This is a genomic window from Streptomyces sp. SID8352 (assembly GCF_009862265.1).
GTDB lineage: Bacteria > Actinomycetota > Actinomycetes > Streptomycetales > Streptomycetaceae > Streptomyces.
Window position 1 is genome coordinate 20,710 of record NZ_WWGX01000064.1, and the last position, 57,265, is coordinate 77,974.

Annotated in this window: 51 protein-coding genes, 1 tRNA gene and 1 riboswitch; of the genes, 31 read left to right on the forward strand and 21 right to left on the reverse strand. The window is 73.8% G+C overall.

The window, feature by feature from the left end; translation table 11 throughout:
* The coding region (locus GTY84_RS19970) for a polyketide synthase (RefSeq protein ID WP_237532437.1) at window positions 1-1,342 on the reverse strand (1,342 nt) is incomplete at its 3' end.
* Between the two features lie 441 nt (window positions 1,343-1,783).
* Here GTY84_RS19970 and GTY84_RS19975 point away from each other — a divergent pair.
* From GTY84_RS19975 to GTY84_RS20045, 15 genes are all read left to right on the forward strand, one after another.
* Window positions 1,784-2,236: a hypothetical protein gene (locus tag GTY84_RS19975; RefSeq protein WP_202551447.1), complete on the forward strand. Its 453-nt coding sequence runs from the start codon at window positions 1,784-1,786 to the stop codon at window positions 2,234-2,236.
* Window positions 2,237-4,189: 1,953 nt separating this feature from the next.
* Window positions 4,190-5,971, forward strand: a complete 1,782-nt coding sequence (locus GTY84_RS19980; protein ID WP_161227670.1) for a fatty acyl-AMP ligase — start codon at window positions 4,190-4,192, stop codon at window positions 5,969-5,971.
* Window positions 5,968-7,686, forward strand: a complete 1,719-nt coding sequence (locus GTY84_RS19985; protein ID WP_161227671.1) for an acyl-CoA dehydrogenase family protein — start codon at window positions 5,968-5,970, stop codon at window positions 7,684-7,686. Before GTY84_RS19980 ends, GTY84_RS19985 begins: the two co-directional genes overlap by 4 nt.
* Window positions 7,683-9,398, forward strand: a complete 1,716-nt coding sequence (locus GTY84_RS19990) for an acyl-CoA dehydrogenase family protein (protein WP_161227672.1) — start codon at window positions 7,683-7,685, stop codon at window positions 9,396-9,398. The genes GTY84_RS19985 and GTY84_RS19990 overlap by 4 nt, the downstream gene beginning before the upstream one ends.
* Window positions 9,399-9,448: 50 nt before the next feature.
* Window positions 9,449-9,733: an acyl carrier protein gene (locus tag GTY84_RS19995; RefSeq protein ID WP_161227673.1), complete on the forward strand. Its 285-nt coding sequence runs from the start codon at window positions 9,449-9,451 to the stop codon at window positions 9,731-9,733.
* Window positions 9,730-10,662 carry a 3-oxoacyl-[acyl-carrier-protein] synthase III C-terminal domain-containing protein gene (locus GTY84_RS20000; protein WP_161227674.1) on the forward strand — a complete coding sequence of 311 codons (933 nt, stop codon included), beginning with the start codon at window positions 9,730-9,732 and terminating at the stop codon, window positions 10,660-10,662. Before GTY84_RS19995 ends, GTY84_RS20000 begins: the two co-directional genes overlap by 4 nt.
* A 56-nt stretch (window positions 10,663-10,718) precedes the next feature.
* Complete coding sequence (locus GTY84_RS20005) at window positions 10,719-12,089, forward strand: ATP-grasp domain-containing protein (protein WP_161227675.1); 1,371 nt, start codon at window positions 10,719-10,721, stop codon at window positions 12,087-12,089.
* Entirely contained in the window at window positions 12,079-13,380 is a 1,302-nt protein-coding gene (locus tag GTY84_RS20010; protein WP_161227676.1) for a type III PLP-dependent enzyme, read from the forward strand. Before GTY84_RS20005 ends, GTY84_RS20010 begins: the two co-directional genes overlap by 11 nt.
* Complete coding sequence (locus GTY84_RS20015; RefSeq protein ID WP_161227764.1) at window positions 13,377-13,640, forward strand: acyl carrier protein; 264 nt, start codon at window positions 13,377-13,379, stop codon at window positions 13,638-13,640. The genes GTY84_RS20010 and GTY84_RS20015 overlap by 4 nt, the downstream gene beginning before the upstream one ends.
* Before the next feature lie 3 nt (window positions 13,641-13,643).
* On the forward strand, window positions 13,644-14,561 hold the full coding sequence (locus GTY84_RS20020) for a hypothetical protein (protein ID WP_161227677.1): 918 nt from the start codon (window positions 13,644-13,646) through the stop codon (window positions 14,559-14,561).
* Complete coding sequence (locus GTY84_RS20025; protein WP_161227678.1) at window positions 14,558-15,232, forward strand: hypothetical protein; 675 nt, start codon at window positions 14,558-14,560, stop codon at window positions 15,230-15,232. The genes GTY84_RS20020 and GTY84_RS20025 overlap by 4 nt, the downstream gene beginning before the upstream one ends.
* Complete coding sequence (locus GTY84_RS20030; RefSeq protein WP_161227679.1) at window positions 15,229-16,392, forward strand: acyl-CoA dehydrogenase family protein; 1,164 nt, start codon at window positions 15,229-15,231, stop codon at window positions 16,390-16,392. Before GTY84_RS20025 ends, GTY84_RS20030 begins: the two co-directional genes overlap by 4 nt.
* On the forward strand, window positions 16,385-17,818 hold the full coding sequence (locus tag GTY84_RS20035; RefSeq protein WP_161227680.1) for an MATE family efflux transporter: 1,434 nt from the start codon (window positions 16,385-16,387) through the stop codon (window positions 17,816-17,818). The genes GTY84_RS20030 and GTY84_RS20035 overlap by 8 nt, the downstream gene beginning before the upstream one ends.
* Window positions 17,819-18,110: 292 nt before the next feature.
* Window positions 18,111-19,574 (forward strand): condensation domain-containing protein, encoded by a 1,464-nt coding sequence (locus GTY84_RS20040; RefSeq protein WP_161227681.1) that lies wholly within the window; start codon window positions 18,111-18,113, stop codon window positions 19,572-19,574.
* Entirely contained in the window at window positions 19,571-20,287 is a 717-nt protein-coding gene (locus GTY84_RS20045; protein WP_161227682.1) for a 4'-phosphopantetheinyl transferase superfamily protein, read from the forward strand. Before GTY84_RS20040 ends, GTY84_RS20045 begins: the two co-directional genes overlap by 4 nt.
* A 460-nt stretch (window positions 20,288-20,747) precedes the next feature.
* On the opposite strand, the gene GTY84_RS20050 is transcribed toward GTY84_RS20045, so the two are convergent.
* Entirely contained in the window at window positions 20,748-21,416 is a 669-nt protein-coding gene (locus GTY84_RS20050) for a TetR/AcrR family transcriptional regulator (RefSeq protein WP_161227683.1), read from the reverse strand.
* 156 nt (window positions 21,417-21,572) lie between these two features.
* Here GTY84_RS20050 and GTY84_RS20055 point away from each other — a divergent pair, with 156 nt between their 5' ends.
* Window positions 21,573-23,021: an MFS transporter gene (locus GTY84_RS20055; RefSeq protein ID WP_161227684.1), complete on the forward strand. Its 1,449-nt coding sequence runs from the start codon at window positions 21,573-21,575 to the stop codon at window positions 23,019-23,021.
* 191 nt (window positions 23,022-23,212) lie between these two features.
* Here the strand turns inward: GTY84_RS20055 and GTY84_RS20060 are convergent, their stop codons facing one another.
* From GTY84_RS20060 to GTY84_RS20105, 10 genes are all read right to left on the reverse strand, one after another.
* Window positions 23,213-24,664 (reverse strand): serine/threonine-protein kinase, encoded by a 1,452-nt coding sequence (locus GTY84_RS20060; protein WP_161227685.1) that lies wholly within the window; start codon window positions 24,662-24,664, stop codon window positions 23,213-23,215.
* A 356-nt stretch (window positions 24,665-25,020) separates the two neighbouring features.
* Window positions 25,021-25,656, reverse strand: coding sequence for a 3-oxoacid CoA-transferase subunit B (locus GTY84_RS20065; protein ID WP_161227686.1), 636 nt, complete (start codon window positions 25,654-25,656; stop codon window positions 25,021-25,023).
* Complete coding sequence (locus GTY84_RS20070) at window positions 25,653-26,426, reverse strand: CoA transferase subunit A (RefSeq protein ID WP_161227687.1); 774 nt, start codon at window positions 26,424-26,426, stop codon at window positions 25,653-25,655. Before GTY84_RS20070 ends, GTY84_RS20065 begins: the two co-directional genes overlap by 4 nt.
* Window positions 26,427-26,475: 49 nt before the next feature.
* Entirely contained in the window at window positions 26,476-27,732 is a 1,257-nt protein-coding gene (locus GTY84_RS20075; protein ID WP_202551448.1) for a branched-chain amino acid ABC transporter permease, read from the reverse strand.
* Window positions 27,725-28,624 carry a branched-chain amino acid ABC transporter permease gene (locus GTY84_RS20080; RefSeq protein WP_161227688.1) on the reverse strand — a complete coding sequence of 300 codons (900 nt, stop codon included), beginning with the start codon at window positions 28,622-28,624 and terminating at the stop codon, window positions 27,725-27,727. Before GTY84_RS20080 ends, GTY84_RS20075 begins: the two co-directional genes overlap by 8 nt.
* Window positions 28,621-29,403 carry an ABC transporter ATP-binding protein gene (locus GTY84_RS20085; protein WP_161227689.1) on the reverse strand — a complete coding sequence of 261 codons (783 nt, stop codon included), beginning with the start codon at window positions 29,401-29,403 and terminating at the stop codon, window positions 28,621-28,623. Before GTY84_RS20085 ends, GTY84_RS20080 begins: the two co-directional genes overlap by 4 nt.
* Window positions 29,400-30,203, reverse strand: coding sequence for an ABC transporter ATP-binding protein (locus GTY84_RS20090; protein WP_265295482.1), 804 nt, complete (start codon window positions 30,201-30,203; stop codon window positions 29,400-29,402). The genes GTY84_RS20085 and GTY84_RS20090 overlap by 4 nt, the downstream gene beginning before the upstream one ends.
* Window positions 30,200-31,447: an ABC transporter substrate-binding protein gene (locus GTY84_RS20095; protein WP_161227690.1), complete on the reverse strand. Its 1,248-nt coding sequence runs from the start codon at window positions 31,445-31,447 to the stop codon at window positions 30,200-30,202. Before GTY84_RS20095 ends, GTY84_RS20090 begins: the two co-directional genes overlap by 4 nt.
* Window positions 31,448-31,527: 80 nt before the next feature.
* Window positions 31,528-32,247, reverse strand: coding sequence for a peroxiredoxin-like family protein (locus tag GTY84_RS20100; protein ID WP_161227691.1), 720 nt, complete (start codon window positions 32,245-32,247; stop codon window positions 31,528-31,530).
* A 151-nt stretch (window positions 32,248-32,398) separates the two neighbouring features.
* Window positions 32,399-33,091, reverse strand: coding sequence for a helix-turn-helix domain-containing protein (locus tag GTY84_RS20105; RefSeq protein WP_161227692.1), 693 nt, complete (start codon window positions 33,089-33,091; stop codon window positions 32,399-32,401).
* A gap of 192 nt (window positions 33,092-33,283) precedes the next feature.
* Between GTY84_RS20105 and GTY84_RS20110 the strand changes: the two genes are divergently transcribed.
* Complete coding sequence (locus tag GTY84_RS20110) at window positions 33,284-34,879, forward strand: FAD-dependent oxidoreductase (protein WP_161227693.1); 1,596 nt, start codon at window positions 33,284-33,286, stop codon at window positions 34,877-34,879.
* Complete coding sequence (locus tag GTY84_RS34010; RefSeq protein ID WP_161227694.1) at window positions 34,876-35,343, forward strand: OsmC family protein; 468 nt, start codon at window positions 34,876-34,878, stop codon at window positions 35,341-35,343. Before GTY84_RS20110 ends, GTY84_RS34010 begins: the two co-directional genes overlap by 4 nt.
* A 592-nt stretch (window positions 35,344-35,935) precedes the next feature.
* Here the strand turns inward: GTY84_RS34010 and GTY84_RS20120 are convergent.
* Genes GTY84_RS20120 through GTY84_RS20130 form a run of 3 tightly spaced genes read right to left on the reverse strand, consistent with a single transcriptional unit; the run spans window position 35,936 to window position 39,141 of the window.
* Window positions 35,936-36,889 (reverse strand): MBL fold metallo-hydrolase, encoded by a 954-nt coding sequence (locus GTY84_RS20120; RefSeq protein ID WP_161227695.1) that lies wholly within the window; start codon window positions 36,887-36,889, stop codon window positions 35,936-35,938.
* A gap of 30 nt (window positions 36,890-36,919) precedes the next feature.
* Window positions 36,920-37,996 (reverse strand): mandelate racemase/muconate lactonizing enzyme family protein, encoded by a 1,077-nt coding sequence (locus GTY84_RS20125; protein WP_161227696.1) that lies wholly within the window; start codon window positions 37,994-37,996, stop codon window positions 36,920-36,922.
* Entirely contained in the window at window positions 37,993-39,141 is a 1,149-nt protein-coding gene (locus GTY84_RS20130) for an alpha/beta hydrolase (RefSeq protein WP_202551450.1), read from the reverse strand. Before GTY84_RS20130 ends, GTY84_RS20125 begins: the two co-directional genes overlap by 4 nt.
* Window positions 39,142-39,303: 162 nt before the next feature.
* On the opposite strand from GTY84_RS20130, the gene GTY84_RS20135 reads away from it, so the two are divergent.
* Window positions 39,304-40,494 carry a homogentisate 1,2-dioxygenase gene (locus tag GTY84_RS20135; RefSeq protein WP_161227697.1) on the forward strand — a complete coding sequence of 397 codons (1,191 nt, stop codon included), beginning with the start codon at window positions 39,304-39,306 and terminating at the stop codon, window positions 40,492-40,494.
* Window positions 40,495-40,679: 185 nt separating this feature from the next.
* Here the strand turns inward: GTY84_RS20135 and GTY84_RS20140 are convergent, their stop codons facing one another.
* On the reverse strand, window positions 40,680-41,534 hold the full coding sequence (locus GTY84_RS20140; protein WP_161227698.1) for an NmrA/HSCARG family protein: 855 nt from the start codon (window positions 41,532-41,534) through the stop codon (window positions 40,680-40,682).
* 463 nt (window positions 41,535-41,997) lie between these two features.
* Between GTY84_RS20140 and GTY84_RS20145 the strand changes: the two genes are divergently transcribed.
* Window positions 41,998-43,116, forward strand: coding sequence for a CE1758 family FMN-dependent luciferase-like monooxygenase (locus tag GTY84_RS20145; RefSeq protein WP_161227768.1), 1,119 nt, complete (start codon window positions 41,998-42,000; stop codon window positions 43,114-43,116).
* A 6-nt stretch (window positions 43,117-43,122) separates the two neighbouring features.
* Window positions 43,123-43,731 carry a CE1759 family FMN reductase gene (locus GTY84_RS20150; protein WP_161227699.1) on the forward strand — a complete coding sequence of 203 codons (609 nt, stop codon included), beginning with the start codon at window positions 43,123-43,125 and terminating at the stop codon, window positions 43,729-43,731.
* A gap of 167 nt (window positions 43,732-43,898) precedes the next feature.
* On the opposite strand, the gene GTY84_RS20155 is transcribed toward GTY84_RS20150, so the two are convergent.
* Both GTY84_RS20155 and GTY84_RS20160 read right to left on the reverse strand, forming a co-directional pair.
* Window positions 43,899-44,372, reverse strand: coding sequence for an excalibur calcium-binding domain-containing protein (locus GTY84_RS20155; RefSeq protein ID WP_161227700.1), 474 nt, complete (start codon window positions 44,370-44,372; stop codon window positions 43,899-43,901).
* Between the two features lie 302 nt (window positions 44,373-44,674).
* Window positions 44,675-44,938 carry a metal-sensitive transcriptional regulator gene (locus GTY84_RS20160; RefSeq protein ID WP_161227701.1) on the reverse strand — a complete coding sequence of 88 codons (264 nt, stop codon included), beginning with the start codon at window positions 44,936-44,938 and terminating at the stop codon, window positions 44,675-44,677.
* 395 nt (window positions 44,939-45,333) lie between these two features.
* Here GTY84_RS20160 and GTY84_RS20165 point away from each other — a divergent pair, with 395 nt between their 5' ends.
* From GTY84_RS20165 to GTY84_RS20190, 6 genes are all read left to right on the forward strand, one after another.
* On the forward strand, window positions 45,334-46,722 hold the full coding sequence (locus tag GTY84_RS20165; RefSeq protein ID WP_161227702.1) for an MBL fold metallo-hydrolase: 1,389 nt from the start codon (window positions 45,334-45,336) through the stop codon (window positions 46,720-46,722).
* Window positions 46,723-46,857: 135 nt separating this feature from the next.
* Complete coding sequence (locus GTY84_RS20170) at window positions 46,858-47,463, forward strand: rhodanese-like domain-containing protein (RefSeq protein ID WP_161227703.1); 606 nt, start codon at window positions 46,858-46,860, stop codon at window positions 47,461-47,463.
* Between the two features lie 473 nt (window positions 47,464-47,936).
* Window positions 47,937-48,302, forward strand: a complete 366-nt coding sequence (locus GTY84_RS20175; RefSeq protein ID WP_202551452.1) for a rhodanese-like domain-containing protein — start codon at window positions 47,937-47,939, stop codon at window positions 48,300-48,302.
* Window positions 48,299-49,042 (forward strand): sulfite exporter TauE/SafE family protein, encoded by a 744-nt coding sequence (locus tag GTY84_RS20180; RefSeq protein WP_161227705.1) that lies wholly within the window; start codon window positions 48,299-48,301, stop codon window positions 49,040-49,042. The genes GTY84_RS20175 and GTY84_RS20180 overlap by 4 nt, the downstream gene beginning before the upstream one ends.
* A gap of 171 nt (window positions 49,043-49,213) precedes the next feature.
* Window positions 49,214-49,339: riboswitch (cobalamin riboswitch) on the forward strand.
* A gap of 61 nt (window positions 49,340-49,400) precedes the next feature.
* Window positions 49,401-49,805: a (2Fe-2S) ferredoxin domain-containing protein gene (locus GTY84_RS20185; RefSeq protein ID WP_202551453.1), complete on the forward strand. Its 405-nt coding sequence runs from the start codon at window positions 49,401-49,403 to the stop codon at window positions 49,803-49,805.
* Between the two features lie 35 nt (window positions 49,806-49,840).
* Window positions 49,841-50,551, forward strand: coding sequence for a (2Fe-2S)-binding protein (locus GTY84_RS20190; RefSeq protein ID WP_161227706.1), 711 nt, complete (start codon window positions 49,841-49,843; stop codon window positions 50,549-50,551).
* 181 nt (window positions 50,552-50,732) lie between these two features.
* Here the strand turns inward: GTY84_RS20190 and GTY84_RS20195 are convergent.
* Window positions 50,733-50,806 (reverse strand) — tRNA-Pro (locus GTY84_RS20195).
* 97 nt (window positions 50,807-50,903) lie between these two features.
* Here GTY84_RS20195 and GTY84_RS20200 point away from each other — a divergent pair.
* Both GTY84_RS20200 and cobF read left to right on the forward strand, forming a co-directional pair.
* A complete protein-coding gene (locus GTY84_RS20200) occupies window positions 50,904-51,461 on the forward strand; it encodes a DUF309 domain-containing protein (RefSeq protein WP_161227707.1) in 558 nt (185 codons plus the stop codon).
* A gap of 111 nt (window positions 51,462-51,572) precedes the next feature.
* A complete protein-coding gene (cobF, locus tag GTY84_RS20205) occupies window positions 51,573-52,346 on the forward strand; it encodes a precorrin-6A synthase (deacetylating) (RefSeq protein ID WP_161227708.1) in 774 nt (257 codons plus the stop codon).
* A gap of 232 nt (window positions 52,347-52,578) precedes the next feature.
* On the opposite strand, the gene GTY84_RS20210 is transcribed toward cobF, so the two are convergent.
* Both GTY84_RS20210 and GTY84_RS20215 read right to left on the reverse strand, forming a co-directional pair.
* Window positions 52,579-53,139 carry a DinB family protein gene (locus GTY84_RS20210; protein WP_161227709.1) on the reverse strand — a complete coding sequence of 187 codons (561 nt, stop codon included), beginning with the start codon at window positions 53,137-53,139 and terminating at the stop codon, window positions 52,579-52,581.
* Window positions 53,140-53,431: 292 nt separating this feature from the next.
* The gene (locus GTY84_RS20215; protein WP_161227710.1) at window positions 53,432-54,619 is read right to left on the reverse strand and encodes a thiolase family protein; all 1,188 of its coding nucleotides are present in this window, start codon (window positions 54,617-54,619) and stop codon (window positions 53,432-53,434) included.
* A gap of 785 nt (window positions 54,620-55,404) precedes the next feature.
* Between GTY84_RS20215 and GTY84_RS20220 the strand changes: the two genes are divergently transcribed.
* On the forward strand, window positions 55,405-56,109 hold the full coding sequence (locus tag GTY84_RS20220) for an endonuclease (RefSeq protein WP_202551454.1): 705 nt from the start codon (window positions 55,405-55,407) through the stop codon (window positions 56,107-56,109).
* Between the two features lie 238 nt (window positions 56,110-56,347).
* The gene (locus tag GTY84_RS20225; protein WP_161227711.1) at window positions 56,348-57,193 is read left to right on the forward strand and encodes a hypothetical protein; all 846 of its coding nucleotides are present in this window, start codon (window positions 56,348-56,350) and stop codon (window positions 57,191-57,193) included.
* Window positions 57,194-57,265 lie beyond the last annotated feature (72 nt).

Sequence of the window (57,265 nt, forward strand, 5' to 3'; positions counted from 1 at the left end):
CCGGCCGCGACAGCAGAAGCGACCTCAACCGCTCCGCCTGACCCACCACAGCAGCCGCACTCCTGCCCGACACCACCACAGGCACCACCGCAGGGGGACCCCCCGCAACGGCCTCCCCCACCGGCTCGGCGGCCGGGGCGGCGGTGAGGACCACGTGGCAGCAACTGCCTCCGATGCCGAGGGAGGTGACGCCCGCGGTGACCGGTCCTCCGCCCGTGGCGGGCCACGGCTCGTTCTCCGTGACGACGCGCAGGCCCAGTTCCCCCAGCGGTATGAGGGGGTTGGGCCGGGAGAAATGGAGACTGGGGACGAGTTCGCGGCGGTCCACGCAGAGCGCGGCCTTGATCAGACCGGCGATGCCGGCGGCGCCCTCCAGGTGACCGATGTTGGTCTTGACCGAGCCGACCGCGAGCGGCCCGGCGGTGCCCCGAGAGGCTCCGAAGACGGCGCCCAGGGCCTGTGCCTCGATGGGGTCGCCCACCCGGGTCCCGGTGCCGTGCAGTTCGACGTACTGCACCCGGGACGGGTCGGTCCCCGCGTTCGCCAGGGCCTCGCTGATGGTGCGGGCCTGGGTGTCGGCGCTCGGCACGGTCAGCCCGCCCTCGCCGGAGCCGGTGCCGACGGCGCTGCCCCCGATGACGGCGTAGACGTGGTCGCCGTCCTCGACGGCGCGGGCCAGCGGCTTGAGGACGACCAGGCCGCCGCCCTCGCCGCGGACGTACCCGTTGGCCCGCTCGTCGAACACGTAGCTCGTGCCGTCCGGGGAAAGCGCCCCCGCCGAGTCGACGACCTTGCTGCTGAGCGGGGACACGTTGAGGTGGACCCCGCCCGCGAGGGCGATCTCGCTCTCGCCGCGGCGCAGGCTCTCGCACGCGAGGTGCACGGCGACCAGGGAGGAGGACTGGCCCGAGTCCACGGTCAGGCTCGGCCCGGACAGGCCCAGGCTGTAGGAGATCCGGTTGGCGACGATGGAGCGGCCCACGCCCGTCAGGGTGTGGCGGGTGACGCCCTCGGTCCCCGCCATGGCCACGAGGTCCGCGTAGTCGGACGCCATCACACCGAGGAACACCCCGGCCCGCGGGGCACCGGGGCCGGGAGCCGGGACGATACCGGCGTCCTCCAGCCCCTCCCAGGCCAGCTCCAGGGCGAGCCGCTGCTGCGGATCGGCCTGGGCGGCCTCGCGCGGCGTCATCCCGAAGAACTCGGGATCGAAGGCGTCCACGTCATCGACGAATCCGCCTCGGTCGGGGCCGAACGGGCGGCCGACATCGCGTGGCCGAATCGCGTCTATTCCCTCGCTGAGTACACCCCAGAGCCCCTCGCGGCCCTCGGAACGCGGCATTCGAGCCGCGATTCCGATGATCGCGATCTGCTGAAGACATACCTCGGCCACGGCTTCCCCCGGTTATCCATGACAGCCCCCGTTGTCACAAGCGAAAAGCCGGGAGATCAACTGCCTAAGGCGCCGCCCGAGCTCATGCGGTTGCAGACGCTAGCAGTCGAATTAGCCAGACCACCAACCGTGTGACGCACATCACGTGTCATTGCCTTGAAGGCGTCATGCATACCCGCTAGTAGCTTGACCGGAGGGAATGGATCGGCCCTTTCTTCGCTGGTCAGGGCATTGCCCGTCAGTCACGCCCGCGAAAGGGAGCGCAGTTCACCCAAAGCGGGCACGGCACCCCAAGGAACACGCCCACCGCACAGGAGAGGATGATGCCCGCATACGCCCACCCAATCGGACTTTTCGTCACCCCCTTCACGCCACGGAGAGGCACGACCAATGGATTTCCAGATTCCGGATTCCGGCCTTCCGCTCATCGATGAGCACCGGACCCTGGTTGCGGCACCGGTCCAGCAAACTTGGACATACCTCACTGAATGGGTCACCGAGACCCGTCTCGGAGTCAGTCCCGGATTCGCCCGAATCGTGGGAACCAATCCACTGCACACCACCGGCACACCGCCCGACCAGGGGTCCACATTCCCCGGTTTCGCCATCACGGAAAGCCTCCCGGGCACCCGGCTGACACTGACCGGTCGGCACCGCTTCTCCGCATATGAACTCAGCTTCGTCCTGTCCGGACAGACGGGCGGGACATCCCTCGGGGCACGCTCTTACGGCTTTTTTCCCGGACTGCCCGGTGCGGCCTATCGATTTCTGGTCATCAACGCCGGATTTCACCGCCACGCGGTACGGCGTATGCTCCGGCAGATCTCCCGGAAAGCGGAGTGAGACCATCCGGTCCGAACGATCACAATCGAACAGGGACATTCGAGAGAGAACAGCCCACCTCTCCCACTCCACCCATCCTCCCCGTGGATACACACAATGTCCCGGACGGCCACACGCACGGCATCGCGACAATGTCTCAAAAGTGCTGGCCGAAAACAATCGGACAGCGAGGGGTAGTCGGACGGAAAGCGCGAATGACGCGGCACCGAAGGCCACCGAGGCCCTACGACAAACCGCTCGGAGTCCGTCGGCCGAACCCCTCGGACCGATCCGGTGAATTGATCCGCACCCGCTCGTGTTCACCCTCCGGGTACGGGAGGACCTCCTCACCCCCGGGTACGGGGAGACTCCTCACCCTCCGGGCACGGGGAGAGGGGAAGCCCCCACCCCTCCTCGGAGCCGCGCCGCCATCGGACCCCCGGGAGGCCACCCTCCGTCGCACTCCCCCTGCCCGTCACGCCCCTTCCGTCCGGCGTGCTCCCGCGCCCGCCGCACTCCACGCTCCCGACGGACCAGGGGCACGGCACCGGCCGGCGGTACCGCTGCACCGACCGGCCGGTGCCGTCCCCTCCCCAGGGGGCGGTTTCGGCCGCTCGATCGGCGCACACCCCCGCCGCCCGCGCCCCGGCAGGGTCCATCGACCTCCACACCGAGGTGCGCGACCTCCGGCCACGACGGCCCGGCACTGCCGCGACTCGGCGACCGCGCCGACCGCCCCACCCCCGTTCCCCTCCTACCGAGCCCTCCCCCTCTCCCGAGCGCCTTCCGGGACGCGGGGGTCGAGGCCGTGGAGGTCGACGGCACCCGGACAACCGGTGAACCGTCTCGATTACTTTCCGCACCGCCGACGGACCTCATCCGGCCGACCGTCGGCCCCGACTTCCGGCCGAACCGGCCGAGATCGAGCCCGGCGCGACCGCAGGGATCACGGTCGGTCCCGGTCCCGACGACCCCGGCACACGGTCCACCCGCGCGATCACCCCCCGCACGAACTGATCACCGAGGCCCTCCCTGGGCGGCACCCGAGGGCGTTCACTCACCCCGGCTCCGGGCAGGGCTGCGCCGTCCGCCGCGCCCCCGTGGGGGACCACACGCCCCGACCCCTCCAGGTCGTCCCCTTCCGTCCCCTTTCCCCCCAGCCCGATTGGTCTGTACCTTTGCTCAATAAATAAGCCGACCGGCGATAATTCCCCCCTTTCGTTAATACCACCGAGCATCCCCCGCCCCGCTCACCTCCCGTTCTCCGCGACGCACACACCGTCACGGGCATCCGGAATGCGGATGCCGATCACCGGCCTACCGCAGAGTATTCAGCGCGCGACTTTTCAAGCCCCGCGCATGACCTTATGCTCGGCGGCGGAGATTGGCTTTTTCCGGCTCCGCCTGCCCACCGACGGGATTTCTGACTTGACCGTGTACAGGCAATTAGGCGGACACGCGGACGGCTGACCCGGACGGCACCACTCCTCGGCCACCCGGCCCAGGAGCGCCCGCACCGGACGGCGATCCACCGCCCACACAGCTCCCCTCGCGCCGCAATCCCTACCGCCCGACGGCGGGCGCTGGACGTCACCGCAGGTCAACGATGCGTGACAGCGATCGGAGCGCCGCACCCCGCGGCGAACCCGCCGGCCTGGCGACCGGCCGGACACCTTCCGTCACGGACGGCCGAAGCACCGCGGACCCGCACGCCCCGCCCTCCCCCCGACCCCTCGCCGGGGCCCGAGCACCCCTCCGGACCGGCCGGGCCCGGACGACAGGGCGGCGTTTTCCGTTTCCGCACCGGACACCGGAACCTTCAATTTCGAACTAATTTCTGGGCGTGTATGCTCTGCCTCGCCCGGCCGCCGCGAAAAGTTCCAGCCATTCCTTCGCGCTGCTCCGCCGAGCCGTTTTCCGGACCGAGAACGAATAACGGAACACGAGAAATAATATTGCAGGAGGTCTGCCTAAATGCCCCAGCACGAGAGCCTGGTGGCCCTGCTGCGCGAGCGGGCCGCCGCGCACGGCGACCGGCCTGCGGTCGGGTTCAGCACCGATCCGGCCGACCCCGCCGCGTACGAGGAGACGACCTACGGGGAGCTGGACGAGACCGCCCGCCGCACCGCCGCCCTGCTCCAGCGCGCGGGGGTGGCCGAGGGCGACCGGGTGCTGCTGCTCCATCCACCGGGCCTCGGCTTCCCCCGGGGTTTCACCGGCTGCCTCTACGCCGGGGTGATCGCCGTGCCCGCGCCGATGCCCGACGGCTACCGGCGTCAGCGCGACCGGCTGGCCGGAATCGCCCGTGACGCCCGGGTGAGCGCCGTGCTCACCGACTCCGCGACGGCCGGGGCGGTCACCGACTGGGCCCGGGAGTGCGGTCTGGCGGACCTTCCCGTACTGACCGTGGACGGCGGCTCCCCGCCGCCCGCCGGGGAGTGGCGCGAACCGCGGATCGGGGCGCGCACGGTCGCCTTCCTCCAGTACACGTCCGGGTCGACCAGCGATCCGAAGGGCGTGGTCGTCGACCACGGCAACGTCCTCGCCAACGCCGAGGCGTTCTGCGGCACGGTCGACGTCCGGCAGGAGACGCGCTGGGGCGGCTGGCTGCCGATGTACCACGACTTCGGGCTGATCGGGCTCCTGATCACGCCGTTGACGCTGGGCAGCACCATCGTGCTGATGTCCCCGGCGACCTTCCTCAAGCGCCCGCACCTGTGGCTGCGGTTGATGGACGCCTACGACCTCCAGGTGTCCCCGGCGCCGAACTTCGCCTACGACCTGTGCACCCAGCGGATCACCGACGCCCAGCTAGCCGGTCTCGACCTGTCCCGGTGGACCCACGCGATGAACGGCTCCGAGCCGGTCCGGGCACGGACCCTGACCGCCTTCGCGGAGCGCTTCGCCGCCGCCGGTCTCGGCGCCGGCGCCCCGACGCCCGGCTACGGAATGGCGGAGGCCACCCTGTGCGTCTCCGGGTCGCGCTCCCACCTGCCGCCGGTGATCACCGACGTGGACGCCGAGGCCCTGGCCAGGGACGAGTTCCGCCCCGTGGGGCCCGACGCCGCGGCCGACACGGTCCGTTCGCTGGTCAGCAGCGGCCGCCTCTGCCCCGGTGTGGAGGTCTTGGCGGTGGACCCCGACGACGGCCGGGTACTGCCGGAGGGGACCATCGGCGAACTCTGGGTGCGGGGTCCGAGCGTGGCCCGGGGCTACTGGGAGAACGCGGAGCAGACCGCGCTGGCCTTCGGCGCCGTCGCCGCCGACGGCAGCGGCGGCTGGCTGCGCACCGGGGACCGGGGGCTGCTGGCCGACGGCGAGCTGTACGTCACCGGACGGATCAAGGAACTCCTGATCCTCAACGGCCGCAACCTCTACCCGCACGATCTGGAGGCCGCCGTCCGCGCCACCCATCCGGCGCTGGAGCGCACCGCCACCGCCGTGTTCACCGTGCCCTCCGCCGAGGACCAGTTGACGGTGGTGCAGGAGGCCCGCCCGGCGCAGCTCGGCACCACCACCCCGGAGGAGCTGGTCGCCCGGATCACCCGGGAGCTGGGCGGCGGGTTCGGTGTCGCGGTGCCCAGCGTCGTCCTGGTGCGGCCGGGGGACGTGCAGCGGACCACCAGTGGCAAGATCCAGCGCGGTCTGACCAGGGAGCTGCTGCTCGACGGCGAACTGCGGGTGCTGCACCAGCGGGTGAGCCCCGCACTGGAGCGGGCCCGCGCCGCGCGCGCCGGAGCCGGGGAGGCCCGGTGAGCGCGCTGACCGTCGCCGTGCTGGAGCGGGCCCTCGGGGACCCGTCCGATCCCGATACGCCCTTCTCGTACGCCCGTTGCGCGGAGCTCGACCGGGCCGAGGAGTTCCCCGAGGCGATCTGCGCCGAGCTCGACCGGCTCGGCCTGTCCCGGCACTACGTACCCGTGGAGTTCGGCGGCGCGCTCACCGGCCTGGAGGAACTGGCCGCCCTGATCCGGGTCGTCGCCGGGCGCGACCTCACGGTGGCGATCGGGCACGCCAAGAGCTATCTCGGCGCGGCCTGCGTCTGGACGGCGGGGAGCCCGGAGCAGGCCCGTGCCCTGGCCGCCCGGCTGATCGCCGGCGCTCCGGTCTCCTGGGGGCTGACCGAGCGGGCCCACGGCAGCGATCTGATGGCCACCGAGGTGGCGGCCGAGCCCCATCCCTCGGGAGGCTACCGGCTCACCGGCGAGAAGTGGCTGATCAACAACGCCACCCGGGGCGAGCTGGTCTGCGTGCTGGCCCGGACCGACCCGGCGGGCGGTCCGCGCGCCCACAGCCTCTTCCTGGTCGACAAGCGGCGGCTGGAGCCGGGCCGGTACCGCTGTCTGCCCAAGCAGCGCACCCACGGCATCCGGGGTGCCGACATCAGCGGCATCGCCTTCGACGGGGCCCGGATACCGGACGACGCCCTCGTCGGCGAGGCCGGGCGCGGTGCCGAGACGGTGCTGAGGACGCTCCAGCTCACCCGCACGGTCTGCACCGCGCTCTCGCTGGGGGCCGCCGACCACGCGCTGCGCCAGGCGGTCGCCTTCACCGCGGGCCGTGAGCTGTACGGCAGCCGTCTGATCCGCTTCCCGCACGTGCGGCGCACCCTCGGCCGGGCCCATGCCACGCTGCTGGCCTGCGAGGCGGTGAGCCTGGTGGCGAACCGCTCGGCCGGAGCCCTGCCCGGGGAGCAGAGCGTCGCCTCCAGCGTCGTGAAGTCCTTCGTGCCGGAGCGGGTGGACGCGCTCATCGCGGACTGCGGTGAACTCCTGGGCGGCCGGGCCTTCCTGACCGGACTGCACGAACACGGCTCCTTCCAGAAGCTGGCCCGGGACCACCGGGTGGTGGGCATCTTCGACGGGAACCAGGCGGTCAACCGCAACGCGCTGGTCAACCAGTTCCCGGTGCTGGCCCGCCGGTACCGGGAGGCCCGGGTGGACGCGGACGGACTGGCGCGGGCGGTCGACCCCGGTTCGGCCGCGCCGCCGACCGATCCCGGGCGGCTGGAGCTGGTCTCCCGGGGCGGTTCGAGCCTCGTGCAGAGCGTGCCGTCCGCCATCGCCGCGCTGCGCGCGGTGCCGGGGACCGATCCCCGACTGCTCGCCCTGGCCGGGCGGCTGGCCGCGCGCTGCGACGCGCTGCACGCTGAGCTGGCAGCGCTGCGGCCCTCGCCGGTCGCGTCCGCACGGGCCTTCCAACTGGCCGAGGAGTACGAGGAGTGCTTCGCCGGGGCCGCCGTGCTGCACCTGTGGCTGGCGGGCGGCGGCGCCCCGGCCAGGCCGGAGCTGTGGCGGGACGGGCTCTGGGCCAGGGCGGCGCTCGCGGTGCTCCTCGCCGGGGTGTCCCCGGAGCGGAGCGGCGAGGCGGGGGGCGACGACGCCGAGTTCGACGCCCTGTTCGACACGCTGGAGGCCATGGGCGCCGGCTGCCCGCCGGAGTCGGCGCGGGCCGGAGAGGAGACCCGGTGAACGGGACGGCGGCGGTCGCACGCACCGGGGCGGAGGAGCTGGAGCGGCGCTTCGGGGACCCCTGGGACCCGGCCAACCCGGTCGGTCACGCCGCGACGGTCGCGGCGGACGAGCGGGACGAGGTGGTGGCGGACGCCGAGCGCCTGCTCGACTCCTACGGTCTGGGCGCCGAGTTCGTCCCCGTCGGGCTGGGCGGCCGTCTCGACCGGCTGGACCGGCTGGTCGAGGTGATGCGCGCGGTGTTCCGGCGCGATCCTGCGCTCGGCCTGGGGTACGGGGCGTCCTCGTTCATCGCGGCGGTCAACGTCTGGTCCTCGGGCAGCGAGGAGCAGCGGCGGCGGCTGGCCGGTCTCCTGCTGGGCGGCGGCCGGGTGGCGACCCTGTACCACGAGCTGGAGCACGGGAACGACCTGGCCGGGGCGGAGTTCGCGGCCCGGCCCCGGGCGGACGGCACCCTGCGGCTGCACGGCCGCAAGGAGGTGGTCAGCAATGTGGAGCGGGCCGAGGCGATGGTGATCTTCTCCCGGACCTCGGACCGTCCCGGCTCCCGCAGCCACTCGCAACTGCTGGTGGAGAAGAAGGACCTGCCGACCGACCGCTTCCGGTACCGTCCGCGCTTCCCCAGCGCGGGGATGCGCGGGGTGCTGCTCGGCGGCATTGAGTTCGACGACTGCCCGGTCGGGCCGGAGGCCGTGGTGGGGCGGCTCGGGCAGGGGGTGGAGAGCGCGTTCCGCTCGTTCCAGATCACCCGGACCGCGCTGCCCTCGATGGCCACCCCCATCCTGGACACGGGGCTGCGGACCACCCTGCGCTTCGTCCGTTCCCGGCGGCTCTACGGTGGGCGGGCGAGCGATCTGCCGCTGGTCCGCCAGACCCTCGCCGAGGCGTTCACCGATCTGCTGGTGTGCGACGCCGTGTCCACCACCGGGGCCCGCGCGGTGCATCTGCTGCCCGGGGCGACCGCCCTGTACTCGTCCGCCGTGAAGTTCCTGGTGTCCAAGCGGCTGATGGACGCCATGGACCGGCTCTCGGTGGTGCTCGGCGCCCACTTCTACCTGCGCGAGGGCGAGTTCGCCGTCTTCCAGAAGCAGTTGCGGGACCTCCAGGTGGTCGGCTTCGGGCATGCCGCCCGGGTCGCCTGCCTGGCCTCGGTGCTGCCCCAGCTGCCGGGCGCGGCGCGCCGGGCGGCCGGGACGGGGGCGACGCCCGCGCTGCTGTCGCGGATCGGGGCGCCGCTGCCGCCGCTGGACTTCGGCCGGATCACCCTCGCGGCCACCGGCCCGGACGAACTGGCCGCCGTGCCCGCGCGGATGGCCGGGGAACTGGCCGGGGACGCGGAATGCCGCGAACTGGGGCGTCTGGCGGGGCGGTTCGCCGCGGAGGCGGAACGTGTACGGGCCGACGCGCTGGCGCTGGCCCCCCGGGACCTGGCGGTCGGCGGCCCGGCCGACGCCCTGGAGGTGCCCGCCCGCTACGCGGCGGTGCTGGCCGCCGCCTGCTGCCTCACGACCTGGCGGGACAACCGCGACGGCGGCGACCCGTTCCTGGCCGATCCGCTGTGGGCCGAGGCCGCCCTCACCCGGCTGCTCGGCCGGACCGGCCGCGGCGGGCGGCTCCCTCCGGGGCGGGCGGAGCCGATGTTCCGTGCCCTGCTCGCCCGGGACGACGCCCGGCGCGGCTTCGACCTCGCCGGGCGGCCCCTGCCCGGCTGACCCGCCCGCTCCCCCGTACGCCCCACCGGACCACGATCCTGGAGAACGCCTTGTCCGCCACCGACCTCCACACCGAACTGCGGGAGTGGATAGCCCACCGGGTCGCCTCCTACCTGGAGCGCGCCCCGGAGGAGATCGACCCCGGGATCCCGCTCAGCGACTACGGGCTGGGCTCCGTCTACGCCTTCGTGCTCTGCGGCGACCTGGAGGACCACCTCGGCTTCCCCATCGACCCCACGGTCGTCTGGGACCACCAGAGCGTCGAGGAGCTGTCGGCCCATCTGGCCGGTGTGGCCGCGGAGCACCGCGCGGACCCGCCCCGGGCAACGCCGTGACCGCGCTGCGGGCCGTGTCGGCCCATCTCCCATCCCGGAGCGTGCCGGTGGCCGACCTCCAGGAGGAACTGGATCTGTCCGACGACCAGCTCCGGGTCATGCGCCGGGTGTTCGGGCTCTCCCGGGTGCTGCGCGAGCCCGAGGGCACGGTGACCGACCTGATGCTCGCCACCGCCCGGGGGATGGCGGCCCTGCGGGGGCGCGAGCATCTGGTGCGCTATGTCGTCCAGGCCCGCACCATGCCTGCCGTCGCGCCCTACCCGGTCAATCCGCTGCACGAGGTGCGCGACGCGCTCGGCCTGGGCCACGCCCAGGTGTTCAGCGTCTTCCAGCACGCCTGCGCCTCCGGTCTGCTCGCGGTGGACCTGTGCGGCAAGCTGCTGGCCTCCGACGGCGACCCGGAGGCGCTGGCCCTCGTGCTGACCGGGGAGAAGACCTTCACCCCGGCCGCGCGGACGGTGCCCGGCACCGCCGTCAACGGCGAGGCGTCGGCCGCGGTCCTGGTCGGTGTCGGCGGGGACCGCGACCGGGTGCTCGGCTACGCGACCCGCACCCACGGCCGGTTCAACGCCGCCCTCTCGCTGACCCCCGAGGTGGCGGCGCAGTTCCAGCAGGCGTACCCCGCGGCCCTGGCCGAGGTGCTGCTGGCAGCCGCCGAGCGGGCCGGGACGGCCCTCGGCGACCTGGCGCTGATCCTGCCGCACAACGTCAACCGGGTCTCCTGGGTGCGGCTCTGCCGGGACCTCGGCGTCCCGCTGGACAAGGTGCTGCTGGACAACGTGCCCGTCACCGGGCACTGCTTCTGCGCGGATCCCTTCCTCAACTACCGCACCGCCGCCGACCGGGGACTGCTGCGCCCCGGCGACCGCTATCTGATGGCGGCGGTCGGCCTCGGCGCGACCTTCTCCGCCATGGTGCTCGAACACTGACCACCGGACCCGGCGGCACCGACCACCGGACCCGACAGAAAGGAGTGGTCACCGCGATGCAGGACTTCATGGGCCGGCTGCGGACAGCGCTCACCGGCTCGCCCGACACCCCGCTCGTCCTCCTCGGCAACTTCGAGGTGGAGGACGAATGGGCCCGCGGCGAGCCCGGTCTGCCGCGGGTCGCCTTCACCGGGGGCGGCGCGGTCGTCCACCGCATGGACGAGTTCACGCTGCTGCTGGCCGGCAAGGGGGACCATGTCGTCCTCAAGGCGGCGCCCGACCCGGAACACCTGGGCTACCTGGAGGAACTGGGCCTGGACCTGCCCCGGGTGCACACCGTCTCCGGCGGCGACCCCCGGCAGACCGTCACCCGGGACGCCCTCGCGGACCCCGCCCTCCAGGAGGCACTGCGCGCGCTCGGGCCCGGCGCGCGGATAGTCCCGCACGGCACCTCCGTCCTGGAGGAGGAGCTGTCCGCCCTGACCGGACTGCCCCTGGGTGCCCCGCCCGCGGCGGTCTGCAAGGCCGTCAACAGCAAGATCTACAGCCGGGCGGCGGCCGACGCGGCCGGGCTGCGTCAGGCCCCCGGCTGGACCTGCGGGAACCTCTCCGAACTCGACGCCGCCCTCGACCGGGCCCGTGCCCTGCTGCGGTCCGGCCGCCGGGCCGTCGTCAAGGACGCCTTCGGCGTGTCCGGCAAGGGCATCAGCGTCCTCGACGACGAGCGCAGGCTCGACACGCTCCAGCGGATGATCGCCCGGCGCGCGGAGCGCTCCGGCGACGACCGGGTGGTGCTGGTGGTGGAGGAGTGGGTCGACAAGGCCGCCGACCTCAACTACCAGTTCACCGTGGGCCGGGACGGCTCGGTCCACTTCGACTTCGTCAAGGAGGCGATCACCGAGGGCGGTGTGCACAAGGGGCACCGCTTCCCGGCGCGGCTGACCGCGCTCCAGCACGACGCGGTGCGGCACGCCGCCGAGGCACTGGCCGAACGGCTGGCCGCGGACGGGTACTTCGGAGTCGTCGGCGTCGACGCGATGACCGACCCGAAGGGCGGCGTCTACCCGGTGGTCGAGATCAACGCCCGCCACAACATGTCGACGTACCAGTCGCGGCTGCAGGAGGCGTTCATCGGCCCCGGGCGGCACGCTCTGGCGCGGCACTACCCGGTCCGGCTGCGGACGCCGCTCGGCTTCGGACGGCTGCGCGGACTGCTGGGCGACCTGCTGTTCACCGGTTCCGGCGGCGGACTGCTGGTGAACAACTTCGCGACCGTCAACGCGGCCGCCGGCGGGGACGGCACCTCCTACGAGGGCAGGCTCCACGGCCTGCTGATCGGGGACTCCCCCCGGTCCCTGGACAGCACCGACGAAGCGATCACGGCCCGGCTGGCCGCGCTCAGGGAAGAGGACGGTCATGACGGGTGAGTTCCAGGTCCAGGGGCTGGGCGTAGGCCGGCTCGCCGAGGAGTTCGGCACTCCGCTGTACCTGTACGACGGCGCGGTGCTGCGCGCGCAGTTCGACGGGCTGCGCTCGCGGCTGCACCCGGCGCTGGAGATGTTCCTCTCGCTGAAGGCCAACCCGAACGTCTCGGTCTGCGCCCTGCTGCACTCGCTGGGCGCGCGGGCCGAGGTCTCCTCGATGGCCGAGCTGGTGACCGCGCTGCGGGCCGGCGTCCCGGCGCACGACATCATCTTCCTCGGGCCCGGCAAGAGCCGCGAGGAGATCGACGCCTGCCTCGCCGAGGGCGTCCTTGCCGTCGTCGTGGAGTCCTTCGGCGAGCTGGAACTCGTCGACGAACTGGCCGCGGCGCGGGGTGTGGTGGCCCCGGTGGCCCTGCGGGTCAACCCGAGCTTCTCGGTCAAGGGCTCCGGTCTCACCATGGGCGGCAAGCCCCGTCAGTTCGGCATCGACGAGGAGCAGTTGCTGGCCGCCGGGGACCTGGCCGAACGGCACCCGCACGTACGGCTGATGGGGGTGCACGCCTATCTGGGCACCCGCATCCTCAACGAGGACGTCATCGTCGAGAACTCGGCCCGCGTCCTCGACCTCGCGGAGCGGGTCTCGGCCCGGCTGGGCTTCGCCCTCGAACTCGTCGACATCGGCGGGGGGCTGGGCGTCGGCTACTTCGAGAAGGAGCGGGACCTGGACCCGGAGGTGCTGACCCAGGGCCTCAACCCGCTGATCGAGACCTTCACCCGGGCCCACCCGGGCACCCGGCTGCTGCTGGAGCTGGGCCGCTACCTGACGGCCCCGGCCGGCACCTACGTGGTCCGGGTCCGCTACGTGAAGACCTCGATGGGCGAGAACTTCGCCGTCGCCGACGGGGGAACCAACCACCACATGGCGGCCGTCGGCATCGGTTCCTTCGTCAAGCGCAACTTCCCGATGCGGCTCCTCAACCGCCTCGACGAGCCCGCCGACCAGCCGTGGGTGGTCACCGGCCCGCTCTGCACCCCCAACGACACCATCGGCAAGAACGTCCTGCTGCCGCCCGTCCGGGTCGGCGACCTCATCGGCGTCGACCGCTCCGGTGCCTACGGGCCCACCGCCTCGCCGGTCTTCTTCCTGAGCCACGGCTACCCGGCGGAGGTCCTTGTGGACGGCGGCCGGGCCCATCTGGTCCGCGACCGCGACACCACCGACGACCTGCTGGGCCGCCAGCACCGCTACGACCCCCCGGCCGCCGAGGCCGGGACCCGCACCGAAGGGAACTGACCACCATGTCCGACCTCACCCGCGCCACCGTCGTCACCCGGATCAACGAGTCGCTCGGCCAGGTCCTCAAGCGCGACCTGGAGCCCGGCGACGACTCGCCCCGCCTCTTCGACGACCTCGGCCTGGACTCCACCAGCGTGTTGGAACTGCTGATGCGGCTGGAGGACGAACTGGGGATCGAGTTCGACACCGACTCGCTGGAGCAGCACCACTTCGACACCGTCGGCACCCTCGCCGACTACGTGATCGAGCAGGCCTGACCCATGTACCTGAGCGCCGCGGCCACCCTGGCCGCAGCCCCCGGGCCGGGCCCGGTCCGCCTGCCCCTGCGGGTGCGGGGGATCACGGCCCGGCGCTTCGGGCCCGGCCGGCGGTTCGTCCGCGGGGGCCCGGTCCCCTGGCTGGAGCACTACTTCGCCGACCTGTCCGAGATCCACGGCGTGGGGCTGCGCCCCGGCTTCCTGGACGGCACGACCCGCAACAGCTACGCCGAGATGGCCGCCGAAGCGGTGGGCGCCCTCGGCCCGTTCGGCGGCCCGGTCGACCTGCTGGCCACCGCCCACGCCGTCGAGGACTCCGACATGGAGCGCTCGCCGACCGGCTACGTCTGCGAGCTGCTCCCGGGCGACCCGCTGCCGGTCGGGGTGAGCGACCAGGGTTCCGCGGCCCCCTTCACCGCGCTGCGGCTGACCGGCGAGTACGTCCGCCCCGGTGGCCTCGCCCGGGGGGTCCTGATCGCCCTCGACCAGTCCAGCCGCCCGTACACGGCACCCGTGCCGCCGGAGCGGGCGGTCACCGCCGACTGCGCGGTGGGGCTGCTGCTCACCGCCGACGAGGACGCGGACACCCGCCTCGCCCAGTGGACCGGCGTACGGCCGGGCGCGGTGGCCGGACTGCTGGCGGGGGCCCTCGCCGCGGAACCCGCCCCCGGGGTGCTGCTCGCCGGGGCCGGGGTGGATCCGGGCCGGGACCTCCCCGGTGCCGCCGGGGGCGCCGGGCGGCTGGTCACCACCGCCCGGGGACTGCCCTGCACCGGGGTGTGGGAGGAACTCGCCCGCCTGGTGCCCGCCCCGGGCGGCGCGCCGGAGCGGGTGACCCTCGTCGAGTACGAGCGGGCGCTCGGCCACCTCTGCCTGTGCTCGGTGACCCTGCGTCCGCGAGAAGAGGAGACCGGCCGATGACCGCCGTCCGAGAGGAACCCGGCGACGCGATCCGCCGTACCGCGCGCGAGCACGGGCTGGTGGCGGCGCTGACCGCGCTCCAGGCCGAGGTGGCGCCCGACGCGCTCCCGTTGGGCCCGGCGGGCCACGCCCTGCTGCCGGCGGGACCCGTCGGGAGCGCGCGCGGCGTGCTGCGCGGCGGGCGCGCCGCCCCGCGCGACCGGGCCGCCGAGTCCGCGCCGCGGACCGTGCGGCTGCACGGCGAGGTGCTCGTCGCGCTGCGCCATCCGCTGCCGCCCGGCCCCGACGACCCGTGCGACCGATGGGTGCTGGGCCTCGCCCGGCTGCGGCTCGGCCTCTCCGAGGCCCTGCTCGACGACTGCGTCGAGTACCTGTCCGCCCGCACCTTCGGGGGCAGTCCGCTGCTGACGCGGCAGCTGGTCGGGGACAGTCTCGCCGAGGCCCTGACCGAACACCTTGAACTGCGTGGACTGCTCGGCCCCGGGGCCCGGTTCACGGCCGGGGAGCTGACCGCCCTGCACCGCGCCGTGACCCGCGCCGACCGCGTCCTGCTGCGGCTGCTCGGCGGCCACGGCTTCCGGGCCGACGGCCCCGGCCAGAGCGCCCACGTCTCCGAACTGCTCGCGGACGTCTACGCCGCGGCCCCGGCCGGTAACGAGGTTGCCCCGTGACCCTGCTCGACGAACGGCTCCGCACCCTCAGGCACACCGCGCGGGAGTGGGCCGAGCGGATCCGCCCGCTGGCGCTCCCGCTGGAGGAGGACCCCGAGCGCGTCCGCGACCACCTGGACCTGCCGCTGTTCTCCTATCTGTCCCGCACCCCCGTCCCCCGGGAGTACCAGCCCGACCCGATCAGGGTCGACGGGGAGGCCTACTACGGCACCGGGGGGCTGGAGCGGGTGGTGTTCTGCGAGGAGATCGCCGCCGTCGACGCGGGGATGCTGCTGGCCGCGCCCGGCCCCTCGCTCTCCGGTGTGCTGGTCGCCCTGCTCGGCGACCGGGAGCAGCAGTCCTGGTTCTACGGGCGGCTGATGGAGCGTCCGTCGTGGACCTTCCTCGCCCTCACGGAGCCCGACCGGGGCTCCGACGCGGCCGCGCTCACCACCGCCCTCACCCCCGGGGAGGAGGACGGTCCGCTGCTGCTGAACGGTGCCAAGCGGTTCATCGGCAACGCGGCGCGCAGCGAGTTCGGCGTGGTCTTCGCCCGGACCCGGCCCGGCCCGCTCGGCGTGGTGGCCGCGCTCGTCGAGACCGGCCGGCCCGGCTTCGAGGCGGTGCCGTTCGAGACCGTCGGACTGCGCGGCAACCAGATCTGCGAGGTCCGCCTCACCGATGTCGAGGTGCCCGCCGAGCGGGTCCTCGGCCGCCATCTGTCCCCCACCCGGCGCGGGCTGATGGGCGCCGTCCAGGGCTTCAACCGGCTGCGCCCCGGGGTCGCCGCCCTCGCCCTGGGCATCGCCCGCGGCGCGTACGAGTACGTCGTGGCGAACCGGCGGGCCCCGCGCGCGCACGAGGCGGCGGCACTGGAGCGCATGGCGCTGCGGATCGAGGGGGTGCGGCGGCTGGTGTACCGGGCGGGCGCGGCCGTCGACCGGGACGACCCGGGACTGGGCGCCCTGGCCTCGGCCGCGAAGGCGCGGGCCGCCCAACTGGCCGAGGAGGTCACCCTGGAGGCCCTGGAGTACTTCGGTCCCGGGGCCCGTCTGGAGCATCCGCTGCTGGACAAGTTCGCCCGGGACGCGCGCGGGGTGGAGTTCATGGAGGGCACCCGCAACATCCAGCGGCTCAACCTGTTCCAGGGTCTGTCCCAGGGGAAGATCGACCGTGACTGACCCGGCGGGGGCGGCCCGGGGCCCGGCCCGGTCCGTGCTGCGGATCGCCGCGCCGATGCTCCCCGCCGACGTCGTCGCCGTCCTCGTCCCCCTCGCCGTGCTCGCGCTCATGGGCCGGATGGACGGGGACGCCCACTACGTCCGGGCGCTGTTCATGCCGGTGCAGTTCCTGTTCCTCGCGCTCACGGCGGGCGTCGGCGCGGGCAACCAGGTGGCCGCCGCCGTCGCGCACGGTGCCGGGGACCTCCGGGCGGCCGGGGCGGCGCTGCGCGCCAACGCCCGGCTGGCGGCGGGCGCGGGGGCGGCGTTCAGCGTGCTGCTGATCGTCCTGGCGCCGCTGCTGGGCGACCTGATGGGGGTCTCCGGCGCCGCGCGGGACGACTTCACGGCGTTCCTGCGGGCCATCGCCCCGGCCTCGGCGCTGCTGCTGGGGCCGGCGCTGACGGCGACCACCCTGCGCGGCTGCGGTCTCGCCCGGCAGGCGGCGGCGGTGACCCTGCTGGCCGCGCTGACGGAGGTCGGCGGGGTCGCACTGCTCGGGATGGGCGCGGGTCTCGGGATCGACGGGGTGGCGCCGGCCGTCGCGCTGTCGGGGCTGGCCGGGACGGCGCTCGGCTGGGCGCTGCTGCGCCGGGCCGGGCTCCTCGGCCCGGCGGCCGGACGGCCGGGGCCGGTGCCCGTGCGGGCCGCGGCCCGGCGACTGCTGGCCGTCGGCGTCCCGGTCGGCGCCTCCTACCTGGTGATCTGCGCCTCCAATCTGGCGCTGATGCGGATCCTGGCACCGTTCGGCCCGTCGGTGCAGTCCGGCTACGCCAACGCGGCGACCCTGCAAACGCTGCTGATCATGCCGGGGCTGGTGCTCGGCTCGGCCACCGCCATCGTGCTGAACGGCCATCGCGGCGCGGGCCGCAGCCGGTCGCTGAGCCCCGCGCTGCACGCCGGACTGCGCATCACGGCCGGGGCGTACGCGGTGCTCGCCGCGGTCTCCTACACCGGGCGCGACCTGTTCGCCGGGCTGATGTCCGGCGAACCGCGGATCGCCGCCGAGACCTCCCTCTACCTGGGGACGGTGGGGCTCAGCTATCTGCTGATGGGCCTGGTGCTGGCCGCGCTGACGGTCCTGGAACAGGTCGGCGGCGGGCCCGCGGCGCTGGCCATGAACGCCGTGTACTTCGTGGGCGCGGTGAGCGTCGGCGGGTGGCTGGCCGCCTCGTCGGGGCCCGTCGCCCTCTACCGGACCATCGCGGCGTTCAACGGGCTCGGGGTGGCGGCGGTGGTGGTGACCGTGCTGTTCGTCCGCCGGGTCGCCGCCCGGGAAGGGGCCGGCCGGTCCCCGGACGCGGACGCCCCCGGAGAAGTGGCGGCGGCCGGTGCGGCGGTCCCGGACCGGGGTTCCGTCGCCGGGGGTGGTGCGACGGGCCCCTGACCCGGCCCGGGGCGCCCGGACAGCGGGCCGGTGACGGCCACCCCGTCGCCGCCGCGCACGCCCAACCGGGCCACCGGGCCACCGGCCGCTCCCCCGCACGGCCCGCCCGTACGACCCCGCGTCGCCCACGGCACCTGCGGCACTCGCGGTCCGCGCACCGGGCGGCACACCCGTCCGCGTGCCCGGCCCGATCCACCTGCCCGCACGACACCCACGGCCCGCACGGACCACTGGTCCCCGGACCCGCACGACACGCACGACACGCACCGAACGACCCGCACAGGGGGATGAGATGACGCACCCGACACCCGATGCCGTCAGGCACCTGATCGCCTTCCGCGGCGACCGCGCCGCCACCGGCCCGGCCACCTGGGGCCAGCGGCACATCTGGCGGGACATCGTGGCCATGCTGCCCGACACCGCGTTCTTCAACGTCGCCCAGGTGACCTTCGTCCCGCCGGGTGTCGGCCTCCCCGGCGTACTGGAACAGCTGGCGGAACTGGTCGCCCGCCACGAGTCGCTGCGCACCCTGGCGGTGCCCGGGACGGACGGGGCGCTGGGGCAACGGGTCCTCGCCGAGGGCGCGTTCGAGACCGACGTCCTCGAACTGACCGGCGCCGAGCACGGCGCGGAGCTCCGCGTCCACTTCACCGAGGCCGCGCGGCGGCTGGAGTCCCGCGGCTTCGACACCACCGCCGACGTGCCCTTCCGGGCCCTGGTCGGCGTGCTGGACGGGGCGCCGCAGGCGGTCGTCCTGTGCCTCTCCCACTTCGCGGCCGACCTGACCGGCGTCCGGCTGCTGATCGCGGAGCTGGACGCGCTGCTGGCCGCCCTCGCCGCAGGCACCGCCCCGCCGCCCCGTTCCCCGGCCCGCGAGCCCCTGGAGCAGGCGGAGTTCGAGAACTCACCGGCGGGCCTCCGCATGGAGGAGAAGGCGCTCCGCCACTGGAGCACCCAGCTCGACCGGGCGCCGGCGGACAACTTCCCCCGGCCGCCCGGCGATCCGGAGGCACCGCGGTTCTGGCGCGGCGAACTGGTGTCGCGGGCGGTGCCGGAGGCCCTGCGGGCCGCCGCCGCGCGGCACCGCTCGACCGTCCCGAACGTGCTGCTGGCCGCCACCGCGACGCTGCTGGCCCGCGGCGAGGGCCTGGACGCCTGCGGACTGAGGCTGGTGACGGCCAACCGCTTCCGGCCGGAGCTCCACCACGCGGTGGGCAACCTGGCGCAGGAGGTGTTCGTGGCGGTCGACGTGTCCGGGGACTCCTTCGCGGACGCGCTGCGCAGCGTGTGGTCCGCCACCCTCGGGGCCCACCGCAACGGGCAGTTCCGCCCCGAGCGGGCCCGCGCCCTCACGGAGGAGGCGGGGGTGGCCGTGGACTGCCTGGTGAACGACCTCTGGTCGACGACCCGGGACGACGACGACCGCCCCGTCCTCGGCGCCGCCGCGCTCGCGGAGGCGGCCCGGGAGTCGGAGTTCCGTTGGGCGGACCGCCTGGAGCAGGACGAAGTGGCGTTCTTCCTGGAGACGTTCGATGTCTTCGGCGACCCCGGGCTCATCCGCATCACCCTGCTCGGCGACACCTCCCGGATGCCGCCCGCCCGGATCGAGGGCTTCCTGCGCGGCCTGGAGCGGGTGCTGCTCGCCCTGGCCGCGGGGGAGGTGGCCCCGGCGGACTTCCCGGCCGTGGCGGGGATCGGTGTCCCGGGTACGTCGGGCCCCGATCGGCTCGGTGTCCCGGGGCCGTCTCCCCGGTGAGCGGGGCCGTCGCGTCCGTGGAGGTCTGGCGGTTCCCGCTGGACCTCCCGGCTCCCGAGGTGGAGCGGCTGGCCGGGGTGCTCGACGCCCGGGAGCGTAAGCGGCGGGCCGGGCTGCGCGACCCGGTGCACCGGCGACGGTTCGCCGTCTCCCACGCCCGCACCCGGCTGGTGCTCGGGGAGCGGCTCGGTGTCCCTCCCGCGCTGGTGCGGCTGCGCTTCGGCCCGAACGGCAAGCCCTTCCCGGACGGCGGCACCGGGGCCGGGCGCTGGCACTTCAGCCTCTCCCACTCCGGCGACCTGGCGGTGCTGGCGCTGTGCGAGGGGCGGGAGGTGGGGGTGGACGTCGAGGAGGTCCGCCCGGAGCGGGACGCCGTCCGGTTCGCCGCCCGCTGGTTCCCCCCGGACGAGAGCGCCTGGGTGGCCGGGGGCGAGGAGCCGGACCGGGTGCACAGGTGCCTGCGGCTGTGGACCCGGAAGGAGGCGTGCGTGAAGGCGGCCGGGGGCCGGCTCGTGCGGGGCCTGGGACTGCCGGTGGGCACCGGGCCCCAGCCCCGGGTGGTCCACGGGCCGCCCGGGTTCCCCGGCACCTGGACGGTGGCGGACCTGCCCGCCGGGCCCGCCCATGTGGGAGCGGTCGCGCTGTGCGACGCCCGGCCGTTCCGGGTACGGGACCGCACGGCCGCCGGGAGCGCCGACCCGGGGCGGGGCTGACCGGCTCCTCGGCCCACGGGCAGGTGCTGGAGGCGTTCCCGGAGAGCCGGGCGGCGGTCCGGGCCTCCGGCCTCCAGCGGTCCTCCCGGGCCGCCGCCCGGTTCCCGCCGCCCCGCCGGGTTGCCGCCGCCCCTCCCGGCTTCGGCCGTTCCCGCCCGGCTCCCTCCGGGTCCCGCCGGACCCCGCCCCCGTCCCCGCCCGGCTCCCTCCGTCCCCGGCCCGGCTGCCCGGCGTCCGCCGCTGGCCCGGCGGCCGGCCCGGCCACCGCTGACGGTTCCCCTGAGCTGACGGTCCCCCTGACCCGGGCCCGGGCCACCTCGCCGCGGCCGGCCACGGGGAGCGCCGACCGGGACTGCGCCCCGCGCCTCTCCCGCCGCCCCGGCGGCACCCGCCCCGCCGACTGCCTCCGCCGCCCTGCAGACGCCGCCGCTCCTTTCGGCGGCGGACCCGTTGGCCCGTGTCAGGCGTCCGCCAGAAGTCCGCGCACCAGGGCCCTGAGCCCGTCCTGGTAGGTGTCCTCGGCGGTCAGCGGGGCCCAGCGGTCAGCGACCCCGGCCAGGCGCGGCAGTTCCTCCGGGTCCAGCCCGGCGAACACCTGCTCCCGGTAGGTCGCGCTTCCGCCGTCCGCGCGCCGCCGGGCCGCGGTCGTCCTGACCACGATCTCCCCGGCGGTGTAGTACCAGATCGCGCGGTAGCCGTGGACGGCCCGGTCGGGGGAGAGCCCGGCGGCGACCAGCCCGTCGACGATCTGCTCGACGAACCAGAGCGCCGAGGCGGACATCAGGTCGTCGGCCGTCAGCACCTCCACGATCCAGGGGCAGTCGGCGAGCGCCGTGTGGATCGCGGTGGCGGCGGTGACGACCCGTTCGCGCGGATCGTCCGGGGGCTCGAACCTGCGCAGGGTCCGCGCGGCGTAGTCGTCCAGGAGGAGGACGAGCAGCTCCTCCTTGTCGCGGACGTGGTGGTAGAGGGCCATGGGCGTGCTGCCGACCTCCGCCGCCAGCCGCCGCATGGTCAGCCGGTCTGCTCCGGTCTCGGCGACGATCCGGCGGGCCGCCCGGACGATCTCCTCCCGGGAGATGCGGGGCGGGCGGCCCGGGGCCTTGCGGGGTGCGGACGGCTGCGGCATGCCCCCATCATCCCCCCGGGTGCCGACGGACGGTGCCCGGGCCCGTCCGGGGGTTCCCCTCCGCCCCACGTCGCCTTGCACGCGCCCCCGCCGCACCGACCCGGCACTCAGGGACGGGAATTGTCAGACGGGTGTCGGGCGGCGTAGTTTTCTTACATGTATAAAAACTCTGGAACACGACCGGGAGTGGTGCTGGCCGCGGCGGCCGTCGCCCAGTTCGTCGTCGCCCTGGACATGTCCGTGGTCAATGTCGGGCTGCCCGCCATCCGCTCGGCACTGGGGTTCACTCCCCTCGGCCTGTCCTGGGTCGTGCACGTCTACGCGCTCGCCTTCGGCGGCGCACTGCTGCTGGGCGGGCGCGCCTGCGACCTCTACGGGCGGCGCCGGATGTTCGTCGCCGGGCTGGCCGTCTTCGGGCTGTGCTCACTGGCGGGGGGACTGGCCCAGACGCCCTGGCAGCTGATCGCCGCCCGTGCCGGGCAGGGCCTGGGCGCCGCGGCGACCGCGCCCGCAGCGCTGGCGATGCTCACCACCGCCTTCCCCGAGGGACCCCGCCGGGTGCGCGCGCTCGGGGTGTGGAGCGCGGTGAACGCCGCGGGCGGCGCGCTCGGGGTCCTGGCCGGCGGAGTGCTCACCGAGTACGCGGGCTGGCGCTGGGTCATGCTGGTCAACCTGCCCGTCGTCGCGCTGGCTCTGGCGCTCGTCCCGGCGGGGGTGCCCGCCGGGAGGCCGCCCGAGCGGCGCGAGCGGCTGGACGTGCCGGGCGCCGTCCTCGCCACCGGCGGGGTGGGCCTGCTGGTGCTCGGCGTCGTCCGCACCGAAGCCCTGGGCTGGGGTTCCCCGGTCACCTGGGCGACGCTCGCCGTCGCCGTCGCGCTGCTCGCCGGGTTCGCCCGCACCGAGGCGCGGTCCTCCGCTCCCCTGCTCCGTCCGGGGCTGCTGCTGAGCCGCTGGATCTCGGGTGCCAACATCCTGGTGTTCCTGGCCGCCGCCGGGCAGTTCGCGGCGTTCTACTTCGTCTCCCTGTACATGCAGCAGGTGCTGGGCATGGGCGCGGCGGCGACCGGGGTGGCCTTCCTGCCCTTCTCCGCGGGCCTGGTGGCGGGAACGGTCGTCGCGATCCGGATCACCGCGGCGCACTCCCCCCGGGCCTCCCTGGTGCCCGGCGCGCTGCTGGCCGCCGCGGGGCTGGCCTGGTTCTCGCGGATCGGACCCGACGGCGGATTCCTCACCGATGTCCTCGGCCCGTCCCTGGTCACCAGCGTCGGCGCGGGGCTGGTGCTGGCCCCGGTCGCCGCCGCCGCGACCACGGGCGTCGCCCGGGACGAGGCGGGCATGGCCTCGGGTCTCCTCAACAGCTCCCGCCAGCTCGGCGGATGCGTCGGTCTGGCTGTCCTGGCCACCGTCGCCGCGCACCGCACCGGCGCGGACACCGGTGCCGCCGCGCTCAACGAGGGCTACGCGCTGGCGCTGGCCGTCTCCGCCGGCCTGTTCGTGCTCGCGGCGGCCGTGGCGGTGTGGGTGCTGCCGCGCGGCCGGACCGCCGCGCTCCGTCCCCGCTCCCCCGCTCCCGCGGACGACCGCACGGAAGGAGTCCCCTCATGACCGCGGCCACCACCGTCGGCCCGTTCGCGTCGGCCCCGCGCCTCCACCGCGACGGCGGGGTCCCGGCCGCAGGACACCGGGCGGCGGGACGGCGCGCCCTCCGCGCCTCCCCGCCCGCGGCCCCCTCCCGGGCGGGTCCCTCCCGGGCGGGTCCCTCCCGGGCGGGTCCACGCCCCCGAGGGAGGAGCCGGTCAGTGCGTGTCGAACCCGGTGTGGGTCATGGTGGCCGCGATGCCCGCCACCTTCACGTCGACGACGACCTTGCCGCGGGTCCACTTGGTGGTCGTGCCGTCGGGCGCGCCCATGGTCTCCAGCACCGCCACGGTCAGCCGCTCCCGGTCCTCGGGCTCGGGATAGAAGACGACCATGCAGAACCGGCCGCGCTCGTTGAAGGCGTACTGGGTGTCCATGGTGATCCCGCAGAACGTCTCGGGGCCGAGGCCCGTGACCCACCACTCGCCGTTCTGCTGTCCGGCCCCGGCGAACCGTGCCCTGAAGTCGGCGACGCCCGCTCCCCAGGCCAGCCCGTTCCAGCCCTGCGTGAGGGAGCGCGCGTCGGTGGCCGGGACCGCGTCCACCGGCTCGTCCCGGCCCCGGCGGGCGGGGAACAGCCGGGCCAGTCCGCGGCGTCGCCGGGGAGCGGCGGGCGGGACGTGGGGACCGGTCCCGTAGACCCTGGTTCCGCTGTCGGGCGTGGCCGTCCGGGCGGAGGCCGCCCCGTCGGCGGCGGGCACCGTGGCGCCGGTGCCACCGCCCCCGTCCGTGTCCGGCACGCGGTGCGCGGCCCCGAACTCGCTGATCATGCCGGTGACCGGGGCAGGCAGCCAGTCCCCCGCGGAGGCGTCGCCGGAGACCGAGCCGAGGATCCCGGCGGCGGTGGGCCGGGCCTGCGGATCCTTCGCCAGGCAGGCGGCGACCAGGCCGCGCAACTCGTGGTCGACCAGGCTGAGGTCGGGCTCCTCCTGGACGATGCGGTAGATCATCGCGGCGGGGTGCCCGTCGCCGAAGGGGGCGCTGCCGGAGGCGGCGAACGTCAGCACGGAGCCGAGGGCGAACACGTCGCTCGCCGGGCCGATCTCCCGGTCGCCGCGGGCCTGTTCGGGCGACATGTAGGCCGGGGTGCCGGTGATCACCCCGCTGACCGTGTGCGAGGTGGCCTCCAGCGCCCGCGCGATGCCGAAGTCGATGACGCGCGGACCGTCGGCGGCCATGATGACGTTGCTCGGCTTCAGGTCCCGGTGGACGAGCGAGCACTGGTGGATGGCTTCGAGTCCCTCGGCCAGTCCGGCCGCCAGCACCCGCAGCGCGCCGGGCGGCAGCCCGCCGTGCCCGGCCACCACCGCCTGCAGCGAGGGTCCGGGCACGAAGGCGCTGACCAGCCAGGGCTGTTCGGCGTCGGGGTCGGCGTCGACCACCTGCGCGGTGAAGAACCCGCCGACCCGACGGGCCGCCTCCACCTCCTGGGCGAAGCTCCGCCGGAAGCCGGGGTCCGCCGCGTACTGGGGCCGGATCACCTTGACGGCCACGGGTCTCCCCCCGGCCGACCGCCCGAGGAACACCTGCCCCATGCCGCCGGCACCGAGCCGGCCCACGATTCGGTAGGTGCCCGCGCGGCGCGGATCGCCTGGCTGCAACGCTTCCATCGGTCCCCCTCGTCGGTCGGCCGGAGATCCTTCCAAGAGCCAACCCTATACATGGGGCATGCCCCGGACCGGACCCAACTCCCAGTCTTTTCAGTATGGTTGTGGGGAATCCGGGGTGAGTCGGTGGACGGATCACGAAGGCCGCGGGACGGCGGGCGGATCGGGGAGTCGGGCAGCGGGCCCAGGGAGCGGAGGCGGTGGGAAGGACGGGCGGCCGGATCGGGCACGGGGCGGGGCCTTCGGCGCGCACACCCGCCGAAGGCCCCGCACACCCCCACCACGGGCCGTCCGCCGAACGGCGCACCGCCCGTCGCACCCCCGACCCGCCGCGCCCGCCCCGCCCCGCCCGCCGGGGGTCACCCCACCAGCAGCGGCGGTTCGGTGGCCGCCCGCACATCGCTCTCGCTGACGCCGGGAGCCGTCTCCACCAGACGGAGCCCCTCCTCCGTGATGTCGATGACCGCCAGGTCGGTGATGATCCGCTGCACCACGCCCTTGCCGGTGTAGGGGAGCGAGCACTCGTCGACGATCTTGTAAGAGCCGTCCCTGGCCAGGTGCTCCATGAGGACGATCACCCTCTTGGCGCCGTGCACCAGGTCCATGGCGCCGCCCATGCCCTTGACCATCTTTCCGGGGATCATCCAGTTGGCGATGTCGCCCTTGGCGGAGACCTGCATCGCGCCCAGGATCGCCGCGTCGATCTTGCCGCCGCGGATCATGCCGAAGCTGGTCGCGGAGTCGAAGAAGGAGGCGCCCCGTCTGAGGGTCACCGTCTCCTTCCCGGCGTTGATCAGGTCCGGGTCGACGTCCTCGTCGTACGGGTAGGCACCGACGCCCAGGATGCCGTTCTCGCTCTGCAGCACCAGCTCCACGTCGTCGGGGACGTGGTTGGGCACCAGGGTCGGCAGCCCGATCCCCAGGTTGACGTACGAGCCGTCGGTCAGCTCGCGGGCGGCCCGCGCCGCCATCTCGTCGCGTGTCCAGCCGGTCATGCGCGCTCCCTCACAGTCCGCCGCTCGATCCGCTTGTCCGCCGCCTGCTCGGGTGTCAGGGGCACCACGCGCTGCACGTACACACCGGGTGTGTGGATCGCGTCCGGGTCCAGCTCGCCGGGTTCGACGAGTTCCTCCACCTCGGCGATGGTGAACCGCCCGGACATGGCCACCAGGGGGTTGAAGTTCCGGGCGGAGCGGTGGAACACGAGGTTGCCGTGCCGGTCGCCCCGCCAGGCCCGGACCAGCCCGACGTCGCAGACGATGGCGTCCTCCAGCACGAACTGCGCGGTCCCGTCCGGGGTCCCGAAGGACCGGATCTCCTTCGGCGGGGAGGCGACCGCGACCCCGCCGGCGGCGTCGTACTGCCAGGGCAGCCCGCCCTCGGCGACCTGGGTGCCCACACCCGTCCGGGTGTAGAAGGCCGGGATGCCCGACCCTCCCGCGCGCAGCCGTTCGGCCAGGGTGCCCTGCGGGGTGAGTTCGACCTGCAACTCGCCCGCCAGGTACTGCCGGGCGAACTCCTTGTTCTCCCCCACGTAGCTCGACACCATCCGCCGGATGCGCCGGGCCGCCAGCAGCCGGCCCAGTCCCCAGTCGTCGACGCCGCAGTTGTTGGAGACGACCTCCAGCCCGTCGACGCCCGCGTCCAGCAGGGCCTCGATCAGCACCGCCGGTATCCCGCACAGTCCGAACCCGCCCACCGCGAGCGACATTCCGCTGCGGATGTCGGCCACCGCCTCCGCGGCGGACCCCACTACCTTGTCCACTCCCACTCCTCCTCGGCCGGGCCGATCGGCTCGGCTCGGCCGTGTCGTGCTACTCGCTGCGATTGGGTGATTCGGACGTTCCGGCCCCCGGCTCCGGCGCCGGAGGGCCCGCGAGGAACCGGGGCGGCACCAGCCGCCGGACCCGTTCCGCGCCGGTGACGGACCGCGCCACCCGGCGGGCGATCTCCGTGAGGCCCTTGGGTTCGACGAGCATGATCACCACGATCAGCACACCGAACGCGAGCTGGGCGACCACCGACGGGGGGAACGCCCCGCCCGGGTCCGTGTCCAGGCCCGGGATCTGCGAGCCGTAGCGCTGCAGCAGCAGCGGCAGCAGGGTGACGAACAGGGCGCCGCCGACGGCACCGCCGAGGGAACCGACCCCGCCGATCACGATCATGGCCAGGAACTGCAGGGCCAGCATGAGGCTCCAGTACTCCGGCACCACCCGGCGGAAGGCCACGGCGAGCAGGACGCCCGCGAGACCGGCCAGCACCGCGGAGAACAGGAAGGCCATCGCCCGTACCCGCGCCACGTCGATGCCCAGCGCGGCGGCCTGGTGCTCACCGTCGCGGATCGCGACGAACGCGCGTCCGGTCCGGCTGTGCAGGGCGCGCCGGGTGAACCACCACGTCAGCGCCAGGGCCAGGGCGCACAGCAGCCAGAGCCGCTCCGCCCGTTCGAACGGAACGCCCCCGATCACCAGCTCCGGTTCGTTGCCCAGGAGTTCGACGCCGCCCACGGTGAGCGCGGGGACGGCGCGGCCGTTGAAGCCGCCGCTCAGCGCGGGCACCGAGAAGAGCACGTGCTGGCCGATGAAGACCAGGGCGATGGTGGCGACACCGAGGCTGATCCCCTTGAGCCGGGCCGCGATCGGGCTGCACAGCAGTCCGAAGACACCGGAGAGGAGCACCGCGGCGATCACCGCGAGGAACGGGGGAAGGCCGAGGCCCCACTGGCCGGATCCCGGTTCGGCGGCGAAGAAGATGTAGCTGTAGGCGCCGACCGCCAGGAAGAAGGAGTGCGCGAGCGAGAGCTGGCCGACCCTGCCGTAGAGCACGGTCAGCCCGATCGCGCCGATGGCGGTGGCCGCGGCGAAGGTGCCGAGGTTCAGCCAGAACGAACCGAGGTAGTAGGGGACGGCGAGGAGCACGGCCACCACCGCGGCGGCGACCAGCACCCCCTTCCACCACGACCCGGTCGGGAGCGGCCACCGTCGGCCGGTGCCCTGCCGCGTCGTCACGGCGGCGGACGCCGGGGCGTCCGGCACCGCGGGCTCACTGCGGATGACGACCTGCTCAGACACGACTCAACTCCTTCGCCCCGAAGAGGCCGTTGGGCCTCCACAAGAGGACCAACAGCATCACGACGTACGGCGCCACCGTCTCCAGGCCCTGGCCGAGGAACGACAACTGGTCGTGGTAGCCGAGGACCATCGATTCGGTCACCCCGACGATCACACCGCCGACGATCGCGCCCGAGGTGGCGCGCAGTCCGCCGATGATCGCTGCGGGCAGTGCCCGCAGCGCCAGGTGCGTGACGCCGCCGTCGAGACCCGGGCTGGGGAACGCGACGAGGAAGACACCGGCGAGGACGGCGAGCAGGCCGGCCAGGCCCCACGCGGTGGCGGCCACCCAGGAGAGGCGGATGCCCATCAGGGCCGCCGTGTCGGGCCGTTCCGCCGTGGCGCGCATGGCGATGCCGAAGTCGGAGCGCTGCAGCCAGAGCTGGAAGAGCCCGAGGAAGAGCAGGCTCAGCACCAGGGCGACCACCCGCACCTGCGGGACGGTGATGCCGGCGACCGTCACCAGGGAGTCGCCCCACGGATCGCCCGGGGGCAGGATGCTGGCGCCGATGCGGCGCTGCACCTCGGTCGCGATGGCGGTGTCCAGGCCGATGGTCATGATGCTCGCCGCGACCACCGAGTTGGTGCGGGTGAAGCGGCGGATGAGCAGCCGCTCCACCACCAGGCCGAGCAGCACGGTGAAGACCGCTCCGAGCAGCAGGGCCGCCCAGAACGGCAGGTCGTAGGTCGTGTAGGCGCTGGCCACCACATAGGTGCCCAGCATCAGGAAGGAGACCTGGGAGAAGTTGACGACGGACGACGCCTTGTAGACGATCACGATGCCGAGGGCGACCAGCGCGTAGAGCGCCCCCACCGAGATGCCCGAGATCAGCAGGCTCATGAAGAAGTTCATGCCGTCGCCTCCGCCGCTGTTCCGAGGTAGGCGGCGACGACCCGCTCGTCACGGCTGACGACGGACGGCTCGCCGGAGGCGATGACCGAGCCGAAGTCCAGCACGGTGAGGCTGTCCGCCAGTTCCATCACCAGGGGCATGTCGTGTTCGACCAGGAGCACGCTGAGGTCCCTTTCCGAGGCCAGTCGCTTGATCACCCCCGTCATCTCCACCTTCTCGTGCGTGTGCAGCCCGGCGGCCGGCTCGTCGAGGAGCAGCAGCTTGGGGGTGGTGGCGACGGCGCGGGCGAGGTCGACCCGCTTCTGGAGCCCGTAGGGCAGGTCGGCCGCGAGCGCGTTGAGGTACTCGGTCAGACCGAAGTAGGCGGCGGCCTCCTCGGCGACGGCACGTGCCTCGCGCTCCGCGCGGCGCTCGTGCGGCAGCCGCAGCCCCGAGGCGAGCAGTCCGCCCCGGCCGAAGCGGTGCTGCCCGATCATCAGGTGCTCGGCGACGGTGAGATCGTCGAACATCGAGGCGTTCTGGAAGGCCCGCCCGACGCCGAGCTGGGCGATCCGGTGGGGGCGCTTGCCGATCAGGTCGACGCCGTCCAGGGTGACCGAGCCGGTCTGCGGCCGGTAGAGCCCGGACAACACGTTGAACAGCGAGGACTTGCCGGCCCCGTTGGGGCCGATCACGGCGTGGACGGTGCCGGGTTCCACCTCGAAGGTGACCTCCGACAGCGCCACCACGCCGGTGAAGCGCAGGGTGACGTCCTTGACGCTCAGGGATGCCCCGGTCATCCTGCCCCCCTCACCTGTTCGCCCGTCGGCACCAGATCGCCTCCGAGATAGGCACGCTGCACGTCCTCACTCCGTTTCAGGTCGGCCGAGGCCCCCTCGACCACGACCTTTCCGCCGGCGAGCACATAGGCGTATTCGGTCAGTTCCAGTGCCACATGGGCGTTCTGTTCGACGATCAGCACCGAGGTACCGCCCTCGTTGATCCGGCGGACGATGCCCGCGATCTGGTCGACGATCTTCGGTGCCAGGCCGAGCGAGGGCTCGTCGAGCACCAGCAGCCGGGGGCTGGCCATCAGGGCCCGGGCGATGGCCAGCATCTGCTGCTCACCGCCCGAGAGGAGGCCCCCCGCCTGGTGCCTGCGTTCCCCGAGAATGGGGAACATGTCGAAGGCGCGTTCGAGGTCGGCGTGGGTCCCGGACCGGTCCGCCCGCTTGCCGTAGCGCCCGATGCGGAGGTTCTCCTCCACGCTCAGGCTGGTGAAGATCTGCCGCCCCTCCGGCACCTGCACGATCCCCATGCGCACCCGCCGGTCGGCGGGGACCCCGTCGAGCGGCAGGCCGTCGTAGTGGATCGACCCGGAGGTCTGGCGTCCGCCATGTCCGACCAGCACACCCGAGATCGCGCGGAGGGTGGTGCTCTTTCCCGCGCCGTTGCTCCCCAGGAGCGCCACCGCCGAGCCCGACCGCACCGTCAGGGAGACCCCGTTCAGTGCCACGGTGGCGGCGCCGTAGTGGGCGCCGACCCCGTCCAGGGCCAGGATCGGGGGCGGCGACTCCCGGGAGAGGTCGGGGGAACTCACTTGGACCCGTACCCTTCGGTGTTCTTCCCGACGAAGCCCTCCGTGACCGGGTCGAGGCCGCCCTTGACCGAGGTCGAGGGGCGCAGCACGTTGATGCTGCGGGACGGGGTCTCACCGTTGCTGCTGAAGTCGAGGGCGACGGTGGCGCCGTCGGTGTCGACCTTGCCGAGCTTCTGGTAGGAGTCCCACAGGCCCTCACGGGAGACCTGGTCGTCCTCGCAGGCCGCGGTGATCGCCTGGTCCATGATGCTGGACGCCGCGTAGCCGAGGACGACCCACATGCTGGCCGGGACCTTGCTGCCGGACTTGCCGTACAGCTCGGCGACCTTCTTCGCGGCGGGGGTGTCGCCGGAGAACGGGATCACACTGCTGACGACCAGCGCGCGCTTCTCCAGAATCTTCGCCGCGTTGGTCTCAAGGAGCTGGGGCGCGAAGGCCGGGGCGGAGGAAATGATCGGGACGTCCAGCCCCTTGGACTCCGTCAGGCTGGCGAGCGAGGCGAGCTGCGTGGGCGAGGCGTTGATGAAGATGGCCTTCACCTTCTTCGCCTGGAGCGCGGCGACCTGGGAGGTCACGTCGGTGACGGAGGGGTCGATCTGGGAGCCGACGACCTTGACGCCGTTCTTGCCCGCGGAGTGCTTCAGCCCCTCGAAGGCCGGCTCACCGTAGTCGCCCGCGAAGTAGATGTGGCCGACGGAGTCGCCGGACTTCACCGTGCCCTGCTCGACGAGGTAGTCGAGGGCGCCGACCATCTCGACGCTGTAGTAGGTGCCCGGGATGATCAGGGCGTCGGAGGCGCCGAGCACCGGTGACCAGCTCATGGCCACACCGATGATCTTCTGCTCCTCCAGTTCGGGGAGGACGGCCGAGGTGGGCGGCGAGCCCACGGTGACCTGGTAGGCCAGCACGTCCTTGTTCAGCTCGCCCGCCAGGGACAGCGCCTTCTGGGGGTCGTACCCGTGGTCGCGGGTCGCTATCTCGACCTTGCGGCCGCAAGTGTCACCGGTGCGGTTCTTCTCGTCCCAGTAGAGCTTGACACCGAGGTTCTGCTGCTCGTCGATGGCCTTGAAAGGACCGGTGATGTCGGTGAGCACACCAAGGGTGATCTTGTCCTTGGTGACACCGGGCGAGGAGTCCACGGAGGTCTTGCTGGTGGAACAGGCGGTGAGGGTCAGCCCTCCCGCGAGGAGGAGCGTGCCGATTCCTCTGACCCGGCTGCGGCGTCGAACAATCTGGTGACTCATCTTGAATTCCTTCTGGCCGTGGACGATTTGGTTGCACGTGTCATCAGCGCGCCCACCCGCGCGGGCATCTCGTGGGACGGTCAGGAGCGTTCGGCCTGGATCTCCCGGATCGCGGCCAGGGCGTCGGCCGGCTCCATCCGGGTGCGGTAGGCCATCGAGACGTGCCGTGCGCGGACACGCCCCTCGGGGTCGATCACATAGGTCGCCGGGACCGGCAGGCTGAACCGGCCGTTGGGCTGCTGGCGCGCCAGCGCGGCGAGGGTGCCCTCGAGCATGTGCTCGGTGATCCCCTCGGGCAGTTCGAAGCGGATCCGGTAGGCCTCCAGCACGTCCTGCTCGGCGTCGGAGAGGACGTCGAAGGCCAGCTCGTTCTTCTCGGCCATGGACAGGGTGTCGTCCGGGCGCTGCGGGCTCACCGCGACGAGACTGGCGCCGGCGCTCTCGAACTCGGGGAGGGCGGCCTGGTAGGCGCGCAGCTCCAGGTTGCAGTAGGGGCACCAGGACCCCCGGTAGAAGATCAGAACGACCGGGCCCTTGGCAAGGCGTTCGGAGAGGCGGACCTCTCCGCCGCGGGCGTCGGGCAGTGTGAAGTCGGGAGCGAGGTCACCGATCCCCAGTCCCGGCACGAGCCCCTTGGCCTCGATCTCCTCGAATGCCTCGTTGATCGCCTTCTTGGCCTCGTCCGGGCGCTTGACCGTGGCGGCGAAGTCGGCCAGCTGCTGGCTCAGATTGGCCAGGGACCCCTCTCGCGCGCTCTGGGCGGAGGCGTTCTCCGACGGGGTGGAAGAGGTACCGACCACAGCTTCTCCCTAACCGATAAACGAATGAACCGTTCGTTAAACGAGAACACAACACTGGGGCCGGAAGCCTGTCAAGAGGTGAAACATGGGGGAAAACAACGATGAGGTCCCGGGACCACCGTCCCGGGACCTCACCTCCGAAGGCCGACGCTCAGCCGGCGGCCAGCGACAACGCCTCCGCCAGTCCGAGCACCTCGGCGGTCAGCGTGCCCAGCTCGGACGCGCGCGAATCCGGGACCACCAGCCCGACACTCGCGTCGACCTGCCCGTTGACCACCACCGGCGCCGAGATCCCGGTGTACCCGGGAACCACCACACCGGTCGTGACGGCGTAACCCAGCTCCCGGGACCGGGCGATCTCGGCGCGCTCCCCCTCGACGGGCTCACGCCCCGCCAGGATCGCCACCCCGTGCGCCGCGAGGTCCAGGGGCCCGCGGGCCCCCACCCTCATCCCCACCCGGAAGGTCGCGGAGGGGGGCTCTATCGACAGCAGGGTGACCACCTCGTCGCCGTCGGCGATGTGCAGCACCGATGTCGCCATCGTCCGGTCGGTCGCGTCCCGCAGCATCGGCTGGGCCACGGACACCAGATCGCGCGCCACCATCCGCGCCAGCCGGAACACGCTGGTGCCGACGATGTACCTCCCGTCGGCCAGCTTCGACGCGAAACCCCTGTGGGTGAGCGTCACCAGCAACCGCGCCGCGATGGAGCGATGGACCCCGATGTACTGGGCGACCTCGGTCGCCGTGAACCCCTCCGGGGCGGTACCGAGGTACTCCAGCACCCGCAAACCACGATCGAGGGTCTGGGCCAACTCCCCCGGCGCCTTCGCTTCGCCCGCCACGTGTCTCCTCCTCTGAACCAACCGCGCCGCCGACGCCAGCCGTTGCGGCGCCGGATCGGGCTCCGACGCACCAACCTTACCGACGCCCCTTGACAACCCATGCCGACGCCCACTTAATGGGTCCTACTCAATATTAGAACGGACCGCCCGATTATCGAAGAGAGTGTCCCCGTGCAGCGTGACTCTGCTCCTGTGATCATCATCGGAGGCGGCCCGACTGGGCTCGCCACCGCCTCCCTGCTCGCGCGCGCTGGCATCCGCAGCACCGTCCTCGAGCGCCGGAACACCCCCAGCTGCGGCCAGTCCCGGGCCGTCACCGTCCAGGGTGACATTCTGTCCCTCTACGACCGGATGGGCATCGCCGAAGAGATCCGGGCCAACGGCGCCCGCTGGTCCCTCGGCCGCACCTACTACGGCGACGCCGAAGTGGTGACGCTCCGCTGGCCCGCCCCGGAGACCTCTCCGAACCCGCCGTTCGTGAACTTCCCCCAGTTCCGGATCGAGGAGTTGCTGCACGAGCACGTCTCGGCAGCGCCCGAGGTCACACTCGTCCACGGTGTCACCGCCTCCGTCGTCGACCCCGGGGAGAAGGGGGAGACGGCCGTCGTCCGGTACGAGGACGCCGACGGCGTGACCCATGAACTGAGCGCCCCGTACGTCATCGCCGCGGACGGCGTGCGCAGCCCCACCCGCAAGGGCCTGGGCATCGAATTCAACGGAGAGCGCACCAACGGCCACTTCCTGGTCTGCGACTTCCGCGGCGCGGTCCCCTTCACCAGCGAGCGCCGCCTCTGGTTCTCCCCTCCGTTCTATCCGGAGGGCATCGTGCTGATGCACCACATCGGCCAGGACACCTGGCGCCTCGACTGGCAGGTCTCCCCCGACCTCGACCCGGACGAGGAGAACCGGTCGGGACGCATCACGCAGCGGATCGCGGACGTGCTCGCCCACGCCGGTGTCGGTCCCGTGGAGACGGAGATCCTCCGCTGCAACGGCTACACGTTCCAGCAGCGCCGCGCCGAGTCCTTCGGAAAGGGCAGGGTCTTCCTCGTCGGCGACGCCGCGCACGTGGTCTCCCCGTTCGGCGCGCGCGGCATGAACTCCGGTATGGAGGACGTCGCCAACCTCGTCTGGAAGCTCGCGCTGACCCTGCGCGGAGAGGCGGGGGAGGAACTGCTCGCCTCCTACGAGCACGAGCGCGCCGCCGCGGCGACCCACCACGTGGCGATCACCGGCGAGTCCATGAAGTTCATGACGCCGGGCACCGCCGAGGGCCTGGCCGTCCGCAACGAGATCCTCGCCGCGGCGGCCGCCGACGGCGGCCAGGTGGCCCGGGTCGACAGCGGGAAGCTCTACGAGCCCTTCCCCTACCGGGACTCCCCGCTGACCTCCCCCGCCGACGACGACGGCTCCGGGCCGCGCCCCGGCGACCTGATGCCCGACGTCCTGGTCTCGTCCGGGGGCGAACGGCGCGCGCTCCGGCACCTGCTCGACGGCGACTTCACCCTGGTCCACGTGCCCGCGGCGGCAGGAGCGGCGCTGCGGTACACCACGCCCGCCCACCCCGACACGGACCGCCTCCCGGCCACCTCCCTGGTCCACGAGGAGGACAGCGGCCCCGTGCTCCGGGCGGCGCGGGACCGCGTCTACCTCGTCCGTCCCGACTGCTACATCGCGGCGGCCTTCACCGCCTCCGACGACTGGCGCACCGGGGTCCGGGCCGCCCTGGACCGGGCCCTGGGCCACCCCGTCACCGACACCCCCCGAGTGGAAGCGGCTTCCCTGTGAGCGACGACATCGTCCAGAGCATCGAGGTGTCGGTACGCCCGGCACCCGGCCGTACGAAGATGGTGCGCCTGCCCCTGGCGGGCGAGGTGCCCATGGGCATGCGGGACGAGATCAGCGCCCACTACCGGGTGGACTCGGCCGACGTGGCCCCGAACGCCACCACGCTCGACTACCTCGTCGGTGCCGCCGCCGGCTGCCTCACCGGCACCCTGGGCGGCATGCTGGGCGCCCTCGGCCAGCCCGTGCTGGACGGCGCCCTGACGACCTCCGCGCGGGGCACCGTCGTCCGCGACGGGGGCGTGCTCCGCATCTCCGCGATCCACGTCCGGTACGAGCTGGAACGCGCGCCCGACGTCTCCGTCGAGGACATCGAGAAGGTGCACGACCGGCACCACCGGCACTGCCCGATCGCCCGCAGCATCGGCGGGTCGATCGAACTGACCAGCGAGATCACCATCCTCTGAGCCGGGACGGCCGAGAAGGCGGGTGAGGGTCCCCCTCACCCGCCTTTCGCGTTGCCGGGGAAAGTCGGCGAAGGGGCGCGGCGCGGCTACGGGCCGGGGACCGACCGGGGCCGAGGGCCGGGCGGGGCCGGGGACCGGGGCGGGGCCGGAGCCCGCGGCGGGGCGTGCGCACCGGCCGGCGCCTGCGCCTCCCGCACGTCCGCCGTGGCACGCCCCGTACGTCCGACCCGGGGCGCGGCCGGGCGCCGTGCACGGGCTCGCGCGCGCCCGCCGCCACGGAGGGCCGGGGCGGGTGTGCACACGGGCGTGCACGGCGGGGACGGCACGGGCGGCGTGGCCGCGACGAGCGGCGACGTACACGCCGCACGGGGCCCGGGCCGGACGGCGGCACCGGCGGCCCCGGGCACGGTGCGCGAGCCCGGGGTGGGCACGGCACACGGGGCACAAGGGATGCACGGATGGACCGGCAAAGGGGTACGCCCGGGGAAGTGGTCCCCGGGCGCACCCCTCATCATGGTGTCCCCTCCGCGCGGTGTCCCCTATATAGAGGGGACACCGCGCGGCACGGAACATGCCCTCCCCGGGCCGGGGCTCAGGTCAGCCTGTCCCACACCTCGTGGTCACGCTCGACGGTCCAGATGGCCGGGGCCTCGCCGTCCAGCTCCTCCCAGACGCGCTGCACGTCGAAGACCATGGCGTGCTCGAAGACGGGCATGCCACCGTACTCGGGCAGCAGCTCGGCGCGCGCGGCCTGGTACGCCTCACGGATGTCACCGCCGGCCTCCTTGACCTTGGCCACGGCGGTGAACATCCGGCTGATGAAGTCGCGCGTGAGGTGGATGGCCTGGGCCACCTCCTCCTTGCCGCGCGCGATCCGGCCCCGGCCGCCGACGAGCACCTCGGTGTCGAACTCCGCCACGCGGTCCAGGGTGCCGGTCATCCAGTCCTGGTGGTAGGCGTCTCCGGTGTAGACGGCCGACCCGTTCTCCACCAGGTCACCGGCGAAGAGCACCTTCTGGGAAGGCACATAGGCAACGATGTCCCCGGAGGTGTGGCCGTTGCCGACCCAGTTCAGCTCCACGGTCCCCCGGTCGCCGCCGAGGTCGATGCTGAGGTGCTTGTCGAAGGTGCGCGTGGGCCAGGTCAGGCCCGGGATCTCCTCGTGCCCCTCGAAGAGCCGCGGCATCCGGCCGAACTCGACGTCCCAGTCCTCCTGGCCGCGTTCGCGGACCAGGCGCTCGGTCTCGGCACAGGCGATGATCTCCTCGGCCCCGAAGGCCGAGGCGCCCAGGACGCGCACGGCGTGGTAGTGCGAGAGCACCAGGTGCTTGACCGGCTTGTCCGTGTGCTCGCGCAGCCGGTCGAGCCAGCGGCGGGCCATCAGCGGGGTCGCGCGGGCCTCGAAGCAGACGAGGAAGTCCTCGCCCTCGATGGCGCCCACGTTGGGGTCGCCATCGGCGGTCAGGGCCCAGATGCCCTCACCGACCTGCTCCAGGGTCTCGGTCTTGGCGGTGGTGTCTCCGGTCGATGCGAACGGCTTGGCCACGGCCTGCCTCCTTCATCCATGCGTAGGTGGTCAGATGCGGTATTTCTCGAGCAGACCCTCATCGAAACACAGCCCGTGTCCGGGCCGGTCGGGCGGCAGCGCATGGCCGTCCCTGATCTCGATGGTCTCGGTCAGCACCCCGTCGATGAGCGGGAAGTGCTCGACGTACGGGCAGTTCGGCACCGCGAGCGCGAGGTGCACGTTGAGTTCGGGCAGGAAGTGCGGTGACAGGACGGCCGAGCCGGCCTCGGCGACGGCCGAGACGCGCAGCCACTCCGTGACACCGCCGCCCAGCGGAGGATCGGGCTGCAGGACCGAGGCCGCGTCGCGCCGCAGGTACTGGGCGAACTCGAACCTCCCCTGCAGGTGCTCGCCGACGGCGACGGGCACGCCGCCGCGCTCCGCGAGCTGCCGGTGTCCCTCGATGTCGTCGGAGCGCAGCGGCTCCTCCATCCAGTAGACGCCGAGATCGGCCAGTCGCCGGGCCATCCACAACGCGGTGGGGAGGTCCAGCCGTTCGTTGCAGTCGACCATGATCCGCACGGAGGGGCCCAGCGCCTCGCGCACGGCGGCGACGCGGCGCACGTCCTCCTCCGCGCCCAGCGCTCCCGCCCGGAGCTTGACGGCGTCGAGGCCCTCGGCGACGTAGGAGCGGGAGCCCTCGATCAGTTCGTCGATGCTCATCGCGTGCGTGGCACGGCCGCTCCCGTAGATGGGGACGGTGTCGCGGTGGGCACCGAGGTGCCGGTAGAGGGGCAGTCCGGCGCGGCGTGCCCGGAGGTCGTGGACGGCGATGTCGAGCCCGGAGAGGGCGGGGAGCGCGTGGCCGCGGCCGAGGCGGTGGGTGCGGGCCCATGCCTTCTCCCAGGTCGCGGGCCAGTGGTCGAGCGCGGTCCCGAGGCACAGGTCGGTGAGGTCGTGGTCGATCAGGTGCCGGACGGCGCCCGCGCCGCCGGTGAGCCCGAAGGTGAGGCCGAGGCCCTCGGCCCCCTCGTCGTCGGTCACACGGACCAGGATCAGATCGACCTGGGTGGCGCCGGAGCCGCCCCGGCCGGCGCCCAGCGGAATGGCGTGGTGGCTGGTCGCGATCCGGGCGATCCTGCTCACAACACCTCCCGGACCCAGTCGACGAGCACCTCGGACATCTGACGGGTCAGTTCCGTCTGGCCGTTGAGGTAGTGCTTGCCGCCGGCGATCGGGGTGATCCGCTTGCGGTCGTGCCGCACGCCGTCGTAGAGCTGGCGCGCGTGCTCGGGGAAGCATGCCTGGTCGGCGGTTCCGTAGATCACGTGGACGGGGACGTCCACGCCGCCCATCCGCGTCGGCCCGTCGCCGTTCGAGGTGCGCATCGACCACTGGGAGAGCCAGGACTGGAGCGAGGTGAAGTGCCCCAGGGTCGTCGGGAGCAGGTTCGCCACCGCGGGCTCGCCCCAGAGCGTGCCGGGCTCGCGGTCGGTGGGGTCGATGGACAGGTCCACGTTGCGCGGGTCGGCGCAGGTGGCGTGGACCACCATCGGCGCGTCCATCAGGGCGCCGTCGGTCCGCTCGACGATCTCGGCGATCCTGGTTTGGGCCAGCTCGGTGATGCGGTGGTTGCGTTCGAGCTGGGCCGCGCGGTACGTCGCGACCCATTCCGGGTCCAGGGGCACTTCGCGCCCCTCGGCGAACAGGTCCAGCTCAGGGTCCCGGTCGAAGGGGGCGTTCTCGTCGCGGACCGCCGGGTCGAGCATCTCGGCAAGGAGGTTGGCCCGGCCTGGGTGGGCCATGAGGGTCACCAGCGCGTCCGCCGGGGGCAGTTCGCACTGGGTGAGGTCCGGTCCCGCGCCCCCGGGCGAGGAGGTGATGGTCGCCTTCCCGGCCTGCTCCTGGTAGAGGGAGATGAGCCCGCCACCGCCGGAGTTGCCGACGAGAACGACCTTGTCGTAGCCCTCCAGCCGCAGTTGGCCGATCACCGCGGCGATGTCGAGCACGCAGTTCTCCAGGAGGAGGACGGTGTCGTTGCCGATGTACCGCGTGGTCATGGCCACGGCGTCGACGCCGCGGTCGGCCCATGCCTCAAGGGCGTAGTGCCCCAGGAAGTTCGATGAGGGGTGCACGACCACGACGGCCGTGTCGGCACGGCGTCCCTCATGGGCCCGTACCCGGGTGCACCAGAGGACTCCGGCCATCCGGGCGACGCCGGAGTAGACCTCGCTCGGACGGGCGCCGGTACCCATCGGCACCATGAACAGTTCTCGCTGCCGCACAGCCATTCCCACATCCGATTATCGAGCTTTAGCTTCGTTATTTAGGCAAGCTCAAGCTACACCTATACGTCGGCAACCTGTCAACACTCCGCACCCCGTTGACAGCACCGTCGACCTGACACATACTCTCGCTATTCGCACTGTGTCGCCGATTATCGGAGAACCTAGATGGTCTACTACCAGCGGCTCGGCACTGTTCCGCCGAAGCGCCACACGCAGTTCCGGAAGCCCGACGGCGAGTTCTACTACGAGCAGATGCAGGGTGAAGAAGGCTTCGCCTGGAACCAGTCGTTCCTGTACCACCAGAACCCTCCGACTGTGATCACCGGCGCCGAGTCGGTCGACCAGGCCGGGCCGCCCAGCGTCGCCAACGAGCCCCTGCTCCCCCGGCACCTGCGCACCCATGAACTGGCCCCGGCCACCGACGCCGTCCTCGGCCGGCACCGCCTGATGGGCAACAGCGACCTCACCATCTCCTACGTGCACGCCACCGAGAGCAGCGGTCTCTACCGCAACGCGGTCGGTGACGAGCTGGTGTACGTCGAGGCGGGCGGGGCGGTCGTCGAGTCCTCCTTCGGCGAACTCGAGGTGCGCGCCGGTGACTACGTCGTCATCCCCACCTCCACCACCCACCAGTGGCGGCTGACCTCCGAGAGCCTGCGCCTGCTGATCGTCGAGTCCAGCGGCGGCGGCCACATCCGCCCGCCCAAGCGGTTCATGTCGCCGCTCGGCCAGTTCCTCGACGGCTCCCCGTACAACGAGCGCGACGTGCGCGGTCCGTCGCGGCTGATCGAGACGCGCACCGGCCCGGCCGACGTCCTCGTGCGCACCCGCACCGGCGTCACGCGCTACAGCTACGCCTTCCACCCCTTCGACGTCGTCGGCTGGGACGGGTACAACTACCCGTACGCCCTCAACATCGCCGACTACATGCCCTCCACGGGCGCCCTGCACCTGCCGCCGCCGACGTACATCACCTTCGAGGCCCCGGGCTTCGTGATCTGCTCCTTCGTCCCGCGGATGTTCGACTACCACCCGGAAGCGGTCAAGGTGCCCTACGCGCACGCGAACGTGGACTCCGACGAGGTGCTCTTCTACACCGGCGGCGACTTCATGAGCCGGGCCGGTTCCGGCATCGACCAGGGCTCCATCTCCCTGCACCCGGCGGGCTACATCCACGGTCCGCAGGCGGGCAGCCTGGAGAAGTCGCTGTCGGCCGAGCGCACGGAGGAGACCGCGGTCATGATCGACACCTTCCGCCCGCTCTTCCTCGGCGAGGCCGCCGCCGGCATCGAGGACGCCGACTACCCGTGGAGCTGGGCGCACGGCTGGGGTCAGGACGTCACCGGAGCACGGTGACCGACCCGGACGGGCACCCGGACGGCCCGTCCGTCACCCGCCGCAGCGGCCGGGGGCCCGGTTCCGGCACGGCTCGGAACCGGGCCCGGCGGCTCCGGGCCGGCCGCGCCCGCCGGACGACGACGGCGCCGGCCGCGAGCGCCGCCCGGACCTCCGGTGCGGCCGGGAGCCGGAGCGGTCGTGCCTCATCCCGCGAGGGCGGGCTCCCCCGCGACCCACGAGGCGAAGTTCGTCCACCCCACGTCCGGATGGGCGGACCTGAGCGCCGCGATGTCGACCTGGTAGCCGTGGTCGCGCAGGAAGGTCCACATGGCGCCCATGTCGTCGCTGCCCGCGTACACGGAGGAGAGGGGAACACTCACCGGACGCACCTGCCGCCCCAGCGCCTCGCCCACGTCCGCGGCCATCTCCGCGGGCGTCGGTTCGTCACCGGCGAGTTCGATCCGCCGGTGCACATGGGGCCCCGGGTCCCGGACCAGATGCGCGACGAACTCCCCCAGGTCGTGCCGGGCCACCTGCTGGAGCCGCTGGTCCGGCGCGAGCGGCAGCGGCAGCCTGCCGTCCCTGAGCGCGGCCGTGTCCCCCAGGATGTTGTCGAAGAAGTACGTCGGCGCGACGACCGTCCAGTCGAACCCGGACTCGTGGAGCACGGCCTCGGTGCGGTGCTTGCTGTCGAAGTGCGGCACCCCGGTCTCCCGGTCGGCCCCCGCCACCGAGGAGAAGACCAGGTACGGCAGCCGCGCCGCGTCGGCGGCGGCGACGATGGCCCGGCCCTGGCCGACCTCCGCGTCGATGCCCTCCTCGAAGGGGGTGGTGAGGGCGAACGCCGCCCGGACCCCGGTGAACGCGGCGGTCATGCTCTCCGCGTCCCCCATGTCCCCCGCGACCACCTCGGCACCGCGCCGCCGCAGGGCCTCCGCGCGTCCCGAACCGGGAGACCGCACGACCGCCCGCACCGGCACCCCCTGGGCCAGCAGGGCGTCGACGACCGCGCCGCCCTGCCCGCCCGTCGCTCCCAGAACCGCCACCGAACCGCTCATGACCCGTCAGCTCGCTCTCACCATCGGAAAGGGGCCGGGCGCCCGGTTCGCCCGGCGGTGCGCCCGGGGCTGCCGGGCCCGCCGCCGCGTCCGGGTCCTTCCCGCGCCGTACGGCCGCCGCGCCCGGGGACGGCTCCCCGGAGACCCGGGAAGGGTCTCCGGCGGGCCGGGCCCCTGAGGCATCGGCTCCCCGCCGGGTGCCCCTCCCGCGCGGGGCGGAACGCCCGGGGCCGTACCGCGCACGGCAGCCGGGGCCTGTCCCGGGAGGCCGCCCGGGGCCGGTCCCGCACGGCCTCCCGGGGTCCGCGCCGTTCACGGTTGCGGGATGCCGGGGGGTGGAGGAGCGTGGTGGCGGGGGACCGACCCGCGCCGGGGACCGACCCGCGCCGCGGGGGAACGGGGGGTACGCGGGTGAGCAAGTGATCCGGAGGAATCGCTCATGGAACCCTCCTCGGCGGACGGCATGCAGTTCGGGATCTTCACCGTCGGCGACGTCACCACCGATCCCACCACCGGCGTCACACCCACCGAAGCCCGGCGCATCCAGGACACGGTGGCCATCGCGAGGAAGGCCGAGGAGGTCGGCCTGGACGTCTTCGCGACCGGCGAGCACCACAACCCGCCGTTCGTGCCGTCCTCCCCCACCACCCTGCTCGGCCACATCGCCGCGCTGACCGAGCGGATCGTGCTGTCCACCTCGACGACGCTGATCACCACCAACGACCCGGTCAAGATCGCGGAGGACTTCTCGGTCCTCCAGCACCTGTCCGGCGGGCGCACCGACATCATCCTCGGACGGGGCAACACCGGCCCCGTCTACCCGTGGTTCGGGCAGGACATCCGGCAGGCGATGCCGCTTTCCGTCGAGCACTACACACTGCTGCGCAGACTGTGGCGGGAGGAAGTGGTCGACTGGGAAGGGGAGTTCAGGGGCCCGCTACAGGGCTTCACCCTCGCCCCGCGCCCGTTGGACGGCGTTCCGCCGTTCGTCTGGCACGGCTCCATCCGCACCCCCGGGGTGGCCGAACTCGCCGCGTACTTCGGCGACGGCTTCTTCGCCAACCACATCTTCTGGCCCGCCTCGCACACCCAGCGCATGGTCGAGCTCTACCGCACCCGGTTCGAGCACTACGGCCACGGCAGCGCACGCCGGGCCATCGTGGGCCTCGGCGGCCAGATCTTCATGCGGCCCAACAGCCAGCAGGCGGTGGACGAGTTCCGCCCGTACTTCGACAACGCCCCCGTCTACGGGCACGGACCGTCCCTGGAGGACTTCAGCACGCTCACCCCGCTGACCGTGGGCTCCCCGGCGCAGGTGGTCGAACGCACCCTGGGTTTCCGCGAGTACGTCGGTGACTACCAGCGCCAGCTCTTCCTGATCGACCACGCCGGACTGCCGCTGCAGACCGTCCTGGAGCAGCTCGACCTGCTGGGCGAGGAGGTCGTGCCCGTGCTCCGCAAGGAGTTCGCCGTCGGCAGGCCCGCCGACGTGCCACCGGCGCCGACGCACGCCCTGCTGCGCGAGCGGACCCTCGCGGAGGCGGGTGCCGGGACCGGCCCGGACACCGGAACGAGGAGCTGATCCGCCATGACGGGACTGGTCACCCTCAGCAGCGGCCTGCGTCAGCCCTCCTCCACCCGGCTGCTGGCCGACCGGCTGGAGTCCGCGACGCGGGCCGCGCTGGAGGCCGAGGGGCGGACCGTGGACGCCACGATGCTGGAACTGCGGCCCCTGGGGCACGACATCATGGACGCGATGCTCACCGGCTTCCCCTCCGAACGGCTGGAGGCCGCCTTCGGGGAACTCGCCGGGGCGGACGCCGTGATCGCGGTCACCCCCGCCTTCAACGCCTCCTTCAGCGGGCTGTTCAAGTCGTTCTTCGACGTGCTGCCCGAGGAGACCCTCGCGGACATGCCCGTCCTCATCGGCGCCACCGGCGGCACCGAACGCCACTCCCTGGTGCTCGAACACGCCCTGCGGCCGATGTTCTCCTATCTGCACGCCATCGTCTCGCCCCGCGGGGTGTACGCGGCGACCGACGACTTCGGCACGGCCTCGGCGGGCTCCGCGCTGGCCGCCCGCGTCGACGCCGCGGCGGCCGACTTCACCCGGCTGATCGCGGGATGCGGTCCGCGGACCCGGCGCAGCGCCGACGACGAGGACCTGACGAGCATGCGCGCGCTCCTCGGCGGCTGACCGGCGGAAAGGCCACCGTCCGTCACACCGGGCGGAGGACACGTCCCCGTCCGGCGAGGGCGCGCCGCGGCCCCTCCACCGGGCGGGCCGGACGGCCCCCGCGCCCCGGCGCGGCGATCGGTTCCGTCCGCGCCGTCCCGCCGCGGCGGGACGCTGTCCGCCGCCCTCTATCCCCGGTCGCAGCCGACGCCGTCGCCGTCACGGTCCAGGTGGGAGGCGTAGCCCGGCTCGCCGCGGTGGACGGGGGCGGCACCGGCGGCCCGGGCGGCGGCGCAGTTCCGGTAGTACACGCTGCTCCCGCCGCCGCCGTCATCGCTGTCGTCGCCGTAGCCGCCGGCGGCGGGCCGCTCGGTGACGGTCTCCGTCACCTCCACCTCGACCTCGACGGTCTTCGTGACGGTGGGCGCGGGCTCCGGCTCGGCGGTGGGGCTCGCCGTGACCGTCGCGGTGGCGGTGGCGGTCACCGTCGGGGCCGCGGCGGGCTTCGCGTCGTCCCGGGAGCCGGAGTCGGAGTCGGCGCCCGCTCCGACGCCTATGAGGAAGACGAGCCCGAGAGCGGGGAGGACGTACCGCTTGCGGGCCCACTTGGGGGCGACGCGCCCCGGGGTGGACGGCGGCACGGGAGCGTATGGATTGGTCATTGATCCCCCGTCAGATGGATGCGGATCAGAGGACGTTAGCGCTCACGTGAAGGAAATGTGAAACCGTGACCCGGCGTTCGACCGCCGGTCCGCCCGCGGCCCGTCACCGTGCGGCGGGCACGGCCGGCGGCGGGGCGCACCGGCGGGGACGGGGGCCGCGACGCGCATGACGTCACGCGTCCGCGGCGCCGAGGTCCGGAACGCGACTCGCACCCACCCGCCCGGCGCGCCACCCACGGGGGGAGCGGTCGTGCGCGGCGGGGCCGGAGGGCCGACGGCCGCGCCGCGGGCCCCGCGGGTGGTCACGCCAGGGTGAGGAAGAGCTTCTCCAGTTCCTCCTGCGACATGGGCGGGGCATCGGAGTCCCCCGTGAGGCACTGCCGCATCCCATTGGCGACGATCTTGAAACCGGCCCGGTCCAGGGCACGGGAGACGGCGGCCAGCTGCGTCACGACATCCTTGCAGTCGCGGCCCGCCTCGATCATCGCGATCACGGCGGTGAGCTGCCCCTGGGCCCGCCGCAGGCGGTTCAGGACGGGCTGCGTCGATTCTTCGTCCATGCGCACGCGATCCTCCTTCGGTCTCGACAATAATACCCGGAGGGGTATTCACCCCCGGCCCCCACCGACCGCTCCGGCGGATTCACCGACGGGGTCCGCGGTCGCGGCGGCGAGAGGCACCCCTCCGGGCGCACACCGGCCGACGCACCCCCGCCCCCCCCGGAGCCCGATACCCCCCAGGGTATTTGACATCGCGGGCGGCACTCCGTACGGTCGAATCAGCGATACCCCATAGGGTATCCATTCCACGGTCCGGCACTCACGGCCGCCGCCAGTCGATTCCCGGCGGGCCGAGAGCCGTGCGCGACCGCCACCCCCGTGCGTCCACCCCCGCACCGGGCCGCCCCGCGATCTGCTGAATACCCCCAGGGGTATAGATCCCGTCCTGTTCCGGAGGTTCCGTGTTCTTCTCGCAGTACTACCTCGAGTGCCTGTCCCAGGCGTCGTACATGATCGCCGACGAGACCACCGGCCAGGCCGTGATCGTGGACCCGCGCCGGGACGTCTCGGAGTACCTGAACGATGCCGAGGCCCACGGCTTCACCGTGGTGGGCGTCATCAACACGCACTTCCACGCGGACTTCGTCGCCGGTCACCTGGAGGTGGCCGACCGCACCGGCGCGTGGATCGGCTACGGACGCCGGGCCGAGACCGAGTACGCGATCCGCAAGCTCGCCGAGGGCGACGTCATCGGCCTCGGCGACGTGACGCTGAAGATCATGGAGACGCCGGGCCACACGCCGGAATCGATCAGTGTCCTGGTGTACGAGCGCGCCGACGACGCCGTCCCGTACGGCGTGCTGACCGGTGACGCGCTGTTCATCGGCGATGTCGGCCGCCCGGACCTGCTGGCCTCGGTCGGGGTCACCGCCGACGAGCTGGGCGCGATGCTGCACGACAGCGTGCAGAACAAGCTGATGGGGCTGGCCGACGACGTACGGGTCTTCCCCGCCCACGGCGCCGGCTCGTCCTGCGGCAAGAACCTGTCGACCGAGCGGCAGTCGACGATCGGCGAGCAGCGCGCGACCAACTACGCGTGTGCGCCGATGAGTCAGCGGGACTTCGTCGCCCTCGTGACTGCCGGGCAGTCGGCGGCCCCCGGCTACTTCGCCTATGACGCGGACCTCAACCGCAGGGAGCGGGAGCTGTTCGACCCGGCGAGCGCGTCGCGGGCGCTGGACGTGGCGGACTTCCTGGCCCGGCGCGCGGCGGGCGCGGTGGTGGTCGACGCACGTGATCCGCAGGAGTTCGCCGCCGGTCATGCGCGCGGCGCGGTCAACGTGCCCGCGGACGGCCGCTTCGCCGAGCAGGCCGGCACCGTGCTGCCGTCCGGTGCGGAGCTGCTGGTCGTGGCGCCGGAGAACCGGGAGGAGGAGATCGTCACCCGGCTCGCCCGGATCGGCTTCGACCGGGTCGCCGGATACCTGGCCGCACCCGACGAGGCGCTCGCCGCGATGGCCGACGAGGTCTCCCCGGCCAGCCGTCTGACCGCCGTCCAGCTCCGCGCCGAGCTGGACGGACCGAACCCGCCGGTCGTCGTCGACGTCCGCAACTGCGGCGAGCGCGGCGAGAACGGGTTCATCGAGGGTGCCCTGCACATCGCCCTGGGTGAGCTGCCGCGCCGCCTCGACGAGATCCCGCGCGACAAGCCGCTGGTCCTGCACTGCGCGGGCGGTCACCGCTCCTCGATCGCCGCGAGCCTGCTGCGCCACCACGGCTTCGACGACGTCTCCGACGTGCTCGGCGGCTGGTCCGCCTGGGCCCTGGCGAACACACCCGCCGCCACCTGACCCCGACGCCTTCCCACTCCGACCGCCGGCGTCCCGCACGGGGCCTCCTCGTTCCCGGCGCTCCCCTGCGGGCCCGCCCGCTCCCCCACGTCCCGTCCCGTTCCCGTTCCCCTTCCCCTTCACGGAGTAGTCCTCATGACCACCGACGCTTCCCGCACCCCCGTCTTCACGCCCGCCGCCCTTCAGCACCTGATCGAGACCGGCGACGGCCCCCGTCTGATCGACGTGCGGACGTCCGGCGAGTTCGAGACCGGTCACATCCCCGGCGCCCACAACGTGCCCCTGGACACCCTGCGCGAGCACCGCGCGGAGCTGCGCGGGCACCTGGACGAGGACGTGGTGCTGGTCTGCCGCGCCGGGTCCCGCGCGGCGCAGGCCGAGGAGGCGCTCGCCGAGGCGGGCCTGCCGAACCTGCGGGTCCTCGACGGCGGCATGATGGCCTGGGAGGCCTCCGGCGCCCCGGTCGACCGCGGCCGACAGAGCTGGGCGCTGGAGCGTCAGGTCCGGCTCGTCGCCGGCTCGATCGTGCTCGTCAGCGGCGTCGTGGGGTTCTTCGTCCCCGGCGTGCACCTGATCGGCACCGCGATCGGCGCCGGGCTGACCTTCGCCGCGCTCAGCGACACCTGCGCCCTGGGCATGATGCTGTCCAAGCTGCCGTACAACCGGGGTCCGCGCACCGATGTCGGCACCGTCGTCGCCTCTCTGAGGAGCGGTTCCCGGGCATCGAAGAGCGGGGCCTGAGCGTTCCCCACCCGCCCCGGCCGACGGTCCCGCGCCGAGCACCGCCCGGGGATCCCGCTCGCCGGCCATGACCCCCTTCCCCGGTCCCGTCGGTCCCCCTGCCGGCCGGGGGCCGGACCCGGCGGGCGACAGCGGGCGCGGGGGTCGGGCCGACGGCGGGACCTGCCGCATGGACGCCGAGCGGGCCGACGGGCGCACCCGCCGCTCGCACGCCGAGCGGACCGCCGAGAGGTCCCGGCAGTCGTTGTGGGCAGGCGCCGCGGGAACACCCCACCGCCCCTCCTGCACGCCGCCGCCGGTGAGGCGGTCGCCGCCGTCCGGCGGCTCCGCCCCGCCACCGCCGCCGGGACGGCCCGACGTCACCGGCCGAGCGGGCGGCCGGTACCGCGTCCGGCCCCGAACAAGCGGTGGCCGCCCCGGCTCCCGCACGAAGCACCCGCACCACCGCACCACCGCACGAAAGAGGTCCCGTGATGTTCCCGTTCTCCCGAGACAAGAAGCGCGTCACCGTCGAGGAGGCCCGTCGCCGCACCCGGGGCACCGACGCCCCGGACGTCCTGCTGGACGTTCGTGAGCGGGGCGAGTGGGCCGCCGGGCGGGCGCCCGGCGCGGTGCACGCACCGCTGTCCGCCCTGGTCGCGGGCGCGGCACTGCCGAAGGCTGCCCTGGGGCGGCCGCTGACGGTGATATGCCGCAGCGGGAACCGCTCGCGGAGGGCCGCCGAGCTGCTCCGGGCGCGCGGCGCGGAGGCGGTGGACGTCAGGGGCGGCATGGAGCAGTGGGCCGCCGCCGGATACCCGGTGGTCGGCGGAAGCGGCGACGAGGGCTCGCCGGCATGACCGCCCTGGTCCTCGCTCTGGTGGCCGGGGCCGTCGTCGGCCTGGCGCTCGGCGGCCTCGGCGGTGGCGGCAGCGTCCTGGCGGTCCCCGCCCTGACCTATCTGATCGGCATGGAGCCCGCCGAGGCGATCACCACCAGCCTGATCATCGTCACCCTGACGTCCGTCACCGCGCTCGCCGGGCACGCCCGGGACGGCAACGTGGCCTGGCGGACCGGGCTGCTGTTCGCGGCGGCGGGCATCGTCCCCGCCATGCTCGCCGGTACCGCCGCCGGTCGTCTGCCCCAGGCGGGGCTGACCCTCGCCTTCGCCGCCGTCGCGGGACTCGCCGCGCTGCGCATGCTGCGTCCCACTTCCACCACGGCCGGGGGCGAGGTGCGCCCCGTCGAGGCCGGCGCCGCCGGTGCCGGGCTCGGCGCCGTGACCGGGCTGCTGGGTGTGGGCGGCGGATTCCTCGCCGTGCCCGCCCTGACCCGGGTGCTCAGCCTTCCGATGCGCCGGGCCGTCGGCACCAGCCTGCTGGTCATCACCGTCAACTCCCTCGCCGCGCTCGGCGCGCGGGCCGGTACCGGGGTCCATCTGGACTGGGCCGTCATCGCGCCCTTCACCGCCGCCGCGATCCTCGGTGCCTGGGACGGCAGACGCCATGCGCGCCGGCTCAGCGGCAACACGCTGCAGCGCGTCTTCGCCTACGCGCTGCTCGCGGTCGCGGCCTTCATGCTCGCCGACGCGTTCGTCTGATCCCCTCCAGCCGCTTCCGTCCCGCCTGCCGTCCCACCCGGTGCCGGTCCCGGGTCGTCCGCGTTCCCGAGCCGTGCCACCGCGCGGGCCCTCGCCACCGGGCCGGGTGGGGCACCATGGCGCGGGCGCGCCCCGCGATGGCAGGATGGCCGGCGACAAGGGCGACGGCGGAACGAGGAAGCCGGTGTGAATCCGGCGCGGTCCCGCCACTGTGATCGGCGAGCGGATCCTGACAGTGCCACGGCCCCAACGGGCTGGAAGGCCGGGACGAGCATCGACCCGAGAGCCAGGAGACTCACGCGGTCGCCCCCTCGACGAACCCCGGGGCGGATCTCCCCGGAGAGAGGAACGGCACCGCATGCCAGCGACGCCGACCGGACGAACCACTGACGGCATCCCCACCGGAACGGCGAACGGCCCCGTGCCGTGCCGTGTCGTCGTGTGCCGCGACTGCTGCTGCGGCAGTCCCAAGGTGACCGGCGTCGACCACGCCGCCCAGACGGCGCGGCTGCGCGCCCAGGTGCCGGTGCGGGTGTCCGCCTGCCTGGACGTCTGCGACCAGGCCAACGTCGTCGTCGTGCTGCCCTCCGCCGCGGGCCGCGCCGCCGGTGCCCGGCCCGTCTGGCTGGGCCTGGTCAACGACCGGGACGCGACCGAGGACATCGCCGCCTGGGCACGCGCCGGCGGACCGGGCGTCGCGCCCCTGCCGGACATCCTCGACCTCTACGCCATCACGCCGCCGCGACGGCGTACGGCCTCCTGACCGTGCGGACGGAGAACCGGGGAGGAGGCACAGACGTGCACCGGGCCCGCGCCTCGGCCGCGTCCGTCACCGCCGCGCTGCGGGACGTGGCGGGTCTCGGCGGCTTCTTCGCCCTGCGGACGGGCGGCCGGGACCACGGCTGGCACCCGGTCGCCCGTTCCTACGCGGAGGGCTTCTCCGACCTCGCCGAAGCCGTCGCCCGCCGCCACCGCACCGGGGAGCCGCGCGTCGACGTCTCCATAGCCCAGCTCGGCCACGCCGCACGCCTCTGGTCACCGGCTCTGGCCTGCGTCGTCCTGCACGGGATCGTGCTCGACCTCGACGGGCTGCAACGGGCCGACGACGGGCCGGCCCTCCGGCTGCCCAGACCGGCCGGCCTGCACGTCGACCGGCTCGACGACGGCCCCGCCCACGCGCTGTACCAGCAGGTGACACGCCATCTGTCGGCACTGGCCGACGGCCTGCGCGTCAAGGTCGCCCCGCGGCTGCTGGACGGCAACTCGGCGTCGGCCCTCGCCGGAGCGGCCCAGGCCCTGCTGGGACACCGCCCCGCCGCGCGCGGCCCGCTCACCGACCTCACGACCACGCTGCTGGACACGGGGCGTCTGGCGGGCACCGGTACGCTCACCGGCCCCGACCTCACGTTCCGCCGCCTGAGCTGCTGTCTCTACTACCGCGCGCCGGACGGCTCGAAGTGCGGCGACTGCGGACTCGCCGACCGCGCGCGGGGGCGGGCGCCGCGATGAGGCACGCCGGAGCGGGCCGGACAGCGGTCCGCCCGGCCGCCCGGCGCAGCTCCGCCGGGAACGGTCGCCCTGACCCGTCGGCCCAGGGCCAGGACGCCCGTTCCCGGCCGGTGCCCGGGAATGGCCGAGGGCCGGTCCCGGATGACTCCGGAACCGGCCCTCGGCCTGCGACTGTCTCCAGTCGGGACGACAGGATTTGAACCTGCGACCCCTTGACCCCCAGTCAAGTGCGCTACCAAGCTGCGCCACGTCCCGGTGGTGGTTCCGCGCGGTGGGCGCGCGGTCACGCGGAGCACTGTACCCCAATCACCCGGTCATCCCGAAGCCGACGGAAGCGCGGGACAATCGGGGTATGGACAGTCCGAGCGATCTTCCGAGGGACGCCGGCGGCGTCCCGCCCCGCCCCGTGGCCGCGCGGGAGCGTGACGCGCGGGACCGCGACGCGCTGGGGCGGGCCCGCAACGCCCGGCCGCGTGACGGGCTCGGGCGGCCCCTGCCGTACGGCGCGCCCGGGGTGGAGCGGCAGCCCGAGGGGGTGGTGCGCACGCCCGACGAGACCGTCGGTGAGGCGCAGCGGCTGCTGGACGACGGCCGGCCCTTCCACGCGCACGAGGTGTTCGAGGACGCCTGGAAGTCGGGTCCCGCCGGGGAGCGGGAGCTGTGGCGGGGCATGGCCCAGCTCGCCGTGGGGCTGACGCACGCGGCGCGCGGCAACGCCGTCGGCGGCGCCAGGCTGCTGCGGCGCGGCGCCACCGCGGTGACCCGGTGGACGGCGTCAGACACCGGGCGGGAGCGGCCGTACGGTCTTGATGTCGCCGGACTCACCTACTGGGCAAGGGAGTTGGCCGAGGAGGTGGACGAGGGCGCGACGGTGGACGCGGGCGCGCGGGCGCCCCGGCTGCGCGGCTGAGCGCACGGGGGCCTCCCGGCGCGGGGGACGGCACCCGGCGGCCGGGCTCCTCACCCGCCGTGGGCGCCCCCCGGTACCGACGGTGTCCGCGGGGTACGGCAGACTCGGGGCGTGCGGAAGATTCATGTCATCGGTATCGGCGCGGGCGACCCGGATCAACTGACCCTCCAGGCGGTCAGGGCGATGCGGGACACGGATGTGTTCTTCGTCCTGGACAAGGGCGAGGTGAAGGCCGACCTGACCCGGTTGCGCCGGGACATGCTGGAGACCCATCTGCCGGAGGGGTCGTACCGGGTCGTGGAGGCCCGGGATCCCGACCGGGACCGCACGGCGGGCGGCAGCGCCTACGTCGCGGCCGTCGACGACTGGCGCGGCGCCCGGTCCGAGATCTGCGAGCGGCTGATCGCCGACGAGCTGGCCGAGGACGGCACCGGAGCCTTCCTGGTGTGGGGCGATCCCACCCTGTACGACAGCACACTGGCCGTTCTGGACGGGATCCTGGAGCGCGGCGAGGTCGCGTTCACCTACGAGGTCGTACCCGGCGTCAGCAGTGTCTCCTCGCTGGTGGCCCGGCACCGCACGGGGCTCAACCGGGTGGGACGCCCGGTGCAGATCACCACCGGGCGACGGCTCGCGGAGGGGCTTCCCGAGGGGGTGGACGACGTGGTGGTGATGCTCGACGCCCACCAGACCTTCCGCCGGTACGCGGACCAGGACATCGACATCTACTGGGGCGCCTACCTGGGCACCCCGGACGAGATCCTGGAGTCCGGTCCGATCGCCGAGGCCGGACCGCGCATCGAGCGCCTTCGCGCGGAGGCCCGGGAGCGCAAGGGCTGGATCATGGACACCTATCTGCTGCGGCGCCGTCCCGACGACGCCTAGGGCCGGAGGGCGTCGGGGGCCGCGGAGGCGCCGCCCCGCCGGTCCGTCACTCCTCCACCCGTTTGCCATTGTTCGCCGCTCCCGTCCCCGGTGCGCCGCCGGGCCGCGCGGGCATCCGTTCCCTGACGCGGCGGGCGCCCTTCCGGGGACTGTCCCCACCGACCGGGTGCGCGCCCGTGCCGACCGGGCGGCCCCGGGCGTTCGCTCGGTCGCGGGCCCCTGGGCGCCACGGTCACCGCAGGGGGCCGGCGGCCCGTTGCAGCCGGAGCTGGCCGATCTCCGCGACGTTCTTCATCAGTTCGGCGTTCACCCAGGCGGCCATGTCCGCGACCGAGTACGCCGGGTCGTCCTGCGGGGGGAACGCGGCGGTCGCGTCCAGGTCGGTGGCGGTGAGGCCGCCCAGCGCGGCGAGCCAGTCGGCGCGCAGGCCGCGCAGCCATTCCACGGTCGGTGCGCCCTCGCCCGGCCAGACGACGGCGTCGCGCTCCCGGGGCGTCCTGCCGTGGGCGTGATCGGCGGCCACGCTCCACCACCAGCCGATGTGCCAGCTCAGCCAGCCGATGGTCGGCACGGGGACGGGATCGGGCTCGGACTCCGCCCAGTCCGGCGCCCAGGTGCCGTCACCGGCCCGGCGCATCGTCCAGCAGACGCCCGCGGGCTCCCACAGGAAGTCGTCGGGTTCCAGCCGTTCCAGGTGGTACTCGAACAGCGCCCAGGTCAGGTCGAACTGCCGGCGCAGCAGCGCGGTCACGTGGTTCGGGGCGGGGGCGTCGGGGTGCGGGGAAGCTGTCATCGGCCGACCTTCGCACACCTTCCGGCGGCCACGGAACCGGGTATCCGGTGCCCCGGCCCCGCCCCACCCGTCCGGCCCCAACTCCATTCGCCGCGCGTGGTGTTATGGCCTTCGTCGGTGGTCGCGACGGCCGGTGACGGCCCCCGCCGGCTGCCCTCGGGTCTTCGGCCTGCGGAGCTCCCGGCGGCGGCCCTCGTCCACCCGGTGTCACCGGGACCGCGCGCCGATCGCACCTCCCCGGTCCGCACCTCCCCGTCCGCCCCCTGCCCCGTCCGTCCTCCCGGCCCGGGTATCAGGCCCGTTCCACCAGCACCGCGCTGCCCTGGCCCACGCCCACGCACATCGTGGCGAGCCCGCGGGCGGCTCCCGTGCGGCGCATCCGGTGGAGCAGGGTGGTGAGGATGCGGGCGCCGGAGCAGCCGAGGGGGTGGCCCAGGGCGATGGCACCGCCCGTGGGGTTCACCAGGTCGGGGTCGATGCCGAGTTGGTCCACGCAGGCGAGGGCCTGGGCGGCGAACGCCTCGTTGAACTCGGCCTCCGCGAGGTCGTCGACGCTCCAGCCCGCGCGGGCGAGGACCCTGCGGGTGGCGGGCACCGGCCCGATGCCCATCACGTCGGGGGGGACCCCGGCCGAGCCCCCGGCGACATAGCGGCCGAGCGAGGCCAGTCCGAGGTCGTTCAGCGCCTCCTCACTGACCAGGAGGAGTCCGGCCGCGCCGTCGTTCATCGGGGAGGCGTTGCCCGCGGTGACCGTGCCGCCGGGGCGGAAGACCGGCTTGAGCCGGGCGAGTCTGTCCGCGGAGGTGTCCTCGCGCACGCACTCGTCCCGGTCGACGACCACGCCGTCGGGGCGTTCCACCGGGAGCAACTCGTCGTCGAAGTACCCCTTCTCCCGTGCTCCGGACGCCAGTTGGTGGCTGCGCAGGGCGAACTCGTCCTGGCGTTCGCGGGAGACGCCGTACCGCTCGGCGACCTCCTCGGCGGTCTCGCCCATGGCCAGCAGACCGTGGAGGTCCTTCATCGCCGGGTTGACCAGGCGCCAGCCGAGCCGGGTGTCGGCGGTCTCCATGCGGTGCGGCAGGGCCTCGTCCGGGCGGGGCAGCACGAAGGGGGCCCGGCTCATGGACTCGGAGCCGCCCGCCAGCACGATGTCCGCCTCCCCGGCGGCGATGGCGCGGGCCGCCGCGGTGACGGCCTCCATCCCGGAGGCGCAGAGCCGGTTCACCGTCGCGCCCGGCACCGAGTCGGGGAGCCCGGCGAGCAGCACGGCCATGCGGGCGACGTTGCGGTTGTCCTCCCCGGCCTGGTTGGCGGCGCCCCAGTAGACCTCGTCGATGCGGGCCGGGTCGAGCGCGGGCACCCCGGCGACCAGATCGCGGATCACGGCGGCGGCGAGGTCGTCGGGGCGCACCCCGGACAAGGCGCCGCGGAGCTTGCCGATCGGGGTGCGGCGGGCGGCAGCGAAGTGGACGGGACGCACGAGGGGTCTCCTGTTCGTCGTCGCTCGGTCACCGGGCGGAGGGGCGCCCGCCGGTCTCCCGAGCCTGTGCTGCTCCGGGTCCTCCCGGAGTTAATTAGCACCGCTAGTTTCGGACTATAGACCGCCGAACGACACCCTGGGAAGATCCTCCGGGAGACAGCCGTGCGGCGCGCACCGGGACCCCGTGGGCGGACCGGAACACACCCTCCCCTCCTCGACGCGACCTCCGCCCGCCCGCCCCGCACCTCACCGTCGCGCCTCGCCCCGCCCTGCCCTGCCCCGCACCGCACCGCCCCGGCGCGAACGGCGCCCCAGCCCGGCCACGGCGTACGTCTCCCCCTCCAGCCCGTTCCGAGCCCGCCCGTCCAGCGCGCCCCCCTCGGACATGCCTCCGGCCGGCACGGCCCACCCCGGTCGGACACCGCCCGCCCCCTCCGGCACACCCCGGTCGAAGCCCGCCCGCTCACCCACGTTCCGGTGCGGACGCAGCCCCTCTCCTCGGACACCCCCCGCCCGGCCGCACCCCGACGGCCTCGGCCGCCGCCTGCTCCCCGGGCCGCAGCCCCGTCCGTCCCCCCGGGTCACCTCCCCGAAGGCCCGCTCGGGGCGAACCCCGGCGACGCCCCGCACCCCGCGCCCCGTACCCCGCGCCTCGTAACCCGCGCCTCGTAACCCCGCGCCCGGCGTCCCCGCCCCGCGCCCCCGCGTTTCCCGGACCCCGCCCCGGGCACCCGCCCCGCACCAACGGCCCGGAGGGCGCGCCCGCGCCAGGAGAGGGGCACCCCATGACAGAAGCCCCACGGACCGGCGCGGCGGCCTCCCGCCGTACCGCCGGGTCGGCGTCCGTGCGCGGCGACGCGCGCGTCGTGCGGGAACTCGTCGCCGCGCACGGGCGGACGTTCGCCGAGGAGGCGGGCATCCGGCTCAAGGACACCCCGCAGCCCCTGTACCGGCTGCTGGTCCTCGCCCATCTGCTCAGCGCCCGTATCCGCGGCTCGGTCGCCGTGTCCACCGCCCGCGCGCTGTCCGAGGCGGGTCTGCGCGACCCGCGCCGGATGGCGGACGCCGACTGGCAGGAACGCGTGGACGCGCTCGGCCGCGGCGGCTACCGGCGCTACGACGAGCGCACCGCCACCCAACTCGGCGAGGGCGCCGAACTGCTGCTGGACCGGTGGCACGGCGATCTGCGCCGGCTGCGCGGGGAGGCCGACGGCACCGCGGCGGAGGAACGGCGGCTGCTCCAGGAGTTCCCCGGGATGGGACCGGCGGGGGCGGACATCTTCCTGCGCGAGGTCCAGCGGGTCTGGCCGGAGGCGGCGCCCCGTCTGGACCGCAAGGCCCTGGAGGGAGCCGGGCGCCTGGGCCTGCCCGAGAACCAGGACCGGCTGCTCGGTCTGGCCGGGCGCACGGAACCGGCGGTACTGGCCGCCGCCCTTGTGCGGGCGGCGGTGGAGAAGGACATCACCCGGGACTCGCTCACCGCGGCGTGACCCGGGCCCGCCGTCCGCGTCCGGGCGCCACCGCCGCGCACGGCCCCGGGTCGGGGCGGCCGTGCGCGCCCGGCACCACCGCCCCGCCCCCCGGATCGGGGCGGCCGTCCGCGTCCGGCACCACCGCCCCGCACACCCCGGATCGGGCTCGTCCCCCGGTCGGGCCCCGTGCGCTGGTGGGGGCGCGGGCGGGGTGATGCCCTGGGGACACCGTGCCGCGTTCCCAGGAGGCCCCGTCATGAGCCGTCGACCGCCCCGCCCCGTCCGTCTCCTCGCCTCCGCACTGGCGGCGGGCGCGCTGCTGGCCGTGGCGGCCTGCTCGGACGGCGGCTCCGGGGCCGCCCCCGACACCGCCGAGCAGGCCCGCCCGGCCTCCGCCGCCGTCGTGCCGCCCGCCGCGGACGAGGCCGCCGCCTCGCCCAGTGCCTCCCCGGGCACACTCACCCGGGCCGGGGCGAAGGCCGCCCTGATCACCGAGGCGGACCTGGAGGCCGACTGGACCCAGGTCGACGACGCGGACACCTGGCGCGACTCCCTGCTCGTCGGCAAGGTCGACGTCGCGGACTTCCTCACCGCGAAGGCCGACGCGCAGGACTGCCAGAAGCTGCTCGACCGGCTCTACTCCCAGGAGGCCCTGGGCAAGCCGTCCGGCGCCTCCGCCGTCACCGGCTTCCGGCAGGGCGACTCACGGCTGTTCGAGCAGGTCGCCGCGTACGACGGCGCGCTCGACGACGCCTGGAAGTGGTTCGGCTCGCTGCCCCGGACCTGCGACGAGTTCACCACGACGGGCGGCCCGGGCGGCAAGCGGACCGTCCAGGTCATCGAGACCCCGATGCCCGAGGTGGGCGACGCCCGCCAGGGCCTGCGCGTCACCGTGAAGGGCACCGCCAACGGCGAACCCACCACGCTCACCCTGGACGTGGCCGCCGTGCGCGTGGGCGACAACGCCCTCACCGTCACCGGCGGCGGACTCAGCGGCGGCCAGGCGGAGTCCGTCTCGCGGGGCGTGAAGCAGGGCACCGAACGGCTCAAGACCGTCCTCGCGGGCGGGACACCCAGCCCGAACCCCTCCGAGTTCGACTGACCCCCCCGGCGCCTCCCGTTCCGGGAGCCGGAGTCCGGCCGCACCCGGGGCCCGGCGACCTCGGTCCGCCCT

Excerpts from the sequence above, each read along its gene's own strand:
- GTY84_RS19975 (WP_202551447.1), top strand. The coding sequence starts at position 1,784 with ATGGATTTCCAGATTCCGGATTCCGGCCTTCCGCTCATCGATGAGCAC.
- GTY84_RS19980 (WP_161227670.1), top strand. The coding sequence starts at position 4,190 with ATGCCCCAGCACGAGAGCCTGGTGGCCCTGCTGCGCGAGCGGGCCGCC.
- GTY84_RS20005 (WP_161227675.1), top strand. The coding sequence starts at position 10,719 with ATGCAGGACTTCATGGGCCGGCTGCGGACAGCGCTCACCGGCTCGCCC.
- GTY84_RS20010 (WP_161227676.1), top strand. The coding sequence starts at position 12,079 with ATGACGGGTGAGTTCCAGGTCCAGGGGCTGGGCGTAGGCCGGCTCGCC.
- GTY84_RS20020 (WP_161227677.1), top strand. The coding sequence starts at position 13,644 with ATGTACCTGAGCGCCGCGGCCACCCTGGCCGCAGCCCCCGGGCCGGGC.
- GTY84_RS20025 (WP_161227678.1), top strand. The coding sequence starts at position 14,558 with ATGACCGCCGTCCGAGAGGAACCCGGCGACGCGATCCGCCGTACCGCG.
- GTY84_RS20040 (WP_161227681.1), top strand. The coding sequence starts at position 18,111 with ATGACGCACCCGACACCCGATGCCGTCAGGCACCTGATCGCCTTCCGC.
- GTY84_RS20050 (WP_161227683.1), bottom strand. The coding sequence starts at position 21,416 with ATGCCGCAGCCGTCCGCACCCCGCAAGGCCCCGGGCCGCCCGCCCCGC.
- GTY84_RS20055 (WP_161227684.1), top strand. The coding sequence starts at position 21,573 with ATGTATAAAAACTCTGGAACACGACCGGGAGTGGTGCTGGCCGCGGCG.
- GTY84_RS20060 (WP_161227685.1), bottom strand. The coding sequence starts at position 24,664 with ATGGAAGCGTTGCAGCCAGGCGATCCGCGCCGCGCGGGCACCTACCGA.
- GTY84_RS20065 (WP_161227686.1), bottom strand. The coding sequence starts at position 25,656 with ATGACCGGCTGGACACGCGACGAGATGGCGGCGCGGGCCGCCCGCGAG.
- GTY84_RS20080 (WP_161227688.1), bottom strand. The coding sequence starts at position 28,624 with ATGAACTTCTTCATGAGCCTGCTGATCTCGGGCATCTCGGTGGGGGCG.
- GTY84_RS20085 (WP_161227689.1), bottom strand. The coding sequence starts at position 29,403 with ATGACCGGGGCATCCCTGAGCGTCAAGGACGTCACCCTGCGCTTCACC.
- GTY84_RS20095 (WP_161227690.1), bottom strand. The coding sequence starts at position 31,447 with ATGAGTCACCAGATTGTTCGACGCCGCAGCCGGGTCAGAGGAATCGGC.
- GTY84_RS20130 (WP_202551450.1), bottom strand. The coding sequence starts at position 39,141 with ATGGCTGTGCGGCAGCGAGAACTGTTCATGGTGCCGATGGGTACCGGC.
- GTY84_RS20135 (WP_161227697.1), top strand. The coding sequence starts at position 39,304 with ATGGTCTACTACCAGCGGCTCGGCACTGTTCCGCCGAAGCGCCACACG.
- GTY84_RS20140 (WP_161227698.1), bottom strand. The coding sequence starts at position 41,534 with ATGAGCGGTTCGGTGGCGGTTCTGGGAGCGACGGGCGGGCAGGGCGGC.
- GTY84_RS20145 (WP_161227768.1), top strand. The coding sequence starts at position 41,998 with ATGCAGTTCGGGATCTTCACCGTCGGCGACGTCACCACCGATCCCACC.
- GTY84_RS20150 (WP_161227699.1), top strand. The coding sequence starts at position 43,123 with ATGACGGGACTGGTCACCCTCAGCAGCGGCCTGCGTCAGCCCTCCTCC.
- GTY84_RS20155 (WP_161227700.1), bottom strand. The coding sequence starts at position 44,372 with ATGACCAATCCATACGCTCCCGTGCCGCCGTCCACCCCGGGGCGCGTC.
- GTY84_RS20170 (WP_161227703.1), top strand. The coding sequence starts at position 46,858 with ATGACCACCGACGCTTCCCGCACCCCCGTCTTCACGCCCGCCGCCCTT.
- GTY84_RS20175 (WP_202551452.1), top strand. The coding sequence starts at position 47,937 with ATGTTCCCGTTCTCCCGAGACAAGAAGCGCGTCACCGTCGAGGAGGCC.
- GTY84_RS20180 (WP_161227705.1), top strand. The coding sequence starts at position 48,299 with ATGACCGCCCTGGTCCTCGCTCTGGTGGCCGGGGCCGTCGTCGGCCTG.
- GTY84_RS20185 (WP_202551453.1), top strand. The coding sequence starts at position 49,401 with ATGCCAGCGACGCCGACCGGACGAACCACTGACGGCATCCCCACCGGA.
- GTY84_RS20200 (WP_161227707.1), top strand. The coding sequence starts at position 50,904 with ATGGACAGTCCGAGCGATCTTCCGAGGGACGCCGGCGGCGTCCCGCCC.
- GTY84_RS20210 (WP_161227709.1), bottom strand. The coding sequence starts at position 53,139 with ATGACAGCTTCCCCGCACCCCGACGCCCCCGCCCCGAACCACGTGACC.
- GTY84_RS20220 (WP_202551454.1), top strand. The coding sequence starts at position 55,405 with ATGACAGAAGCCCCACGGACCGGCGCGGCGGCCTCCCGCCGTACCGCC.
- GTY84_RS20225 (WP_161227711.1), top strand. The coding sequence starts at position 56,348 with ATGAGCCGTCGACCGCCCCGCCCCGTCCGTCTCCTCGCCTCCGCACTG.